This window comes from Nonomuraea sp. NPDC052265 (assembly GCF_044547985.1).
Taxonomy (GTDB): domain Bacteria; phylum Actinomycetota; class Actinomycetes; order Streptosporangiales; family Streptosporangiaceae; genus Nonomuraea.
Genome location: NZ_JBIUBJ010000023.1, coordinates 53,884 through 111,554 on the forward strand (window position 1 = coordinate 53,884; position 57,671 = coordinate 111,554).

Below are 57,671 nucleotides of genomic sequence, written 5' to 3' on the forward strand. Positions count from 1 at the left end.
CCGCAAGACCAAGGGCGAACTGGAGGCGGCCCGCCGCCGCGGCCGGGTCGGTCCCCGCCGACCCGTGGTCGACGACGACGAACGCGCCGCCATCCTCGACCACCGCCGGCGCGGGGAATCCATCCGCACCAGCGCCGCCGGCGTGAAGGTCTCGATCGGCGTCGTCCACAAGACCCTCGCAGACACCAAGGAGGGCATAGGCGCCGCCCCGCAGCGCTGACCGTACGCGTCCAGTCGCCCAAGGGGCCTCCTGGGGTTCGGCAACAACGGGGTGCTCGCCGACAACGACCCCATCGAGCAGAAGAAGCTCAACACCCTGCTCGCCGACCTCGTCGTCTCCACAACGCCCTGGACATCGCCGACGTCGTGCGCGGCCTGGTCGCCGAAGGGTGGACCATCACCGCCGCCGAACTCGCCGCGCTCTCTCCCCCTACCCGCGCGCCCACATCGCGCGCTTCGAGGCCCATGCCACCGATGAGCTCGGGCTGGAGCCCGAGGCGTTCAACCCCGCGCTGGCCGAGGTCGGCCTCGACGTCGACCTCGCCGCCTGACGAGAGGAGACCCGCCCCATAGCCGAGCGCACCGCCTGCGCCGACTACGACCGGTATCTCGCCGACCCCCCGCACCTCAGTATCAACAGCATCAACAGCAGGGGCAGCGCCAGGATGAGCATGAGACATCCCCCCGCCGGCGGGGTTCTGCGGACCTGTTCATTCAGCTTCGCCATCATGCGCTGCTGTGCCGGGCAGCCCGGGGTCACGACGTCCTCATAGCTGAAGACGCGACAGGGCAGCCCTGTCATGAACTCGGGGTCGTACGGCCGTTGGCACATGGAGCAGATGGGGTCGCTCATCGTCCCTCCGGATGTCGCGATGGCCGGCCTGCGCAGTGCGCCAACGCTACGGCGAGCCCGCCACAGCGCTGATCGCTTCCGATTCCCATCCTCGGGATGTTACGTTGCGCAACTCGTCCCGGTATCCCTTTTCCGGAACACCTGTTGTGGAGGTACAGCCCTGGTAGAGACCGGTGATTGAACGGTCCGTATTCTCTGGCGGTTGTTACTTTCTGTGGGTGGTTGCCGGGTGCAGGAGCATTTGCGTGCAGTTCATCGTTCACGACAATCCGGCAGAAGGCACTGGCGAGCCACTACGCCCTGATGATCGCCGATGAGCTCGGGCTGCGCCTCAAGGCGTCCGACGGGGCGCCTCCACCGGCCAGGGCGGCGCAGCCGTGCGACCCCGACCACAGTGACCGTCACGACCTGCCTGCCAAGGCCACCCAGAGCCCGGATCCGCACCTGCTGAAGACCCACCCTCGCCCTGACCGAGGGCACCACCCTGTTGCGTGACTCCCAGACGATCGCCGCGAACCACCCGGCCGACGCCGCCGCGGTGGCGTCGCTGACCATCACCGGCATGCGCGCCGGCGAACTGGAGAGCCCGACGGCCGGGCGGGTCGAACGCTCGGCGGGCCACTGGGTGATCCACTTCCGGCTCAAGGGCGGCACCGTCATCGTGGTGCCGCTGCCCGAGGAGGGGGCAGCGGGCTTCCCCATGGCAGCGACCTCGTCGTGCCTGGTTGCTCGGGACCTGCCGCCGGGGAGGCGTAGCGGCCGCCGTCCGGGAATCAGTCGCCGACCTGGCCGGTCGGCTCGGGGGCGCCGAACCCGGCGAGGAGTTCGCGCAGGAGGTCGGCGAGCTGCTCGCGGCGCTGGAGCGGCAGGTGGCCGACGAGGCGGTCGTTCGGGGCCGCCGGTATGTTGGGCGGATGCTGATCAGGGAAGCCACCGTGGACGACTGGTCGGCCATCTGGCCGTTCTTCCGCGAGATCGTCGCCGCCGGTGAGACCTTCACCTATCCGCTCGATCTCGGTCAGGAAGAGGGGCGCGGCTGGTGGTTCCTGCCCGCCCCGAATCGTACGGTCGTCGCGGTCGACAACGATGGCGTGATCCTCGGCACCGCGAAGATGAACACCAACCAGATGGGCAACGGCTCGCACGTTGCGAGCGCCAGCTATATGGTCGATCCAGCGCATTCCGGACGCGGTGTGGGCCGCGCGCTGTGCGAGTACACGATCGAGTGGGCCCGCGCGATGGGTTACCGCTCGATGCAGTTCAACGCGGTCGTGGAGACCAACGAGACGGCGGTGCGGTTGTACCGGAGACTCGGATTCGAGGTGCTCGGCACCGTGCCGGAGGGCTTCTGGAGCCCGGTGAAGGGCTACGTCGGACTGCACATCATGTACCGCGCTCTTTGACGGGTTCCCGGAACGCGCCGGACGCACTGCGGGCACCGCGCACCGACACCGGCGCCGGCACCATCTCCGAGCGGCCCAGGCCCGCCGCATCGTGGACGCGCTCGCCGAACACTTCCCCGACCTGAGCGATGCCCTCCGCGCCGAGATGGCGGACCACAGGATCGCCGCCCATCTGGCCGCCCCCGCCGCCGGCGAGATCCTCATTCTCGACAGCCCGTACGTGGCCAACCGGCGGCTCAAGGCCAATGGCCATGGCCGCCTGCGTGTGGCCTGTACCCGCATGCCGTCGGCCAGCCCCCACCCGGTCCAGGAGCAGCACGACCTGCAGCGCGAAGGCGACCTGCGCCCGCATGAATTGCCCGACAACGCGGATGGCCGATGTTCGACAGGTGGGTTGTCGAGGTGCCGTGGTCGATCGGCAAGCCGGGCCGTTGGTGATCAGATGGGTCGGAAATGGTCGGTGGTAGCGGCGATGTGGGTCCCGCCGAGCAGGCGGGCCAGGCCGTGTCCCTGCTCGTCGGCGCGATCGTTGAGGACGGCTTCGCGCCGCTGGCGCTGAGCACGATCTTGAGTGCAGAGAGCCGAGGCGGAAAGGTCATGAGCATTCCACGAGGAGGTAGTTCACGAGCGCGTTCTGGGCCGTGACCGTCGTCCCCGACCCGTTGTAGTCATTGTCCTGGAGTCCCTGCTCGGAGACGGCGGTCACCTCCCCGACGTCCGGCTCGTTGAGCGTCACCGACGTCGGGGAGACTCCGAAGCAGATCTGCGAGATGTCCGGCGTGGGATCGAGCGTGGGGTCGAACTGGGGCCAGAACGACTGCAGGAGGAAGGCCGCCGAGGCCACGCTCGCGCCACCGAGGGCGGGCAGCGGCCCGACGGTCTGGGTCACGGGGGCGACGTTGGGCAGGTAGGCGAGGCCGAGGCCGAGGCCGGTTCCTTTGGGGGTCATCGCGATGACGGCGGCGTCGACCGTGCCCGAGAAGGCCGAGTCGCCGGTCCAGATGCCGGTGGCGACCGCCGACACCGCGGGCGTGCGCGACGTGAGCGGGCACGTGACGCCCACGCCGACACCGAGGCTGAGGAAGTCGGAGTCGTCGCTGGCGAAGGTGTAGGAGAAACCGGAGATGGCCGCGACCGCGTACACCGGCGGATACGACGTCGGCAACGGCTTCTGCGCCGCCTGCGACGACATCTTGTCGACCGGGATCCCATGCTGGTTCTGCATGATGAGCCCGGGCGGATCGTCCGAGCCGATCCAGGCGACGACCGTGACATAGGTGTAGGACGAGGAGGAGTCGACATCGTCCATGAGCAGGGTCTGGTCGATGGTGACGGTCGTCGGATCCGCTTCGGCGTCGCTGCCCACCTGCAGGGACACGCCGATGTTCTGGATCTGCGCGTTGGACGGCTGCGTCTGCCAGTTCAGGTAATTCAGCGCGTAGACGAAGGGGCCCACCGTGTCGGTGAAGGTGAAGGTCCCCGAGTTGCTGCCGGTGATTTTCTGCGTCTGGATGGCGATCGGCATGGTAGCCCTCCTGTCAGGCGAACTGGGCGATGACAGCCAGCGTCGCGGTGCTGTCTGAGGTGATGTAGGTTCTGGCGCCCCAGTCCGGGTTGTAGATGTTGAGGATGAAACTTCCCGAGACTTGGGCGCCGGAAATGGTCAGGTCGGACGACTGCATCGCCCCGATGAGCTCCAGAGTGGTGGTGTCCCCGTAGACGATCGTGACGTCCTGGAGCAGGATGGCCGCGTTCACGATCTGCGAGTAGCCGTCGGGGATGGTGAACGTCGCCTGGAACGTTCCCGTCATGCCGTTCTCCTTGTCGGGAGCGGACCAGTTCACGTCCACCGTCCGCGCCACGTCGAACCCCGTCAGATCGGGGAGGTAGGACAGCAGGCCGATGTCGACGGTCCCGTCGGACTGGAAGTCCGTCAGGGCGGTGGTGCCGTTGACCTGCACCTGGTCGTTCAGCGGAGAGGAGACGCCCGAGCTCAGCGTGAGGCCGCCGATGTAGCCTCTTCCGCCGGTGGCGCTGGCGACGGAGAACCCGGAGAGGAACGCCAGGTTCTGGGCGCCGTCGGGGACGTCGATCGGCGGCGAGTCCGCGCCGGACTGCAGGCCGAAGGTCGTCCCGCAGACCGCGGTCGTGACGGAGGTGCCGATCACAGCCAGCGCGGTCGCCTGCACGACGCTGGCGGGGTCCGACTCCCCGTCCCAGAAGCAGCGCGCGGTGTCGCCTTGGTAGTCGGTGAGCATGACGTTGCCGCCCAGGACGACGGTGTCGCCGAACAGGTTGGGCGTCAGGGACGCGCCGACGGCTCCCACCGATTCTGCCCAGAACGACGAGTTGGTCTCGTAATTGACCAGGAAGCCGCTCAGCGCGACGGCGAAGGCGAGGATCTGCTCGCCCTGGCCGATGTCGCCGCTGAAGTCGAACACGACCGGCGACGCGAAGGCGTTGCCCGAGGGCATCTTCTGAGTACGGACACTGAGATGAGCCATTACTACTCCTAGGAGCCGAACCGTAGATTCGTGTAGCACAGGTATCCGCCGCCGAGGAGCACCAGCGGCAGGGCGGAGATCGCGACGGTCGCCCACGGGTCGTTGGTCCAGGCCGTCTTGAGGCTGCCGACGTTGATGTCCCCCCACTCGGCGCCGCCTTGGGCCACCATGCCCAGCAGCGACGTCCCCATGCCGAAGCCCAGGTAGACCAGGCTCTCCATGCCGACGCCCTGGCGCAGCGGCCGGTCCTCGGCCACGTTGCACATCACCTGTTTCACCGCGCCCTGCACTGCGCCGCCGGGCCCGCCGGACGTCACCGCGATCAGGCCGCGGACCAGCCCCGGCTTCGCGTACTGCAGGGCGCGGGTGGCGGCGGAGGCGGGCCGGGCGGGCGCCGGCGCCCGCTCCTGCGCCGCGCCGGCCTGTGGTTGCTCCCCGGGCGGCTCGGCCTCGGCGGGCGGCGCGACCTCGGCGATGGCGCCGCCGCCTTCCTGCGTCACCTGCGCCAGCGGCGGCCCCGCGGCCTCGGCGACTCCGGCCTCGGCGGACTCGGCACCCGGCGCCGCGGCCGCGCCGGCGGCCGCCGCCGGCTCCAGCACGGACGACAGCCCCCCGCTGATGCCGCCGGTCACCAGCCCTCCGGCGGCGCCGGCGGCCAGACCGATGCCGAAGTCCAGGCCGAACGCCTTACCGCTCCAGTTGCCCGGCGGAGTGGTCACGGCGTATTCGAGCCCGCTGCCGGCCGCGCCCATGATGCCTCCGCCGGCGGCGCCGATGCCGGCTCCCGTCGCCGCCGCGCCGGCCAGGCCGCCGCAGATGCCCTCGGCCGCGAACGCCGCCGGCACCAGTGCGGCGGTCGCCCCGGCGGTGGCGATCGCGCTGGCCAGGATGAGCAGGGTGAGGGCGGCCTCGATGCCGGCCTCGCCCATCGCGGTCATCGCGCCGGTCGGGTCCGTCAGCAGCGCCGGCTGGTTGCCCGCGTAGACGTACGGGCTGGCGTACTGGCCGGCCGGGTCGGGGTTGAGGAACCGGGCGATCGACGGGTCGTACAGGCGGGCCGGGAACGCGTACAGGCCGGTCTCGGCGTCGAGTTCCTGCCCGGTGAACAACAGCGGCACGAAGCCCGGCGACGGCTCGTGGGCCAGCACCTGACGGCCGAACACGTCGAAGGAGTAGGTCGCGACGTGCGTGCCGTCATCGTCGAGGACCAGCCGGGGTGAACGCAGGTGGTCGGTCACGATCGTGTGGCGCAGGCCGCCGCGCATCATCGCGACCAGTCCGGTGGGACCGTACACCCAGGCGGTCGGGGCGCCGGACGCGTCGACGGTGAGCAGCGGGCCCGGTGTCCCGGCGTGCACGTAGAGCGCCGGCGCGTCGTCGCCGGCGGACTGTTTGACCCGGCGGTAGCCGTTGACGTCGTAGGCGAAGGTCAGCGTCGTGCCGCCCGTGCCGGTGATCGAGGCGGGCAGGGCGGTGGCGTCGAGGTAGGTCAGCGTGAGGTCGTCGCCGCGCTGGGTGAGCAGGCCGTTGGCCTGGTAGGTGTAGGTCGCCGGGGTTCCCCCCGCGGGGGTCACCGAGGTGAGCCGGTTGGTGCCCGCCGCGTAGCCGAAGCGGGCCGGGTCGCCGCCGCCGCGCGCGAGCGTCTGGATGTTGCCGTTCTGGTCGGTCAGGCCCGCGGTGGTGGTGTAGCCGACGCCGACCGTACGGGTCCCGTCGGCGTCGTCGGCGCCCAGCAGCCGTTGCAGCGGGTCGTGGCTGTAGCGCACGGCCGCGGTGTCCTTGACGCCGTCGCCGCTGATCGACTCGACGAGCGTCTGCGGGTTTCCGGCGGCGTCGTAGGTGAGTTCGAGCGCGAACGCCGTGTCTCCGGACGCGACCACGAGCGAGCCCAGCCGGCCGAGCGGGTCGAAGGCGGCCGATCCGGCGCAGCCGCCGGGGTAGGCGTGCTTGACGGGCCGCCCCCGGGGGTCGTAGGCGTAGGACGCCAGCGGGGTGCCGTCGTCGTCGGCGACGCCCACGACGTTGTCCCGGCCGTCGTAGGTGTAGCGCACGGCCGTGAGCCCGGTGGCGGCCGCGCACGGGTAGCCGACGCGAGTGGCTCGGCCCTGGTTGTCGAACTCGTAGGTGGTGGTGAACGTGCCCAGGGTGCTCCCGCCCTGGCTCATCCGCACCGTCCGGCTCGCGAGGGTGCCGTCCGGCGCCCAGCCGAAACTCTCGGCGACCTCGTACGACGACGCGCCCGAGCCGGTGACCGCCACCGTGCCGACGACGTGGTCCAGCGCCGCGAGATCGCCGCCGTCGCCGTCGTACGTCCAGCGCCGCGTCACGTGGTACGGCGTCTCCGTCTGGTCCTCCGGCCACGACGGCTCGTCGGCGTACCGCTGGAGCGAGCCGCAGTCCCAGCCGAGGGTCACGGTGCCCGACGACAGGCGCCGGCCGAGGACGTCCCAGGTGTGGTAGGCGAACAGACCGGCGGCCGCCGCCGCCGCGTCCTGGACGAAGCGCACCCGCCCGCCGCTGTCGAACAGGTAGCGGGTGGTCCCGGTGTCCGGTGAGAGGTCCTCGACCACCTGCCCGACGGCGTTCTCCCGGTGGGTGAGCGACTGCGCCGGCTCGCTGTAGGTGAAGGAGTCGGGCAGCGCCGTGACGGTGTCGGCCGTCCCGTTCGCGTACTGCGGCGTGACCGTGTCGAGTGCCGCGTCCGCGCCGGCGGGACTGTAGCGTGCGGCGGGCCGGCCGCTCGCGTCGCGCAGCGTGGTCATCGCGGTCTTCGTCTGGCTTGTCCGGGTGGTGAGCTGGAACGTCGCGTCCGGTGGGTTCAGCCCGTGCGGCAGCGCCTCCTCGTTCGCGTCGTACCCGTACTGGACGGTCGCCCGGCCGGCCGGCGTGGTCGATCCGCGGTCGATGACGGCGTGGTCGCTGCCGGGGAAGCCGAGTTCGATCGGGCGGGCGTGCCGCGCCGGTTCGAGGACGGTGCGCGTGTACGGGTAACCGCCGTCGTCGGTGTCGTTGGTCCCGTCGTACCAGTCGGCGACGTCCCCGGTCATCGTCGCGTCGCCGTCCAGCCCGGCGAGGAAGGCCGGTACGTCGACCAGCCCGGGACGGTAGGCCAGGACCGGCAGGGACGCGCCGCCGCCGAACAGTCCCGGCGCCGGTTCGGTGCGCGCGATCTGGCGGGCGCGCCCGTCGCGGATGGTCTGCGACACCAGGTAGTCCTCGTCCGTCAGGACGTGATCCTGGCGGGCCGCTCCCGTCGCGTCGCTGTGCTTGAGCCGCAACGCCGGGCCGTCCAGGAGCACGAGGTTGGCGATGGCGAGACCGTTGCGGCCGACGACGACGGCCGGCGCGCCGCCCGCCCGCGTCTGCTCGGAGAACAGCATCCGGCCGTCGGCGTAGAAGATCAGCCGGCCGCCGATCAGGACGAGCAGGCACCACGTGGGCGGGCCCGACACGGAGACCGGTGAGCCGGTGGACGTGAGCCGCCACTGCGCGGCGGTGGGATCGAAGGTGACGGCGCTGTCGCCGACCGTGATCGCGAAGTCGTCGGTGAGCTGGAGCGGGCCGTCGCCGAGCGGGGCGAGTTCGACGTAGAGCGCGTACGTCGGCCCGGGCGACGCCGCGTAGCCGAGCGAGTCGCTCTGCTCGGACGGCTGATGGGCGAGCACGCCGCCGGCGGCGGTGAACGCCGTGGCAGCCGACGGCGTCCAGTCGGCCTGCCATCCGGTCCCGTTCCGGAACGTCTGGTGGCTGCCGCCGGAGAAGCACTTCACCGCCAGCGACCCGTTGGGGTCGGCGCAGTCGAAACCGTCCGGATTGCCCTGCCGGGACAGGTATTTGAGCTGCAGGGACGACGGCGCCCCTGCCGAGGTGGTGCCGCCGATCACGCGCAGGAAGGTGTCGCGGATCACGTGCCAGGTGTGCCCGGCGCGGTCGATGCGGGCCAGCGGCAGCCGGCTCGCGGCGTCGTAGGACCGGGCGGTGAACTGCGCGGTCAGCGGCACCACGGTGACGTCGTCGGCGTGCACCGCCGCCGTGGTGGTGTTCGCGGCCGCGATGGTGAGCGTGATGTCGCCGCCCGCCGGCACGGCGATCGCCGCCGACTGGGGCGACCAGGCGCCACCGGTGTCGGGGAACGGCAGGAACTGGGAGGTGGGCGTGCCGTCCGCGGTGACGGTGAACGTCCAGCCCGAGGTGCCCGGGGTGAAGCCCGCGCCGGTCTTGCACCAGCCGGTGAAGACGTAGGTCTGGCCGGTCTTCGGCGACAGGGCCGCGCGGGTGGCCGTCGCGCCCGCGCCCGGCAGCGCCAGGCTGCTCGAACCGGTGTGCGCGTCGGTGTCGTCCCATTTCGCCCCGCCGGTGAGCGTCCACCCCGTCAGGTCCTCGTAGGTCTCGAACCCGGTGTAGGCCGCCTGACCGGCGGTGAAGCTCGCGTTGGCGACATGCGCGATGTCGAGCAGCCCGTCGGCGGAGGCCAGCGTCGCGTGGACCGTCCCGGCCGGGTCGGCGGACTCGGAGACCGCGCCCCGTGCGCTCACGGCCGTCGCGGTGCTGGTGGTCACCCAGTACGCCGGGTCCGGAGCGCCGTCGAACGGGAAGCTCCCGTCGTCGCCGCCCGAGGGGTCGCCGGTCCACGCCCACTGCCGGGCGGCGGCCATGACGCTCACCTGCTTGCCCGGCTGCGACCAGGACGACCAGGTCGTCGCCGTGGAGCCGACGGTGACCGCCGCGGCGCCGTCGACGCTCACGGTGTGCAGCGAGGCGACCACCGGCTTCAGCAGGTTCGCCGCGAGCAGCCCGGGATACTGCTCGTACCCGTACGTGAGCCGCTCGGCGTGCGCCTCGACGCTCCCGGTGACCGTGGCGAGCTGCCAGCCACGACCCACGACGCCGCCGGAGAACGGAGCCGGGACGGGGAACGGGCGCATCGGGTCGATCGGGGCGTAGTCGAGCGTCGTCGTCATCGGCACGCCGTCCCGGCGCTCGACGACCTCGGTCGGGCGCACGTAGGTGCCGTAGATCGGCTGCGGGACGGGGTCCTGCGGCGACCGGCCGCGCTGATCGAACAGCGTCCACGTGGTCGTGCGGCTGTGCACCGGCGTCCCCGTGAACACGCGCACCCCGTCGGGCGCGCCCGGGTCGCCGGTGTAGTCGATGTTGTGGACCAGGCCCGACGCCGGGTCGGCCACCGCCCAATAGCAGTACGCGCCGTCGATCTGCAGGTACTGCACCGTGGCGCCGCTGCCCAGGGTGCTGCCCGCGGCGGCGAAGGCCCGCGCGAGGCCGTCGGGGACGGGCTGCGGCGAGCCGGGCGCGGCGTCCGGGTCGAGCCCGAGCGCGCTCGACATGGCTGTCGCGAACGTGAACGCGCCCGCGAACGCGGCCGTCTGCCGCAGCAGCCCGTCGAGACACAGATCGCTCGCCCCGGGCAGGGTGCCGTTGAGGTAGGAGTAGACCGTGCGCCCGAAGACCGAGGTACCGGCGTCGGCGGCGCCGTCGTACACCGCCGCCCGGTAGTACTTGACGACCTGCCCCGTCGGATCGCACGCCGCCGTCGCCGCGTCGAACTCGTACCCGGTCGTGTACGTGCCGCCGAAGCCGTCGCCGATGACCAGCGTGCTGACCGGGTAGCCGGTTACCGGGCCGCTCATCGCCTGACCGGCGTACCGGTACACCCGGTAGGACGGCGCCTGGCTGAACCCGCCCTCCGTGGCGGCGTAGACGACCAGCGAGAACGGCCCCGCGGGCCACTGGCCGTCCGCGGCGCCCGGCGACACGCCCGGGACGTAGTACGCCGAGCTCCCCAGCGGGTCCGGCAGCGGCTGGAGCACGCCCCCGTTGCGCAGCACGAGCAGCTGGACCGCGTCGTCCGCAGCCACCGCCGCGTCGCTGACGAGGTAGGCGAGGAAGGCCGGCGCCTGGTTGACGATGCTGCGCGAGTCGACGTCGGTGGCCAGCTCCGAGGTCGACGTCAGCGCGAACACCGGCTGCCGCACCGGCTCCGCCCAGGTCGTCGACGTGCCCCGGTAGAAGACGGAGTTGCGGGCGACGATGAAGTCCCCGCCCGACGCGGACGGCCGGCCCTGGGTCTCGATGCTGCCCCCTTGCGGCAGCGCGGTCGTGATCGGCGTCGGCTGGGCGGCGAACCCGTCGCCGTCCGGGTCGTAGGCCATCAGCTCGGTGGCCGCGTCGGTGTAGTCGTTGACGACCTGGACCGCGACGTCGTCGCCGTAGGCGAACGCGAGCCAGCCGGCCCCCTGGCCGGAGGTGGCGAAACTCGTGCTGTGCCAGGTTCCCGCGTCGAAGCGGAACAGGTTCTGGCGGACGGCGACGAACGCGCCGTCCACCACCTCCGGCTGGGGCGGCCACGTCACCGGCTGGTCGGCGTCGATCGGCTCCGACTGCAGCCCTCCGACGTAGGCGGTGTCGGTGAAGTGGTAGTCCAGGTCCCAGCGCAGCAGCTGCACCCCGTACGTCATGCCGGGCTGGCCCTCCGCGAACGACAGCGCGGCCACCGACGGGCCGGCGTCCCAGAGCACCTGATGGTCGTCGTTGTCGCCGACGGTGTGTCCCTGCAACGCGATCGTGTCGCCGTCGTGCCAGGTCGCGAACCCGTCCAGCCAGGCCAGCGACACGTCGGTGCCGTCGAGGGAGGTCTCGGCCACCAGCAGGCACTCCGCGGCACCGAGCGCGAACAGCGGCGAAGATCCGCTCTGCACCGGTTCGTCCGTCCCGGACCATCCGCCGCGCCAGTCCCACGCCCACCGGTAGAGGTCGTAGGACGAGCCGTCGGCCAGCACGGCGGCGACGAAGGCGCTGCCGGCGGTGAGGGTCGCCACGCCGGTCAGCGCCGGCACGCCGGTCGCCGTCCACTGGTCCGGCCGCGTCGGGGTGCGGCTGTAGAGCGTGACCTGGCTCCGGCTGTCGTCCTCGGCGACCAGTGCCAGCGCGAACGTGTCGTCGGCCGTGACGACCTGGGCGTCGCCGGCGTCGAGCGGGTTGTCCTGGTCGTCGTAGACGGTGCCGCCGGACCAGTGCGACCAACGGCCCAGCCACGTGTACACGTCCAGCGTCGCCATCGTCCGCTCGGCGTTGAGCCAGACCGACACGACGTAGTCCGTGCCGCTCCAGACCAGCGGGGTCGCGCCCGCGCCGAGCGCGGGCGCCGGCGCGATGTCCGGCGTCACGCGATCACAGACGTCCAGGCCGGACTCGGCGTAGGACCAGGTGGCGACGGCACCCTGCGGGTAGGTGACCGATCGCAGCGCGCCGACGTTCGGGCCGTCAGCGGCGTCGATGTAGTAGTCGAAGGCGTAGCCGGGCAGCGCCGCCCCGGCGGCGTTGCGCTCGCTGACCCCGGCGAGATATCGCTTGACGGCCGTCGCCGACAGCTCCGCCGGCGTCGTCGACACCACCCGCGGCGCGGTGTAGTCCAGGTCGACCGCGAACAGCAGCGCACCGGTCGAGGCGCTCACGTCGAGACCGCTCAGGTAGAGGGTCTCGTAGCGGTCCTGATAGGCGTTCGCCGCGCAGAGGTTCGCCGGCGGCGTCTCCGGCGCCTCGGCCGGTTGCAGCTCCTTGTGCGGGTCGAGGTACTCCTGCGCGTCGGCGGTGAACGTCTTGTCGCCGTAGCGGAACGTCACGACCTGGCCTGCGACGCTGGTGACGCTCGTCGGACAGATCGCCTTGGTGTACGGCAGGCCGGTGCCGACCAGCTGCTCGGCGTTGTTCCCGAGCAGGCCGTCCGCGCCCCTGGGGAACTCGTTGTAGGCGTACGACACCGACGATCCCCAGCGGTCACGGCGCGTGCTCAGGTTCCAGGCCCTCGCATACTGCTGCTGATCCGTGCCCACGGTCGACGGCCCGGTCCACGTGCCCGACGGCCCGCCCCATTTGACCGCCCACTCGACGCTGTTGCCCGCGCTGGTCGCATACTGCTTCGCGGTCTTGCCGAGCCCACCGCCGAATGTCCGCACTTCGCCGGAATCGGTCGTGATCTCCCATTTCTCGTAGTCCGCGTAGTAGGAGATCTGCCAGAACTCGTAGTCCTGCAACTGGAAGCGCGATCCCCCGTCGCACACCTCGGCGCCGGTGCCGGTCGCCGCCACCGAGAACACGCGCTGCCAGGTGTCGTCGCTGATCGTCCAGTCCGCGCCGCCGCCGGCGACCGTCGCCCCCGCGTCGAGGGGCACGCCTTGCGCGACGAAGGCGGCCACGACGTCCGCCGACACCGTGCCGCCGGCGAGCGTGGCTGCAGCGGCCGCGTCCAGGCTCACCCGCGGCCATGGCGTCGAGTCCGCGACCAGCGCGTTGGAGACACCGGCCGACCAGTAGACGTACCGGGTGGCGGCGCTCACGGACCCGGCGCCGACGGCCTCGATCCTGTCCCAGGCGAGGTACCAGCCCAGACCGGCGATCCCGGTGGGAGCGTCCAGGTTCCATTGGGTGACCTGGTCGCTGACGTTGCTCCGGTAGTGCAGCGCGACGCCGACCGCGAGCGTGTCGTCACCCGGCACGCCGGGCAACTGCACGAGCTTCTGCGGATAGTTGACGTCACCGCGGAACAGGTTCACGTCCCGTGAGAGCCTGCCGATGTCGCCGGTCTCGAACTGCCCTGGTCCGATCGCCGGAGTCGCGTTGCTCATCAGATCCCATCCACACGTACACGCAGCGGCAGCCCGCGGTCCAGGCAGCCGCACGCGTTATGCCCCGCGCGATCTTCCTGGACGCTGCCGGCGGGTAACGTTCGCGGACCGACACGCCAGGACAGCGCAAACCGGATCCGGATGCGCGTGGAGACGGGCAGCGGGATGTTCTCCACGTCCTCACGATGGCGCGTGACCTCGCTCTTCGGGGCGCGGAGGAACCCGATCTGGCAGCCTCCCGGGCCTTCCGCTTGAGCACCTTCGCTTGGAGGCCCACCAGGTCCGGCGGCGAGCAGCGGTGCGCCGCCGCAGTCGACAGCGGGAGTTGCCAGATCGGGATGTCCTGGATCACGGAGTGGAGCCGGTCACCCGTGCACTGCCCGAAGGACGTGTGCGCGTAGTACCGGGAGCCCTCGTCCCTGGCCAGCGGCGACCTGGCCCAGTTGCAGAGCTGGGAGCGAGCGCGGTCAGCGTGGCCGCGGCCCATGACGTCCATGATCGTCGGGACGCGAGGAAAGACCGGAGGACCGGCCGGACGCGAGGGGTGGGTCAGGTGGTGGTGATGAGGAAGCGGTGGAGGCCGCGGCCTACCCAGCGGTCGCGGTGGTCCGGGGGTTCGGCGGCGGACAGGGCCGGGAAACGGCGCAGGAGCAGCGGCAGCGCGATGCGGGCCTCCATGCGCGACAGCGGCGCCCCCAGGCAGAAGTGCGGCCCGGCGCCGAAGCTGAGCGGCTGGACGTCCGGCCGGTCCGGGTCGAAGCGGGCCGGGTCGGGGAAGCGGCGCGGGTCCCGGTTGCCGGCGGCGAGCATGAGGACGACCTTCGTCCCGCCGGGCACAGGGATGCCCGAGATGTCGGTAGCGGTCTCGGCCCACCGGCTGGTCGCCTGGACGGGCGCCTCGAACCGCAGGACCTCCTCCACATACGCGGTGGCGAAGCCCGGCTCCTCGCGCAGCCGCGCGGCCGCGTCCGGATGCTCGAACGCCAGCCGCAGCCCGTGCCCGAGCAGGAAGCTCGTCGTCTCGAACCCGGCGGTCAGCAGCAGCATCAGGTTGCCGACCAGCTCGTCGTGGCTGAGCCGGGTGCCGTCGTCGTGGGCCCGTACGAGCGCGGTGAGCATGTCGTCGGCCGGGTGGCGGCGGCGGTCGTCGATGAGTTCGCCGAAGTAGCCGGCCAGTTCGTCCATGGCCTTGTCGGCGATGGACAGCCTGGAGACGTTGGTGATGCCCTCCAGGGCGATCGTCAGGTCCGAGGCGACCTGACGGAACCATTTCTGGTCGTCCTCGGCCACGCCGATGAGCGCGCTGATGACGGCGATCGGCAGCCGGGAGGCGAACTCGGCGATGTAGTCGACGGGCGTGCCGCCGGCGCCGAGGTCGGCCAGCCGGTCCAGCAGCCGGTGGACCATCCGCTCGACCGACTCCTGCATCCCGGCCACGCGGGCGGGGGTGAAGCCGCTGCTGACCAGGCGCCGCGTCTGGGTGTGGCCGGGCGGGTTGCGGTACAGCATGGAGTCGGTGTAACCGCGCAGCGAGGAGTGCGAGCGCCAGGCGGGATAGATGTGGTCGTACCCGGCGGCGTCCTGGACGCGGAGCCGGTTGTCGCGCAGCGCGCGGTTGATCTCGGCGTAGCCGACGGCGACGGTGAGACCGGGGCGTACCGGGACGACCGGGCCGTGGGCGCGCAGCAGCTCGTACAGGGGGTAGGGGTCGCGGCGGCCCTCGGGGGCGACCAGGGCGGCGACGATCTCGGCGGGGGTCACGGGCGTACCGCCAGCCGGACGATCCGCAGCGCGCCCGCCGGGTGCACCGAGGCGACCTCCAGTCCGCAGCGCCCGGCCAGGGCCCGCAGGTCGGCGACGGCGCGCTCGCGCCCGCCGTAGTAGACGAGCATGCGCAGGTCCATCCCGGTACGCGGCGACTCGCCGTCGGGGCCGAAGTCCTCCACCACGAAGACCGAGCCGCCCGGCCCGGCCGCGGCGGCGCAGCGGCCCAGGATGACGGCGGCGTCGTCGTCGCTCCAGTCGTGCAGGATCCACGACAGCAGGTAGCCGTCGGCGCCCGGGGGCAGCGGGTCGAAGAAGCTGCCCGCGACGGCGTCGCCGCGGCCGGACAGCCCGGCGGCCTCCAGTGCCGCGGCGGCGGCCCGCGCGGTGGCGGGCTGGTCGACGACCGTGCCGCGCAGCCCGGGGTAGGCGGTGAGCAGCGCGATGAGCAGGGATCCGTCGCCGCCGCCGACGTCGACGACGTGGCCGAGGCTCCCCCAGTCGTACCCGGCCACGATGGCGGGGGCCCGCCCGGGGACCTCGGCGGCCATGCGCGCGTCGAACGCGGCGGCGCGGGCGGGGTCGGCGGCCAGGTCCTCCCAGAAGGATCGGCCGAACTGCCGGGGGAAGGCCGCCTCGCCGGTGCGCACGCTGTGCAGGAGGTGGGCGAAGGCCAGCTCGGCCCGCCCTTCCCAGCTCTCGATGTCCAGCATGGCGCGCATCCCGGCCGGATGGTCGTCGCGCAGCTCCTCGCCGAGCGCGGTCAGGGTGTACCTGCCGTCGTCGTCGCGGCCGAGCACTCCCCTGGCGGCCAGGTAGCGCATGAGGCGTTCCAGCGTGCCGGGGTCGGCGCCCACGGCGGGGGCGAGCTCGGCGCCGGTGGCCGGCGCCTTGGCGAGCCGGTCGGCGATCCTCAGCGTCGCGGCCACCCGGATCGCCATCGGGGTTCCCAGGTGGGCCAGCGCCCACAGGCGATGCTCCGTCACGCCGTCATCGTCACATCGGGGCACGCGTACGGGCACCTTCCAGAATGCCGCCCGCCGCCGCGCCCGCGAAACAGCGCACATCGCGAGATGGCCGCCGCCGGCCCGGGTGCCACGCTGAGGGTGCACCGTGCTGCCTGCCCAGGGAGATGTCCGATGCCCGATGCCGCGCCGAAGACCCGCCCGCTCACGGGCAGCGAGTACGTCGAGAGCCTGCGTGACGATCGTGAGATCTACCTCTACGGTGAACGCGTCAAGGACGTCACCGAGCATCCGGCGTTCCACAACCCGGTGCGGATGACCGCCAGGCTCTACGACGCCCTCCACGCCGACGGCACCCGTGAGCTGCTGACCTGCCCCACCGACAGCGGCGGCGAGGGCTACACGCACCGCTTCTTCACCACCCCGCGCACGGTCGAGGACCTGGTCGCCGACCAGCGGGCCATCGCGACGTGGGCCAGGATGAGCTACGGCTGGATGGGCCGCAGCCCCGACTACAAGGCCTCCTTCCTCGGCACGCTGGGCGCCAACGCCGACTTCTACGCCCCCTTCGACGGCAACGCCCGCCGCTGGTACCGCGAGTCGCAGGAGAAGGTGCTGTTCTGGAACCACGCGATCGTGCACCCGCCGGTCGACCGCAACCGGCCGCCGGACGAGGTCAACGACGTCTACGTGCACGTCGAGCGGGAGACCGACGCGGGGCTCGTGGTCAGCGGGGCGAAGGTGGTCGCGACCGGCTCGGCGCTGACGCACTACAACTTCATCGCCCACTACGGCCTGCCGGTCAAGAAGCGCGAGTTCGCGCTGGTGGCCACCGTCCCGATGGACGCGCAGGGCCTGAAGCTGATCTGCCGCCCCTCCTACGGCATGGCGGCCGCGCTGACCGGCGGCCCGTTCGACTACCCGCTCTCCTCCCGGCTGGACGAGAACGACAGCATCCTCGTCCTGGACAAGGTGCTCATCCCCTGGGAGAACGTGTTCATCTACGGCGACCTCGGCAAGGCGCAGCTGTTCACCGGCCAGTCGGGCTTCACCGAGCGCTTCACCTTCCACGGCTGCACCCGGCTGGCGGTCAAGCTGGAGTTCATCGCCGGGCTGCTGGTCAGGGCGCTGGAGATCACCGGCACCAAGGACTTCCGCGGCGTGCAGACCAGGATCGGCGAGGTGCTGGCCTGGCGCAACCTGTTCTGGGCACTGTCGGACGCCGCCGCCCGCAACCCGGTGGAGTGGCGCAACGGCGCCCTGCTGCCCAACCCCCAGTACGGCCTGGCCTACCGCTGGTTCATGCAGATCGGCTACCCGCGGATCAAGGAGATCATCCTTCAGGACGTGGCCAGCGGGCTCATCTACGTCAACTCCGGCGCGGCCGACTTCAAGAACCCCGACATCCGCCCGTACCTGGACAAGTACCTGCGCGGCTCGGACGGCACCGACGCCGAGGGCCGCGTCAAGGTGATGAAGCTGCTGTGGGACGCGATCGGCTCGGAGTTCGGCGGCCGCCACGAGCTCTACGAGCGCAACTACGGCGGCAACCACGAGAACACCCGGGTCGAGCTGCTGTTCTCGCAGATGGCCGGCGGCCAGCTCGACGAGTACGCGGCCTTCGTCGACCGGTGTCTCGGCGAGTACGACCTGGACGGCTGGACGGTGCCCGACCTGTCCTCCTTCGAGGAGCTGCGGCGCACCGGCACCGGCTGACCTGCTCGACCCAACCCTGAGGAGAGAAGGGCGGACACTCATGCGTCCATTCCGCATCGACATCCCCGAGGCCGACCTGCGGGACCTGCACCGCAGGCTCGACGCCACCCGCTGGCCGGACGAGCTGCCCGGCACCGGCTGGGAGCGCGGCGTGCCGCTGGGCTATCTCAAGGAGCTGGCCGACCACTGGCGGCACGGCTTCGACTGGCGGGCGGCCGAGGCCGAGCTCAACCGGCACCCGCAGTTCGTGACCGAGATCGACGGCGCCGACGTGCACTTCCTGCATGTGCGCTCGCCGGAGCCGCAGGCCGTGCCGCTGCTGCTGACGCACGGCTGGCCGGGCTCGGTCGCCGAGTTCCTGGACGTGATCGGGCCGCTCACCGACCCGCGCGCGCACGGCGGCGACCCGGCCGACGCCTTCCACCTGGTCATCCCGTCGATCCCGGGGTTCGGGTTCTCGGGGCACACCAGGGAGGCGGGCTGGCATCCGTACCGGGTGGCGCTGGCGTGGGCCGAGCTGATGCGCCGGCTGGGCTACGACCGCTACCTGGCGCAGGGCGGCGACGCGGGCGCGGTGATCTCGCTGGAGCTGGCCAGGCTGGCTCCCGAGCACGTGATCGGCGCGCACGTCAACATGCTGATGGCCTTCCCCTCGGGCGATCCGGCCGAGCTGGCCGGCCTGTCGCCCGCCGAGCAGGGTCGGCTGGCCGGGCTGGCGCGCTTCGACGAGGAGCTGTCGGGCTACATGAAGCTGCAGTCCACCCGCCCGCAGACGCTGGCGTACGCGCTCACCGACTCACCCGTGGGGCAGCTCGCCTGGATCGTGGAGAAGTTCCACGACTGGACGGACTCCGACAAGGCGCCCGAGGACGCCGTCGACCGGGACCGGATGCTGGCCAACGTGTCGATCTACTGGCTGACCGCGACCGCCGGGTCGTCGGCGCGCTTCTACTACGAGGGCGCGGCGGGGCTGAGGATGGCCGCCGAGGGGCACCGGCCGCCGCCCATCACCGTGCCCGTGGGTGTGGCGGTCTTCCCCCGGGACATCTTCGTGCCGGTGCGCAGGCTGGCCGACCGGGACATCCCGACGATCAGCCACTGGACCGAGTTCGAGCGGGGCGGCCATTTCGCCGCCATGGAACAGCCGGAGGCGCTGGTGGGCGACGTCCGGGCGTTCGCCCGCTCGCTGCGGTAGCCGTACGGACGAAAGGGACGCCGGCGGGGATCCGCCGGCGTCCCTTTGTCGTCGGGACGGGGTCAGGACCTGAGCAGCGGGACCTGCGGCTGCTGCCCGGGGGCGGCGGCCGGCGCCGGGCCGCCGCCGCTCTGGCACAGGACCCGCAGCATGAGCGCGGGCCGCATGAGCGTCTGCGGCGGGTCCACGAGCCCGGCCACCCGCATGAACGCGGCCGTGACCGCGCCGTCGCGGGCCGCCGCGGCGTGCAGGCGCGCCATGTAGGCGTTGCCGATCCGCACCTTGGCGGTACGCCGCCCCTCCACCCCGGGGAAGGCGAGGTCGGCGCCGGCGGAGATGTCCCACGGGACGTCGATGACCCGCGAGATGTCCCTGAAGAAGGCCCGCCAGGGCGGGACCGCGCCCGCCTGGAGGTGCTCGCGCAGGATCATCGCCTCCATGGCGGCGACGGTCATGCCCTGGCCGTAGACGGGGTTGAAGCTGCACACGCCGTCGCCCAGCACCAGCAGGCCGTCGGGGAAGGCGGGCAGGCGCTCGTAGCGGCGCCGCACGCTGGCCGGGAAGGTGAAGGTGACGCCCTCGTCGAGGGGTTCGGCGTCGCGGACCGCCTCGTAGACGTCCGGCACGGGCAGGGATTTGGCGAAGGCCAGGAAGCCGTCGAGGTCGGCCGGCGGGTGGTCGCCCAGGATGCCGGTGAGGGAGAGCATGCTCATGTCGCCGGGCAGCTTGGGGAAGAACGCGCCGCGCGGGTTCGCGGGCGAGGCGACCGGGTTGATGGACAGGTCCTCGCCGTACGGGTCGCGGCGCAGGCGGAAGTGGCGGGTGGTGTAGGCCAGGCCGATCTTGACGCGGTCCTCCTCGGGCCGGGGGAAGCCGAGCTCCTGGAGCCAGGCCGGGGTGCGCGAGCCGCGGCCCGTCGCGTCCACCAGCAGGTCGCAGGCCAGGTGCTCCTCGACGCCGTCCGTCCCGCGTACGCGGACGCCGGTGACCCGGTCGCGGGCCGGCGTCGTGGTCGGGCCGAGGATGTCGGTGCGCTCCAGGAAGCGCACGTTGGGCAGGGCCGCGACGCGGTTCCTGACCTGCTCCTCCAGGACGGGCCTGGTGGCCGAGACGCTGATCAGGCCGGTGGGGGCCGGGCGCAGCCGGCGGCCGTTGAAGTACCAGCGCAGGCTGGTGGCGAGGTCTCCGGCGGGCACCCCGTCGTCGATCATCTGCTGGGTGAGGCCGGGGAACAGCTCGTCCAGGATCTGCTGGCCGCGGGCGAGCAGGGCGTGGGCGTGGCAGCCGTGCGGCACGCCCCGGCGCGGGCCCTCCGCGCCGGTCAGCGTGTCCCGGTCCACCAGCAGGACCTCGGCGCAGTGCTCGGCGAGCACGCGGGCGGCCAGCAGCCCCGCCATGCCTCCGCCGAGCACCACCGCGCGCTGTGCGACGTGAGCGGCCATCTCAGTCACGCGGGCTGTTCTGGTAGGCGGCCAGCTTCCACTGCCCGTCGCGCCGGACGGCCAGCCAGGAGGCGCGGACCGCGCGCTCGGGGGCGACCTCGCTCTCGCCGGCCGCCAGCACGCCGCCCTCGGTGGTCAGCAGGCAGACGTCCTCGCCGAGGAAGCGCAGGTCGATGGGCTGCCCGGTGACCTGGGTGCCCTGGTACGGCCCGGCGAAGGCGTGTCCCATGAAGGCGCGGATCTCGGCCTGGCCCTTGCGGTACACGCCGGGCAGGATCATGGAGCCGTCCTCGGTGAAGACGGCGGCGAACGCCTCGGCGTCGTGCGCGGCCCAGGCGGCGATGATCTGCTGCGGCAGGGCGGCGACGGCGAGGGTCTGGTCAGGGGCCGACACGGTGGTCATGGCGATCTCCTTCAGATGTAGAGGGTGTCGGGTTCGAGGCCGCACAGAATCCGCCCGTACAGCTCGGCGTTGGTGTTGGGGTGCATGAGGGCGTGCTGGTTGACCGCGTGCACGTCGCGGGCGATGCGCTGGATGGGCACGTCGCTGTAGATGGAGGAGCCGCCGCTGGCGGTGGCCAGGATGTCGACGGCCTCCTTGCCCAGGCGGCAGACGGCGCCCATGTCGGCGCGGGCGCGTACGCGCTCCTCGATCGTCCACTCGGCGGACTCGGCGTCCTTGGTGTCCACGGTCGAGGCCAGGCGGTGGGCGTGGAACTCGGCCTGGTCGAGCTTGAAGGTGGCCTCGGCGACCTGGAGGTGGGTCAGCGGGGCGGCGCTCTGGCTGGCGTACCCGGTGTAGGTGATCTTGCGGTCGGGCAGCCGTTCGAAGAAGACGTCGCGGGCGGCCTTGGCCAGGCCGAGCACGGTCCCGACCGATGAGGCGGCGGCCACGGGCAGCAGCGGCGAGCGGTAGATCGGGGAGCCGGCGTTGACGCCGTCGGCGTGCCGGCCCTGGAGGATCGTGCCCAGTGGCATGACCCGCTCGGCGGGGACGAACAGGTCCTGGGCCACGGTGCTGACGCTGCCGGTGCCGCGCAGGCCGGAGGTGTGCCAGTCGTCGATGACGGCCAGGTCGCTCATGGGGACCAGCGCCATGACGGGCTCGGGCTCGCTGTCCGGACCCACGACGACGGCCACGATCTCCTGCCAGTGGCTGTGGTGGGCGCCGCTGACGAAGCCCCACTTGCCGTTGACCACGATGCCGCCCTCGGCGCGCACGGCCATCGCGGTGGGGCTCAGCGTGCCGCAGATCCGCACGTCGGGGGTGGCGAACACCTCGTCCTGGACGGCCTCGGGGAAGTGGCAGGCCATCCAGGTCGGGATCCAGTAGACCGAGGCCGTCCACGCCGCGGCGCCGTCGGCGCGGCCCAGCTCGGCGGCGACCTCGACCAGGGTGCGCGTGTCCGCCTCGGCGCCGCCGTAGCGGCGCGGGGTCCGCAGCCTGAAGACGCCGGCCTCGGCCAGCGCCTCGACGGTCTCCTCGTGCAGCCTGCGGTTCTCCTCCGCCCAGGCCGCGTTCCTGCGCAGGACAGGGCCTGCCTCCGTCGCGCGGCGGACGAGGTCTTCCCGCGCCGGAGCACCTGTCATCAACACCATGTCCTCCCGGGACGTCAGTCGGGACACTGCTCCCTGAACGTCCCATTCGCCGGTCGGCGGGCGCATCTTCCGGCGTGCGGGATTGCCGGGCACGCACGGAGATGCGGAGGTCGCCGGGGCCGGGCGAGTCTTGGGGGAAAACCCGAGACGAAGGGTTCGCGCAGCATGACAGCCGTCACCCACGCCCCCGTGGCTCCGCCCGAGCCCGGGCTCACCCCCGACGAGATCGTCGCCAGGGCCGAGGCCATGGTGCCCGCCCTGGTCGAGCGCCAGGCCGAGACGGAACGGCGCACCTACTACGCACCCGACACCCATGAGGCGTTCGCCAGGGCGGGCTTCTACCGCATCCTGGTCCCCCGCCGCTTCGGCGGCTACGAGTTCGGCGTGGAGACCTTCATGCGGGTGTCGATGACGCTCGCGCGGGGGTGCCCGTCCACCGGCTGGATGTTCTCCTTCGGCTCGGCGCACACGCTGGCGGTGGCCACGCTGTTCGGCGAGCGGGCCCAGAACGAGCTGTTCGCCTGCGGGGACTTCATCTGCCCGGCCACGGTCGCGCCCGGCGGCTCCGCCCGTCCCGACGGCGAGGGCGGGTGGCTCCTCGACGGCACCTGGAGCTACTGCTCGGGCGCCCCGTACGCCACCCACTTCATGGGCCACGTCGTCGTGGACGGGCAGCCCATGCTGTTCGTCGCGCCGCGTGACCAGTGGCGCCGGCTGGACGACTGGGGCGGCCAGCTCGGCCTGAAGGGCAGCGGCTCGCACAGCATCGCCATGGACGGGGGCCGCGTCCCCGGCCACCTCACGCTGCCGCTCCACCTCAGCCAGGCCGTCGTCACCGGCGGCACCCCGGGCCGGGAACTGCACGGCAACCCCGAGTACGGCGGCGGCCCGCTCAGCGTCATGCTGCTGGGCAGCGCGGCCGTCGTCCTGGGCATGGCCCAGGGCGCCCTGGACGCCTACGAGGAGCTGATGCGGACCAGGACGACCATCTTCCCGCCGTTCACCACCCGCGCCGAGGACCCCGACTACCAGTCCTGGTACGGCGAGGCCGCCGGCATGCTCGCCGCCGCCGAGGCGGCCATGACGAACGCCGTCCAGCAGTGGAGCCGGACCTGCGCGGCGGGCCCGGAGGCGTTCACCAGGGAGCGGGACGTGCGCCTGGCCACCATCGGCCGCGAGGTCGCCCGCCTGGCCTGGCGGGCCGTGGAGGGCTGCCTGTTCCCGACGGCCGGTTCGAGCGCGGTCCGGGACGGGCAGCGCATCGAGCGGATCTGGCGGGACATGTCCACCACGCACAGCCACGCCGGGTTCGCGATCTACCTGGCGGCCCTGGCCAACCGGGAGCTGTCCCGCGCCCGGTTCGGCCTGGACTGACCTCTCGGCAGACCAAGGCGGGCCCGGTCACCCGGGCCCGCCTTCTCGTGCGCTCAGTCCACCAGGACGGGCTCCTGGTCCGGCTGGTGGTGGCCGTCGTGGACCCCGGCGAAGGGGGCCACGCCGCGCAGCCGGACCAGCGCGAGCACGGCCAGCACGGCGCACAGGGCGGCGCTGGCCCACGCGACCGCGTGCAGCCCGGCGGTGAACGCCTCGCGGGCCGCGCCGAGCAGCGCCGCGCCCTGGTCGGCGGGCAGGTCACGGGCCACGGCGACCGCGCCGGTGATGCCGTCCTGGGCGAGCGCCGGGGTGCCGGTGGGCGGGGTGAACGCGCCCCGGTAGACCACGGTGCCGAGGCTGCCCAGGGTCGCGACGCCGAGCGCGACGCCGAACTCGCCGCCGGTGGCCACCAGCGAGGCGGCCGAGCCGGCCTTCTCCGGCGGGCTGGTGCTCATCGCCACCTGGTTGATCATGCCGCCGACCGGGCCGACGCCGAAGTAGCACACGCCCAGGAAGACGATCAGCGCCGTCACCGCGCCCACCACGACCTGGGTGAGCAGGAGCTGCCCGACGACCGCGATCACCATGCCGCCGCCCAGCAGGTACGCCGGCCGGACCCGGCTCGCCAGCCGCGGGGTGAGGTTGATCGAGACGATCAGCGCGACGGCCGGGCCCAGCAGCCACAGCCCCGCCTCCAGCGGCGACATGCCCTCGACCGTCTGCAGGAACAGCGCGACCTCCATCCCGGTCCCGGTCTGCAGCGCCCCGCACAGCAGCCCGATCAGCACCGCGGCGGTGAACGCGCGGTGGCGGAACAGCCGCACGTCCAGCAGCGGGTGGGTCAGCGCGCGCTGCCGGTGCACGAACACCGCGGCCACGAGCAGCCCGGCGGTGACCGCGACGGCGGGACCGGCGCCCCAGCCGTCGCGGGCGACCGCCTTGAGCCCGTAGATCAGCGGCAGGATGGCCGCCAGCGACAACACGACGCTGACCAGGTCGATGCGGCCACCGGCGGGGTCGCGGAACTCCGGCAGCAGCGGGGCCGCCGCGAGCAGCAGCAGCATGACCGGCACGCCCATCAGGAAGACCGACCCCCACCAGAAGCGCTCCAGCAGCGCGCCGCCGACCACCGGGCCGAGCGCGATGCCGAGCATGAAGGCCGTGCCCCAGGCGGCCATGGCCAGGCCGAACTGCCGGGGGTCGCGGAACATGACGCCGATCAGGGACAGCGTCGAGGGCAGCAGCGTGGCCCCGGCGACGCCGAGCAGGGCGCGGGCCAGGATCAGCATCTCGGGGCTGGTGGAGAAGGCGGCCAGCAGCGACAGCAGGCCGAAGGCCGCGCCGCCGGCCAGCAGCAGCCGGCGGCGGCCGATCCGGTCGCCGAGCGAGCCCATGGTGACCAGGAACCCGGCGGTCATGAAGCCGTAGATGTCGGTGATCCACAGTTGCTGGGTGGCGTCCGCGCCCAGGTCGGCGCTGAGGTGCGGCAACGCGAGGAACAGCACGCTGATGTCCAGGGCCACGAGCATCGTGGGCAGGAACAGCGCCACCAGCCCGAGCCACTCTTTCCGCCCCGCCCGCGGGGCGCCGTCGTCGGTCACGTCCTCACTCCTTGTTCCCTGGGTTCATGTGGTCAGCTCGATCCGCGTGTGGTCGCCGACCACGAGACGGTGGTCGCTGCGGCCGGGAGCGACGGTGGTGTAGCGCCCGATGAGCGAGCCGCGCAGGCCGCTGGCGGCCACGATGGAGGCGCCGTCGAGCACGATGGAGTCGGACAGGCGGGTGGAGCGCACCACGCAGTCGCGTCCGATGGAGGTGCCGGGCCCTATGTGGCTGTCCACGATCAGGGTGTCCGGGCCGATGATCGCCGGTCCCTCGACGACGGAGGCGACCACCCGCGCGCCGGGGCCGAGCACGACGTCGCCGCGTACCAGGCTGGCCGCGTCCACGTGGCCGGCGATGTCGCGGGAGAGCCGGGCCAGCAGCCGCCGGTTGCACTCCAGGACGTCCTCGACGCGGCCGGCGTCGCTCCAGTAGCCGCGGTAGAGGCTGGCCCTGACCTCCTGGCCGGAGGTCAGCAACCACTGGACGGCGTCGGTGATCTCCAGCTCGCCCCGGCGTCCGGGGACGATGCGGTCCACCGCCTCGTGGACGGCGGGGGTGAAGAAGTAGACGCCGGTCATGACCAGGTCGCTGCGCGGCCGTTCCGGCTTCTCCACCACCCGCAGCACCGCGCCGGTCTCGTCGGTCTCGACGACGCCGAACGGCCGGGGGTCGGCCACCCGGTGCACCACGATCTGGGCGGCCGGGCGCAACGCGTGGAACTCCTCGGCGATCGGGCCGATCCCGTCGGCCAGGACGCAGTCGCCCAGGTACATGACGAAGTCGTCGCCGCCGAGGAAGGGCCGCGCCAGCCTGACGCAGTGGGCCAGCCCCAGCGGGCGGAGCTGGCGGATGTAGGTGACGCGCGTCCCGAACCGCGTGCCGTCGCCGACGACCTCGGCGATCTGCGCCTCCCTGTCGCCGACCACGAGGCCGATCTCGGTCACGCCGAGCGCGCGCAGGCTCTCCAGCACGTGCTCCAGGACCGGTTTGTTGGCGATCGGGATGAGCTGCTTCGGCATGGAGTGGCTCAAGGGACGCATGCGGGTGCCCGACCCGCCGGACAACACCAGAGCCTTCATGCTCGCCAGGATCCCAACGGCGGGCCCCCGCGGGCATCTCTGACAGTGCGGGATGCCGCCGCAGGGATGCGGGCTACCCGATGCCCTCCACGAGCCCGGCGGCCGAGGACAGGTTGTCGCGCAGCCGCTGACCGGCCCGTTCGTCGACCGCGTCGGCCAGTTCGTGCACCCGTGACAGCGCCCGTTCCGCCGCGCTGGCGTCGCCGAGGGCGACCAGCACCTCGCTCAGCATCGTGAGCGTCTGCGCCTCGAACAGCGGCGCGCGCATCTGGCGGAACAGCGTGACCGCCTTGCGCAGGCGGCCGATCGCGTCGCCGGGCTCGTTCGCGGTGACGGCCAGCTCGCCCAGCCCGGCCAGGGCGTGCGCCTCGGCCAGGCGGTGGCGGGCGGTCTCGGCCACGACCAGCGCCCGGCGCAGCAGGTCGCCGGCCTCGCGCAGCCGTCCTCTGCGCAGGTGGGCGATGCCGAGGCCGTGCAGGGCGAAGGACTCGCCGACGGTGTCGCCGATCTCCTCCACCAGCGTGAGCGCCTCCTCGAACGCGCCCGCCGCCAGGGCGAACTCCTCGGCCTGCAGATGCACCCGGCCCATCCGGTGCAGGATCTGGGAGATGACGCGCCGGCTGCCGCCGCTCTTGCCGCGGACCAGCGCCTCGGCCAGCATGATCTTGGCGTCGTCGATGTCGCCGCACTCCGAGCGGATGGCGGCCAGGTTGTCCAGCGTGTGCGCGGCCGAGATCTGGTCGCCGATGTCGGTGAAGATGACCAGCGCCTGTTCCAGGTGCGTCGCGGCGGCTTCCAACTGGCCGTTCATGCGCTCCAGGAACGCCAGGTTCCGCCGGGACCGGGCGACCTGCACGACGTTGCCGGTCGTCTCGAACAACGTCAGGGCGGCCTCGAAGTCGCGCCGGGCCTCGCCGAAGCGCTGCTCGGTCTGCGCCAGCGTGCCGCGCACGCACAACATCTCGGCCTGGCCGCGCTCGTCGCCCGCCCGGCGGGCGGCCTCCAGGGCGATCTCCTGGATCTCGCGCCAGTCGTCGAGGTAGACGTGCAGCTCGAAGAACGGCTCGGCGTTCATGGCGGTGCGCCAGCACAGCTCCACGAACCCGGCCTGGGCCGCCTGGCGGATGCCGGCGAGCAGCACGTGGCGCTCGCGCTCGAACCAGCCGATCGGGTCGGCGACCAGCCGCTCGACCAGCTCGGCCGGGAGCGGCGAGTCCGGGGCGGGGCTCAGGTGGGGGCCGGCGGGCGGGCCGTACTCGCGGGTCCTGGCGGTCTCGGTGAGCCGGTGCAGGGCGTCCAGCACGCGGGCCAGCGCCGCGCTGCGCTCGGCGGGCGGCTCCTCGGCGGCCAGGCGTTCGTGGGCGTAGACGCGGATGAGGTCGTGGAAGCGGTACTGGACGTTGACGTTCCTGCCGACCCCGGCGACCTCGATGAGCTGGGCGTCGACCAGGTCGTCGAAGAGGTCCTGGGCGTCGGCCAGCGGCCGGTCGAGCAGGGCGGCGCCGGTCCAGGCGGAGAAGATGTGCGAGTGCAGGATGGCCAGGCGGCGGAACAGGCAGCGGGCCTGCTCGGTGAGCGCGTCGTAGGTGAGGGACAGGCTGGCCCTGATGCCCATGTCGCCGTGCTTGAGCTCGTCGAGCCGGCGGGCCTCGTCGCCGAGCCGGTCCACGAGCTGCTCCACGGCCCAGTGGGGGCGCGAGGCCAGGCGGGCGCCGGCGATGCGCAGCGCGAGGGGCAGGAAGCAGCACAACTCGGCCAGGGCGGCGGCCGACTCCGGCTCGGCCCGTACACGTTCGGCCCCGGCGATGCGGGACAGCAGCTCGACGGACTGGGCGGCGTCGAAGAGGTCGACGTCCACGTGGGTGGCGCCGGCCAGCCCGCCGAGCCGGGTCCGGCTGGTGGTGATGACGGCCGAGGTCGGGCTGCCGGGTAACAGCGGCAGCACCTGGCTCTCGGCGGCGGCGTCGTCGAGCACGATGAGCATCCTGCGGTCGGCCAGCAGCATGCGGTACAGCTCGGCCCGCTCGCCGAGGGTGTCGGGCAGCGCCGTCCCCTGCACGCCGCAGGCCCGCAGGAACCGGTCGAGCACCTGCATGGGGTGCACCGGGCGGGAGACGCCGCCGTGCAGGTCGGCGAAGAGCTGGCCGTCGGGGAAGTGCGAGGCGATGCTGTGCGCGGCGTGCACGGCGATCGTGGTCTTGCCGATCCCGGCCCGTCCGGCGACGGCGATGATGGGCACGGCGAAGCGGCCGTCCCCGGCCAGGGGGACGGTCACCCGCTGCCTGATGACGTCGAGCTGCGCCTGCCGCCCGATGAAGTCGGCGATGTCGGAGGGGAGCATGCCCGGCACCGCGGGCGGCCGGGCGGGCGGCTCGGGCGGGGCCGCCGCGGGGAGCGGTTGCGCCTCCAGGCTCTCGTCGGAGGTGAGGATGGCCGATTCGAGCTGCTGCAGCCGTTCGTTGGGCTCGATGCCCAGCTCCTCGACGATCACCCGGCGGGCGTCGCGGTAGACCTGGAGCGCCTCGGCCTGCCGTCCGGAGCGGTAGAGGGCGACCATCAGCTGGGCGGCCAGCCCCTCCCTGAGCGGGTGTTCCTGCACGAGCGAGGCCAGCTCGCCGACCAGTTCGTGGTGGCGGCCGAGGTCCAGTTCGAGCTGGACGCAGTCCTCGTTGGCGGTGACGCGCTGTTCGGCGATCCCGCTGGCCAGCGCCTGCACGGCCCTGCTCTCGATGCCGTCGAAAGCCGGGCCGCGCCACAATGCCAGCGCCTCGCGGTAGTGCTGGATGGCCTCGGGGAAGGAACGGCCGTCGCGAGCCTTGCGGGCCCGGCTCACAAGGCTCTCGAAACGGCGTGCGTCGATCGCGTCGGCGGGGGCGCGCAACATGTAGCCCTGCCGGGTGGTGACGATCATCTCGGGATGGCCGTGGGCGCTGAACAGGCGCCTGAGCGCGGAGATGCAGATCTGCACCTGTGCGCGCGACGTGGCCGGCGGGTCCTCGTCGTAGATCGCCTCGACGAGGCGGTCCAGAGTGACCGAGTGATTGGCGTTCAGGATCAGGACGGCGAGGACGATCTGCTGCCGCGCCCCGCCCAGATCGAGCTGTCTCTCGCTCGCGGTGACCTCGAGCGCACCCAACACGCGAAACTCCACCCGCATCTCCTCAAACAAATCATCGCCCTCGGTCATTGATCTTTCCCGACTTGACCGGAATCCGGGCGTGATTGCCATGATGAGCGGCGTAATTGGTGCTTACCCCTCAAACGTTTCTGCCATGGTTGGGTGGATGGTACAACGCCCTAGGGTATGTGGCCAGTTTTGGATCGTTTCAGGGCGATCCGTGTTGCCTGTCGCCGTCAGTCCTGAAGGACACCCTCGATCAGGCCCCACGGCCAGTCCATGGTGCCGTTGACGGTGTCGTGCTGGACGGCGGACGGGACGGCGTGCGCGGGGGCGGGTGCGGCGGCGATGGCGGCGAAGCCGGCGAGCGCGGCGAGCACGAGGGCGAGGGCCAGGCGGACGCGGGCGGTGATGGCGGTGGTCGCGGTCATTTCGATCTACCTCCGTGTGATTACCGCGGTCTTGTTCGCGGCTTCGGAATGCACGCTCACACGGTGCGCAATTCCCGCTTTATCCATCTTCTTTTCACCCGCCATCAGCGCACGTTGGACGCTGTGCGCGCCGATCTCCGCACCCGCCGGCGATAGCCGGGATAGAGGGAAATAAGGCGGGCGCCTCTTTTCGCGATGGGCGGCGATCGCACGGCGATAGCGCGGCGATAGCGCGGCGATAGCGGCCGGAGGTCCGCCGAATAGCAGGCGGCGCGAGCCTGGGGCGCGAGCCCGGGCGGCGCGAGCTGTCGCCGTCCGGGTGGCCACATGCGCGGACGGCCCGCGCGGACCACTCGGAGAGGTTCGATGGGAATAGCGGTACAAGCCCAGGACGCGGTCTACGGCCGGGGGGCGGCTGATCTGCACGTACGCCTCGACCATGACGCCGACGGGCAGTGGGTCCTCGAAGCCGAGGCCCGTACGGACCAGGACGGATCGGTCAGTGAGTGGGCCGACCGCCTGCTCGGCCGCGGCCTGTACCGCATCGTGTTCGCCACCGACCCGTACTTCGTCGGGCTCGGGCTGCGGCCGGCCTATCCGGAGATCGTCGTCACCTTCCGCATGGTGGACGAGACGGCCGTGAACAACATCGTGGTCCTGATCTCGCCGTATTTCTCGACCGTCTATTTCGGATCGCTCAGCTGAGGGACAGTGAGGCCGGACATGAAGATCAGCCGCTATCGACCCTTCCCCCGGATGCCGCTCGGCGAGCGCGCGTGGCCGGACGCCGAGCTCACCGCGCCGCCGCGCTGGTTGTCCACCGACCTGCGGGACGGGAACCAGGCGCTGCCCAGGCCCATGGACCCCGGACGCAAGCTGGTGCTGTTCGACCTGCTGGTGGGCATGGGCTACAAGGAGATCGAGGTCGGCTTCCCGGCGGCGAGCCAGGACGACTACGACTTCGTCCGGCTCCTGGTCGAGCGTGACCGCATCCCGGACGACGTGTGCGTGACCGTGCTGACCCAGGCGCGCGACGAGCTGATCGAGCGCACGGTGGAGAGCGTGAGCGGGGCGCCCGGGGCGACGATCCACCTCTACAACGCGACCTCGCCGCTGGCGCGGCGGCTGGTGTTCGGGATGAACCGCGCCGAGTGCAAGGATCTGGCGGTCCTGGGAACCCGACTGGTCATGAAATATGCCGATAAATTGCTTGAAGAGAGTGATGTTCGGTTTCAGTACTCGCCTGAGCACTTCCACGACACCGAGCCGGACTTCGCGCTGGAGGTCTGCGCGGCCGTCATGGACGTCTGGCAGCCGGGCCCCGACCGGCCGATCATCCTGAACTTCCCCACCACGGTCGAGCGCTCGACCCCGAACGTGTTCGCCGACCAGATCGAGTGGCTGCACCGCAACCTGCCGCACCGCGAGCACGTCTGCCTGTCGGTGCACACGCACAACGACCGCGGCACCGGGGTGGCGGCGGCCGAGCTGGCGATGATGGCCGGCGCCGAGCGCGTCGAGGGCTGCCTGTTCGGCAACGGCGAGCGGGCGGGCAACGTCTGCCTGGTCACGCTGGGCCTGAACCTGGCCACCCAGGGCGTCGACCCCGGCATCGACTTCTCCGACCTCGACCGCGTGCGGCGCGTCGTCGAGGAGTGCACCGGGCTCGCGGTGCCGCCGCGGCACCCGTACGGGGGCGACCTGGTGTTCACCGCCTTCTCCGGCGGGCACCAGGACGCCATCAAGAAGGCGTTCGACGCGATGGACCGGGAGGCGGCCCGTACCGGGAGGGATCCGGCGGAGCTGCCGTGGGAGGTGCCGTACCTGCCGGTGGACCCGCGGGACCTGGGGCGCACGTACGAGGCGGTGGTCCGGGTGACCAGCCAGTCGGGCAAGGCGGGCCCGGCGTACCTGCTGAACGCCCGGTACGGGATCACGCTGCCGCGCGGGTTGCAGATCGAGCTGGCCGGGGCCGTCCAGGCGATGGCGGAGGCCGGGCAGGGCGAGGTCGAGCCGGAGCGGATCAGGCGGCTGTTCGAGGAGCGGTACACGGCGGCCGTCCCCGGTGACCCGGCCGGGGCGGTGGCCACGCTGCACGTGGACGACGGCACGTACGGGCAGGACCGCTCGGCCACGGTGGCGGCGCTGCGCGCGACGCTGGAGGGCGCGGGCGTCCGGGTCCGCGCCGTGCACCACCTCGACGGCGCGGCCGGCGCCTCCGGCGGCGAGGTGGCCGTCTACGCCCAGTGCGGGCTGGACGGCGGCACGGCGTGGGGCGCCGGCGCCGGGCCCGACGTCGTCGCCGCGGCCCTGGCCGCCGTGGGCGCGGCCGTGTCCCGCGCCCGTCGCGAGGGCGCGCCGCCCGCCGCCCCCGCCTCCGGCCTGCCCCTTCCCGAGGCGGGACGCCGGCGCCCGGCCAGGAACCGGCGCCTGATGGCGGGACGATAGAGAGCGAATACCGCCCCGGCCTAGCGTGAGCGCAACACGACATGTGGGGAGACGGCCATGACTCTCATCGAACGGCAGGAGGAGATCTCCTGCCTGGAGTCGCTCGTCGCCAACGCCATCCTCGGCCGTGGACGGGTCGCGCTGGTCAGCGGGCCCGCCGGGACGGGCAAGAGCGCGCTGCTGCGCGCGCTGTCCGAACAGGCCATAGAGCTGGGCGCGCTCGCGGTGACGGCGACAGGATCGCGCATGGAGCAGGACCTGCAGCTCGGCCTGCTCCGCCAGCTCATCCAGGACGCGCCCCTGGTCGAGGAGGAGCGCGAGCGCTCGGAGAAGCTGCTGGAGGAGGGCGTGCGGACCGCGACCGCGGCGCACGCCGACGCCGAACGGCTGCTCGACCCGCAGGTCGTGCACGCGCTGGTCACGGTGCTGCTCGACCTGTCCGAACGCTGCCCGCTGGTGGTCGTCGTGGACGACGTGCACCACGCCGACCGCACCTCGCTGCTCTGCCTGGCCTACCTGGCGCGGCGGGTGCGCAACGCGCGGATCGTGGCGGTGTTCGCGCTCAACGACCGGCAGGGCACGGACGGGCCGCTGGAGACCGACCTGCTGCGGCTGCCGCACTGCCTGCGGCTGCAACTCGCGCCGCTGTCGCGCAGGGGCGTGGCCGCGCTGGTGGCGGGCCAGGTGGGGCTGAGCGCCACCGAGCGGTTCGCCGACGAGTGGCACACGATCAGCGGCGGCAACCCGCTGCTGGCCGGTGAGCTGGCCGCCGACTACCGCCAGCACCTGCGGGCCGTGGAGGAGCCGCCGCGCGAGCTGGTCGTGGGCGACCGGTTCGTCCGGGCGGTCGAGACGTGCCTGCGGCGCAGCCATCCGCGTACGGTCCGGGTGGCGCAGGGCCTGGCCATCCTCGGCGAGGCCGACGGGCTGGCCGAGATGCTCGAACTGCCCGCCGTGGACGTCAGCAGGGAGCTGCTCACCATCGGCGCGACCGGCCTGCTGCGCGGCGGCGGCTACCGCCACGAGGCGGTGCGCTCGGCGGTGCTGGCCGGCATGGACCTGTCGGAGCGCAAGGAGCTGTACCGCCGCGCCGCCGAGCTGGCCTACACGCGGGGCGTGCGGCCCGGCGTCGTCGCCGACCGCCTGCTCCAGGCCGCCAGGGTCGAGGCCCCGTGGGTGGTGCCCACGCTGGAGGAGGCCGCGCTGGCCGCGCTGCGCAAGGGCGAGGTGGAGTCGGCGGTGGCCTACCTGAAGCTGGCCTGGCGCGAGTGCACCGACGAGCTCCAGCGCTCCAAGCTGATGACCATGCTCGTACGCGCGGAGTGGCGGATCAACCCGGCCACCCCCGCCGGGCACCTGGACCAGCTCACCGAGGCCCTGCAGAAGGGCAGCCTGCACGGCAGCGACGCCGTCGTGCTGGCCCGCGCGCTGCTGTGGCACGGCCGCTTCGAGGACGCCCGCGACGTGCTGGAGCAGCTCAACCAGGAGGCCTCGGCCTCCGACCACGCCACGCTGGCCGAGCTGGTCGTGGCGCAGCTCTGGCTGCGGGTCACCTGCCCGCCGCTGGCCGCCTACGTGGCCAACCCGCCCCGTGAGCACATCCTGGCCGGCATGGTGTCGGTCGCCGTCAACCGGCGGCTGGAGTCCACGCTCGCCCTGGCCGAGGTGCTGACCCACGGCCCGCGCGAGCACAACCTGGACACCGTCGAGCGCATCCTGGAGGGCGAGCGGCTGGACGAGATGTCCCTGGACGTCGTGGAGAACTCCCTGCTCGCCCTCACCTACGCCGGGCGCTGCGAGCGCGCCGCGCCGCTGTGCGACCTGTTCGGCGACGAGGCGGCGGCCCGGCAGGCGCCCAGCCGCCGGGCCCGGCTGGCGGCCATCCGGGCCGAGATCGCGATCCGCCAGGGCGACATGCCGGCCGCCGAGCGGCACGCCCGCATCGCGCTGGACACGATCCCCATGAGCAGCTGGGGCGTGGCCATCGGCGGTCCGCTGGCCAGCCTGGTCATCGCGCTGACCGCGATGGGCCGGCACGAGGCCGTGCGCGACCCGCTGGACCGGCCGGTCGCCGAGGCCATGTTCCAGACTCGTTACGGCCTGCACTACCTGTACGCCCGCGGCCGCTACAACCTGGCCGGCGAGTCCTTCGTCCCGGCTCTGCACGACTTCCTGCGCTGCGGCGAGCTGGTGACGGCCTGGGGGCTGAACAACCCGGCGCTGATCCCCTGGCAGGCCGACGCGGCCGAGGCGTGCCTGCGGATGGGCCAGATCGAGGAGGCCAGGGAGCTGATCAAGGCCCACCTGGACGGCTGCGGCCCCGGCGCGTACCGGGGGCGCGGCATCGGGATGCGGCTCAAGGCGGCCGTCTCCGAGCCGGCCCGCCGTCCGGCGCTGCTGCGCCAGGCGGTGGAGTACCTGCAACTCGCCGGCGACCGGTACGAGCTGGCCAGGGCGCTGTTCGACCTGGTGGAGGCGTACGAGGCGCTGGGCGAGTTCCGGCGGGCCCGCACGGTGGCCGGACGGGCGCAGGCGGCGGCCCTGGAGTGCGGGGCCGAGCCGATGATGAGCGCGCTCAGCCGGGCCGCGGACGCGGACGGCGCGCCCACTCCCCTGCCGGGCGACCTGATCGGCGTGCTGAGCGTCGGCGAGCGCCGGGTCGCGGCGCTGGCGGCGGCCGGTTACAGCAACCGCGAGATCGCGGCCAAGCTCTACATCACGATCAGCACCGTCGAGCAGCACCTGACCCGCACCTACCGCAAGCTGAACATCCGCCGCCGGGCCGACCTCCCGCTCGTGGTGGAGTTCGACGACCAGGCCCAACCCTGACCACCCAGCCCTGACCGCCCGCCCCTGACCCTGGGCGCGGGGCCCGGGGTCTGGGGTCTGGGGTCTGGGGTCTGGGGTCTGGGGTCTGGGCACGGCGCCTGGGGCACGGGGCGCGAGCCCGGTCCGGTGATCCTTCCGCCGCCGGACCGGGCTCGGCCGTGCGCACCGGGCATGCAGGAAGTTGCGGCCGCGCCGGCCCGCGGGCGAGCGTCGAAGGCATGGAACTCACCGTGGTGCGGGGGCAGGCGACCCCCGAAGAACTCGAAGCGGTCGTCGCGGCGGTCTTCCGCCGCCTGGCCGAGGCGGCCGAGCGCGAGGCGTCGGCCTGGTCGGACCCGTCCGTGCTGGTGCGCAGGCCGCTGCCCGGCGGTGGCGGCGACTGGCGGCTGGCGGCCTGGGCGAGCTGACGCCGCCCGCCGATCGCGCACTTTGCGACATGCCCGTGGCGCCGGTCCGGCCGCATCCTGAAGCGGACCCGTCGTCCGACAGGCGGGACGTGCCCCGCCCCCGCCGGGACGGCCGTCCCCGGGCCGTTCGCGGGCCGTTCATGGGCGGGGTCTTCACGTTCCTGGAGGAGGAGCACATCATGTCGTCTCTGCTCGGTTCGCTGCGCCGGCTCGTACTGGCGCCATCCCTGGCCGACGTGACCTTCGGCGCGCGCGGCTTCCCGGTCGTCCCCTCCGCGCTCACCGGCCGCCTGGAGGCCATCCCGCAGGCCGTCGTGTGCGGCTTCGAGTGGGGCATCGACGTCCGCGACCAGTGGGAGATCGAGCGCCGGCTGTCCCTGGTGGACGTCGAGCAGCGCGGCTTCGCCTACGAGGGCGCGACGATGGCCTTCACCGTGCTCGACGCCATGGGCGGCGGGCGCGGGCGGCGTACCCGGGACCTGCTCATGGGCCCGGGGCAGCCGCACATCTTCCTGGCCTACATCGGCATCGGCTTCGCCATGGCCCGGCTGCCGCGGGTGTTGTGGAAGAAGGTGCTGCCGGACCTGGACGGCACCCCGTACCACCCGACGATGAGCTGGCTGGCCGTGGACGGGTACGGCTTCGACCTGGCCTACTTCCACACCCGCCGCCACGTGGACGGGCAGCAGGTGCCCGACCCCTACCCCTGGCAGGGGAACGCGGCCTACTTCCCGCGCGCCGTGGACCAGGGCGTCGGCCGGGCGTTGTGGTTCATCCACGGCGGCAGGCCGGGCGAGGTGGCCGCGGCGGTGCGCGCGTTCGCCCCGGGCCGGCAGGCGGACCTGTGGAGCGGGGTCGGGCTGGCGGCCACGTTCGCCGGGTGCGAGGCGGGCGCGGCGGCGGTGCTGCGCGAGGAGGCCGGGGAGCACCGGGGCGAGCTGGCCCAGGGCTCGGTGTTCGCGACCAAGGCCCGGCACTACTCGGGGTTCGTCCCGGAGCATTCGGCGGCCACGGGCGCGGTGCTGACCGGGCTCGACGTGGCCGGCGCGGTCGCGCTCGCCGACGACGGCGAAGTCGCCGCGGGCACGTCGGAACGCGTCCCGGATTACGAGCTGTGGCGCAGTAGAGTGCGCGCGCATTTCGCGGCGGGGGCCGAGGTTCCGTCCCGCTGACCGCACTCCCCGAATAAGCACGTCATTCGCTTTCGCACGCCCAAAAATGAGCCTCCGAGCTGAGCAAACCCGAAGTTGTCCGGCCACCGGGCGGCATGTGTCAATGAAATTGAATTGTTCGGGCTATAAGCGGCGGAGGCTCAATTGGCAAGCGCATTGCGGTCGCTCAGACGCAGAATTCTGGTGCCGGACGTCGGCGAGACGAAAGTCGAAACGCGCGGCTTCTGGGTGAAGAACGCGGCGTCCACCGAATTACTGGAGACGGTCGGCGAATACTTTCTCGCCGGTTACGCCCACGCCGTGGAGTCGCGCACCGTCGCCGAGGCCGAGGACCGGCTCGAAGAGGTGCCCGCCCGCTTCCGCGGCTTCGCTTACGAGGGCGCGGGCATGGGCTTCGCCATCCTGGACTGCATGACCTTCGGCGACCTGCGCCGGGTCAACGCCTTCCTCCAGGGACGCGGCCACCACCACAACTACATGGTCTACGTGGGGATCGGCTGGGCCATGGCCCGGCTCCCCCGCTTCCTGTGGCCCAAGCCCCGGCTGCTGGACCCGCTGCTGCTGTGGCTGGTCCACGACGGGTACGGCTTCCACCAGGCCTACTTCCACACCGACCGGTACGTGCACCAGCAGGTGCGCGAAGCCCGCTTCTCGTGGCCGGCAGGCCAGGAGGAGTACGCGGCCCACGCCCTCGACCAGGGCATCGGCCGCGCCCTGTGGTTCGTCGCCGGCACCAGCGCCGAGCGGGCGGTCACCCTGGTCGAGCGGTTCCCCGAGTCCCGCCACGCCGACCTCTACAGCGGCATCGGCCTGGCCGCCACCTACGCGGGCGGCGCCGACGACGCCGAGCTGCGGTGGTTGCGCGAGCGCGCCGGACCGCACCAGGGGCCGCTGGCCCAGGGCAGCGTGTTCGCCGCCGAGGCCAGGATCCGGGCCGGGCTGCTCTTCCCGCACACCGAGGCGGCCGTGGGCGTTCTCTGCGGCACCACGGCGGAGCAGGCGGCCGAGGTGAGCCGCACGACCCGTCCCACCGCGACATTGCATGACAAGCCGCCCGCCTATGAGGGGTGGCGCCGGCGCATCGCCGAGACGTTCGTCTTCCATGGAGGTGTTCCCTCGTGACCTCGGTAGCCGCGTGGTTGCGCAAGCAGGCGGCGGGAGTCGCCGCACTCGCGCTGATGATCGCCGTCTTCGCGATCGGCCACCCGACCTTCGCCTCGGACGCGACCAAGGCCGAGATGGCCGGCGCGTACGGCTTCAAGTCCCTGGCGATCGCGATGCCGGGCGGCGGCCCGGCCAAGACCGTCCGCAAGGTGAACCAGGCCTACAAGCACATCGACGCCTGGATCTCCTCCGTGGGGGCCGCGATCGCGCTGAACGACCTGGACGGCAACGGCAGGGACGACGACCTGGTGGTCGTGGACCCGCGTACCGACCAGGTGGTCGTCACCCCGGCGCCGGTCGAGGGCGGCGGCGAGCGGTACCGGCCGTTCGCGCTGTCGTTCGGCTCGCTGCCGGTCACCGACGCGATGGCGCCCATGGGCGCGGTCCCCGCCGACTACAACGACGACGGCCGGACCGACCTGCTGGTCTACTGGTGGGGCCGTACGCCCACGCTGCACCTGCAGCGGCCCTCGGCGTCCCGGTTCGAGGCCGCCGCCTTCGACGCGGCCGAGCTGGTGCCCAACTCCGGCGGCGCGAAGTACACCGGCGAGCTGTGGAACAGCAACGTCGCGACCGTCGCCGACTTCGACGGTGACGGCAAGCAGGACATCTTCGTCGGCAACTACTTCCCCGACGGCAGCCCGATCCTCGACAGCCGCGTCGACGGCGGCGTGCAGATGAACCACTCGCTGTCCAAGGCGGTCAACGGCGGCCGGGACTACTTCTTCCGCGGCACCGGCAACGGCGGCTTCACCCGCCTGGACGGAGTGCTGCCGCCCGACGTCTCCACCGGCTGGGAGCTGGGCGCCACCAGCGCCGACCTCGACGGCGACGGCCTGCCCGAGCTGCTGCTGAACAACGACTTCGGGCCCGACCACCTGCTCTACAACACCTCCTCCCCCGGCACGATCAAGTTCTCCCCCACCATCGGGACGCACGAGATCGGCGTGCCCAAGTCGAAGGTGCTCGGCGAGGACTCCTTCAAGGGCATGGGCTCGGACGCCGGCGACCTCAACCACGACGGCGTGCTCGACTTCTTCGTCAGCAACATCACCACCCCGTACGGCATCCAGGAGAGCAACTTCACGTTCCTGTCCACCGTCAAGACCCAGGCCGAGCTGCGCGAGAAGCTGCGGCAGGGCGAGGCGCCGTGGAAGGACCTCAGCGCCGAGCTGCGCACCGCCTGGTCCGGCTGGGGCTGGGACCCCAAGATCGAGGACTTCGACAACGACGGCGAGAACGAGATCGTCCAGGCGACCGGGTTCATCAAGGGCGACGTCAACCGCTGGCCGCCGCTGCAGGAGCTGGCCGCCGCCAACGACGGCGTGACCAGCAACCCCAAGTCGTGGCCGAACGTCACCGAGGGCGCCGACATCGCCGGCGCGCAGACGCTGGCCTTCTTCGCCAAGGGCCCCGACGGCCGCTACGCCAACCTGTCGGAGCAGCTCGGCCTGGCCGTGCCCGTGCCGACGCGCGGCATCGCGACCGGGGACGTCAACGGGGACGGCCTGATCGACTTCGCGGTGGCCCGCCAGTGGGAGGCCCCCGCCTTCTACCTGAACACCAGCCGCTCGGCGAACGCGTTCCTCGGGCTGCGCCTGCAGTACGACAGCCCCTCCGCGGCCGGCCCGCTGCCCGCCGCCGGATCGCCGGTGATCGGCGCGACGGTGACCGCGACCACGCCCGACGGCCGCTCCTTCGTCGGCCGCGTGGACGGCGGCAGCGGCCACTCCGGCAAGCGCGCGCACGCGGTGCACATCGGCCTCGGCGCGAACGTCACCGGCCCCGTGCGGGTCAAGCTGAGCTGGCGCGACCGCGCCGGGCAGCGGCACCAGCAGGAGCTCACGCTCACCCCCGGCTGGCACACCCTCCAGCTCGGCTCGCAAGCGAAGGAGAAGTGACGGCATGGCCGACAAGACGATCACCCCGCCACGTCACGACCCCAAAGTGATCACGGCGCTGCGCCGGTTCGCGATCTCGATCACGATCTTCAACATCCTCGGCTACACCGTTCTGGGGTTCGAGCAGCCGTGGTCGTGGCCGTTCGTGGCGCTGGCCACCGGCTACACCGTGGAGATCATCCTTGAGGTGATCGGCGCCCGCCAGGAGGGCCGCGCGCCGCGCTTCCTCGGCAACGGGCCGCGCGGGCTGATGGAGTTCCTGTATCCCGCGCACATCACCTCCATCGCGCTCAACATGCTGATCTACGTCAACGACCAGGTGCTGGTGATGATGTTCGGCGTCACCGTCGCGGTGGGCGCCAAGTGGGTGCTCAAGGCGCCGGTGCGCGGGCGGATGCGGCACTTCATGAACCCGTCCAACTTCGGCATCGCGATCATCCTGCTGCTGCTGCCGTGGGCCAGCATCGCGCCGCCGTACCACTTCACCGAGAAGGTCGACAACCCGATCGACTGGATCATCCCGGGGATCATCATCATCGGCGGCACGATGATCAACGGCAAGCTGACCGGCCGCATGTGGCTGATCGGCGGCTGGGTGGGCGTCTTCGCCCTCCAGGCCGTGGTGCGCGGGCTGATCATCGACGACATCTCCATCCTCGGCGGGCTGTCGATGATGACCGGGGTGGCGTTCATCCTGTTCACCAACTACATGATCACCGACCCGGGCACGAGCCCGTCCAGGCCGCTGTCCCAGGTCGCCTTCGGCGGCGGCGTGGCCGTGGTGTACGGCCTGCTGATGGGGATGAACATCCCGTACGGGATCTTCTTCGCCACGGCGGCGGTCTGCCTGATCCGCGGCGGCTTCCTGTGGGCGCTGCACATCGTGAACAAGGCGCGCGAGCTCGACGCCGCCAGGGTCAGCGCAGCCGCCGCCCAGGCGCTGCAGCACGCGCGGGAAGAGGTCGCGAAGGCATGACGAGGATCGCGATCGTCGGCATGGCCTGCCGGTACCCGGACGCCGCCTCGCCCAGGGAGCTGTGGGAGAACGCGGTGGCCGGCCGCCGCGCCTTCCGCCGGCTCCCGGACGAGCGCATGCGGCTGGAGGACTACTGGGACCCCGATCCCGCAGCGCCGGACCGCTTCTACGCCAAGACCGCCGCGGTCATCGAGGGCTACGCCTTCGACCGGGTGGCACACAAGATCGCCGGTAGCACGTACCGGTCGACCGACCTGGCCCACTGGCTGGCCCTCGACATGGCCGGCCGGGCCCTGGCCGACGCCGGGTTCGCGGGCGGCGAGGGGCTGCCGCGCGAGCGCACCGGGGTCGTCGTGGGCAACACGCTCACCGGCGAGTTCACCCGGGCCAACGTGCTGCGGCTGCGCTGGCCGTACGTGCGGCGCACCCTCGCCGCGGCCCTGAAGGAGCAGGGCTGGGACGACGAGCGCCTGGCCGCGTTCCTGGCCGACTACGAGACCGCCTACAAGAGCCCCTTCCCGCCGGTGGACGAGGACACCCTGGCCGGCGGGCTGTCCAACACGATCGCCGGACGCATCTGCAACCACTTCGACCTCAACGGCGGCGGCTACACCGTGGACGGCGCCTGCTCCTCGTCCCTGCTGTCGGTGGTGACGGCCGGCAAGGCGCTGGCCGACCATGACGTGGACGTGGCCGTCGCGGGCGGCGTGGACCTGTCCATCGACCCGTTCGAGGTGATCGGGTTCGCCAAGACCGGCGCGCTGGCCAAGAACGACTTCCGCCTGTACGACCGGCACTCCAACGGGTTCTGGCCCGGCGAGGGCTGCGGCATCGTCGTGCTGATGCGCGAGGAGGACGCGCTGGCCGCCGGGCGGCGGATCTACGCCACGATCGCCGGCTGGGGCGTCTCCTCCGACGGCAAGGGCGGGATCACCCGTCCGGAGGTGAACGGCTACCTGCTGGCGATGCGCCGGGCGTACGACAAGGCCGGGTTCGGGCCCGAGAGCGTCGAGCTGTTCGAGGGCCACGGGACGGGCACGTCGCTCGGCGACGCGACCGAGCTCACGGCCCTGTCGCGGGCCAGGGCCACGGCCGCGCGGCCGGCCGCGGTCGGCTCGATCAAGGGCATGATCGGCCACACCAAGGCGGCCGCGGGCGTGGCGGGCCTGATCAAGGCGGCCATGGCCGTCCACGAGCAGGTGCTGCCGCCGACCATCGGCTGCGTCGACCCGCACCAGGTGCTCACCGACGAAGGCGCCACGCTGCGGGTGCTGCGCACGGCCGAGCCGTGGCCGCAGGGCGCGCCGCTGCGCGCCGCGGTGACCGCCATGGGCTTCGGCGGCATCAACACGCACGTGGTGCTGGAGAACACCGGCCCGCGGCGGCGCGTGTCCAGCCGCGTCAAGGCGCTGGCCGCCGCCGCGCAGGACGCCGAGCTGTTCCTGCTGGACGGCGGCTCCTGGGACGAGCTGCGCGGCCTGGTGTCGGAGCTGCTCGCCTTCGTGCCCAAGGTGTCCTACGGCGAGCTCGCCGACCTGGCCGCCACGCTGCGCGGGCGGCTGCGCGGCCTGCCGTGCCGGGCGGCCGTCGTGGTCTCCTCGCCCGACGACGCCGTACGGCAGCTCACCCGCGTGCTGACGGCGCTGGAGTCCGGCGAGAACACCCTGTCCACCCCCGACGGCAAGGCGTTCGCGGGCCGCGCCTCGGCCCGGCCGAGGATCGGGTTCCTCTTCCCCGGGCAGGGCTCGGGGCGCGGCACCGACGGCGGCGCGCTGGCCAGGCGCTTCGCCGACGTCGCCGAGGTGTACACCACCGCCGCCCTGCCCGCCGACGGCGACATGGCGGCCACCGAGATCGCCCAGCCGCGCATCGTCACCGGCTCGATGGCGGGCCTGCGGGCGCTGTCGCTGCTCGGCATCGAGGCGGACGCGGCCGTCGGGCACAGCCTGGGCGAGCTGTCGGCCCTGCACTGGGCGGGCGCGATGGACGAGGACGCGCTGCTGCGCGTGGCGACCAAGCGCGGCCGGGCGATGCGGGAGCGCGGCGAGCCGGGCACGATGGCCGGCGTGCGGGCCGCGCCGGAGACCGTGCTGGAGCTGGCCGGCGACCTGCCGGTGGTGATCGCCGGGTACAACGGGCCGCTCCAGACCGTCGTCGCCGGGCCGGTGGCGGCGGTGGCGGAGGCCGGCCGCCGGGCCGAGCGCGCCGGGCTCACCTGGACCAGGCTGAACGTCTCGCACGCCTTCCACTCGCCCCTGGTCGCACCGGCGGCCGAGGCGCTGGCCGGCTACCTGGAGGAGGAGCGGTTCGGGCCGGTCGCCCGCCGCGTCGTCTCCACCGTCACCGGGGACGACCTGGCCGCCGGGACCGACATCCCGGCGCTGCTGCACCGGCAGATCACCGCCCCCGTGCGGTTCGCCCAGGCGCTGGGCTCGCTGGCCGCGGACGTGGACCTGCTGGTCGAGGTGGGCCCCGGCCGGGTGCTCAGCAGGCTGGCGGCCGAGCTGACCGACGTGCCGGCCGTCGCGCTGGACACCGACGGCGAGTCGCTGGCCGGGCTGCTCGGCGTGGCCGGCGCCGCGCACGTGGCGGGCGTGCCCGTCGCCTGCGAGGAGCTGTTCCACGGGCGGCTGGTCAAGCCGCTGGAGATCGGCGCGGCGTTCTCGTTCTTCACCAGCCCGGCCGAGCAGGCGCCGCAGGTGCGCGTCAAGGCCGCCGCCCCGCAGCCGGCGGAGCGGGCCGCCGAGCCGGACGGCGGGGCGGCGGTACGGCCGGGCGAGTCCCCGGCCGAGTCCACGGTCGAGCTGCTGCGGCGGCTGGCCGCCGAACGCGCCGAGCTGCCGCTGGAGATGGTGACCGAGGACAGCAAGCCGCTGGACGAGCTGCACCTCAGCTCGGTCACCGTCATGCACATCATCGACCAGGCCACCCAGCATCTGGGCGTGCCCGCGGGCATGGCGCCGGCCAACGTCGCCACCGCGACGCTCCAGGAGCTGGGCGAGGCCCTGGACCGGCTGGCCGCGCAGCCGCGCGCGCAGTCGGCGCGGGGCGTGACGGGCGCGGCGCCGTGGGTGCGCCCGTTCGCCGTGGACCTGGACGAGCAGCCGCGGCCGCGGCGGGCGGCCGAGGAGCGCGAAGGGTCGTGGCAGGTGTTCGCGCCCGCCGGTTCGCCCCTGGCGGGGCCGCTGCGCGAGGCACTCGAAGGGGAGAAGATCGGATCCGGTGTCCTGGTGTGCCTACCCGCGCGGTGCGCGGCCGACGACCTGGAGCAGGCACTGCTCGGCGCCAAGGCGGCCCTGGCCGGCGGGCCGGGCGCCCGGTTCGTCCTGGTCCAGCACGGCCGGGGCGCGGCGGGGCTGGCCAAGACGTTCCACCTGGAGAGCGGCGTGCCCACCACGGTCGTGCACCTGCCGCAGGACGCGCCGCAGGCCGCCGCCTGGGTAGCCGCGGAGGCGGCGGCCACGACGGCGTTCTGCGAGGTGCACTACGACGCCGGCGGCGTGCGGCGGGTGCCGACGCTGCGGGCGCTGCCGTACCGGCAGGAGCGGGCGGAGGAGCCGCTGACCGGCTCCGACGTGCTGCTGGTGACCGGCGGTGGCAAGGGCATCACGGCCGAGTGCGCCATGGCCATGGCGAGTGGGGCGGCCGGTGGGGCGAAGGTGGCCGTGCTCGGCCGCTCCGACCCCGCCCAGGACGAGGAGCTGGCCGCGAACCTGCGCCGCATGGCCGCGACCGGGCTCACCGTCCACTACGCCAGGGCCGACGTCACCGACGCCGCCCAGGTGCGGCGGGCCGTGGCCGCGGCCGAGCAGGCGCTCGGGCCGGTCACCGCCGTGCTGCACGGCGCCGGGCGCAACGAGCCCGAGGGCGTCGCCGGGCTGGACATGGACGCCTTCCGCCGCACGTTCGCCCCCAAGGTGGACGGTCTGCGCAACGTGCTGGAGGCGGTCGAGCCGGGACGGCTGCGGCTGCTGGTGACGTTCGGCAGCATCATCGGCCGGGCGGGCCTGCACGGCGAGGGCCACTACGCGACCGCCAACGAGTGGCTGGCCGACCTGACCCGCGAGGCGGGCGAGCGGCACCCGGGCTGCCGGGCGATCTGCATGGAGTGGTCGGTCTGGTCCGAGGTCGGCATGGGCGAGCGGCTGTCGGTCGTGGACCGGCTGGTCGAGCAGGGCATCACGCCGATCCCGGTGGACCGGGGCGTGGAGATCATGCGCCGCCTGGTGAGCGATCCCGACGCGCCCGGCGTGGTGGTGATCAGCGGACGGACCGAGGGCATCCACACCGTGCGCCGCGAGGAGCCGGAGCTGCCGCTGCTGCGCTTCGTCGGCACGCCGCTGGTCCGCTACCACGGCGTGGAGCTGGTCAGCGAGGTCGAGGTGAACGCCGGGACCGACCTGTACCTGGCCGATCACCTGCTGGACGGCAACCTGCTGTTCCCCGCGGTGTTCGGCCTGGAGGCCATGGCGCAGGTGGCGTACGCGGCCACCGGCCGTCCCGGGGCGCCCGTCGTGGAGCAGGCCGAGTTCGTCCGGCCGATCATCGTGCCGCCCGACGGGAGCACCACGCTCCGGGTGGCGGCGGCGGTCACCGGGCACGACACGGTCGCCGTGGCCATCCGCAGCCAGGAGACCGGCTTCGACGTCGACCACTTCACGGCCGTGCTGCGCCTGGACGCCGGGGCCGCGCCCGCGGGCCCGCCCGAGCAGGCCGGCGACGAGCTGCCGCCGGTCGCGCTGGACCCCGACACCCAGCTCTACGGCGAGGTGCTCTTCCAGGGCAGGCGCTTCCAGCGGTTGCGCCGCTACCACCGGGCCGCGGCCCGCGAGGTGGACGCCGACCTCCAAGTGGCGCAGGAGTGCGACTGGTTCGCCGGGTTCCTCCCGCCGGACCTGCTCCTGGGCGACCCCGGCATGCGGGACGCGCTGATGCACGGCAACCAGGTGTGCGTGCCCGACGCCACCCTGCTGCCGACCGGCATCGAACGTGTCCACCCGGCCGGGGCCGCGCTGTCCGGCGCGGACGAGGTGCGCTACTGCGCCTCCGAGCGGTCCAGGGACGGCGACGCCTACGTCTACGACGTCGCGGTCCGGACGAAGGACGGCGAGGTCGTCGAGCGCTGGGAGGGGCTGCGGTTGCAGGCCGTGCGGAAGAAGGGCGGGGCCGGCCCGTGGGCGGCGCCGCTGCTCGGCCCGTACCTGGAGCGCACGCTGGAGGACCTGACGGGCGCGCGGGTCGCGGTCGTCGTGGAGCCGGGCGAGGACACCGGCGACCTGGCCGCGGCCCGGCTGGCCGCCCCCGGCGCGGCGGGTGGCACGGCCGCACCCGGCGCGGCGGCGGGCGTGCGGACGGTGTCGGCCCACGTGCCGGGCCTGACGGTGTGCGTGGCGGCCCCCGGGCCGGTGGCCTGCGCCGTCGAGACCGTCACCCCCGCCGACGCGGGCGACGGCCCGGACGAGATCGCCGGCGAGATCGCCACGGCTGCCGGGATCGCCGCGGCCTCCGGGGAGGACGCGGACACCGCCCGCGCCCGCACCCGCGCCGCGCTCGCCTGCCTGCGAACCGCCGCGACCACGGCCGGAACAGCAACCGGAACAGCGGCGGGAACGGAAGACGGGACGGACGTGCCGTTCGCGGTGGACAGGGCCGGATCCGACGGATGGGTGGTCCTGAGCGGCGGCGGCGCGACGGTGGCCACGCTCGCCACCCGGGTGAACGGCCTGCCCGCCCCCGTCGTCGTCGCGATCCTCACCGAAGGGCGGTCCTAGCCCATGGGCACCTACTACGAGTACCTGCACACGGTCGGCTTCGAGGAGACCAACCTCGTCGGCAACGTCTACTACGTCAACTACCTGCGCTGGCAGGGACGTTGCCGGGAGATGTTCCTCATGGAACGGGCCCGCGACGTGCTCGCCGACCTGCAGGACGACCTCAAGCTGTTCACGCTCAAGGTCGACTGCGAGTTCTTCGCGGAGATCACGGCCTTCGACCAGCTGTCCATCAGGATGCGCCTGATCGAACTGGCGCAGACGCAGATCGAGTTCGGCTTCGACTACGTCCGGGTCACCCCGGGCGCGCCCGAGGTCCTCGTCGCCCGCGGCAGGCAGCGCGTGGCCTGCATGCGGGGGCCGAACACCAAGACCGCGCCGGCGAGGGTCCCCGAGCCCCTGGTCAGGGCGCTCGAACCGTACCTGGCCTAGAACCCGGACCCAGGAGGTCACCGTGCAACTCCACTCATCGGCCCCTGCGCCGCAGGTCGCGGACGCCAAGGCGCTGCGCGACGCGTTCGGGGCGTTCGCCACCGGCGTCACCGTGATCACCACGGGCGGCGACGTCCCCCACGCCATGACCGCCAACTCCTTCACCTCGGTCTCGCTCGACCCGCCGCTGTTGCTGGTGTGCGTCGGCAAGGGTGCCGTGATGCACCAGTGCATCACCGCGGCGACGTCGTTCGGGGTGTCGGTGCTGGCCGGGCACCAGGAGGCGGAGGCGCGGCACTTCGCCGACCGCTACCGGCCGCTGGGCCTGGCCCAGTTCGCCGACGTCGAGGTGACGCCGGGCGAGGTCACCGGGGTGCCGCTCATCGCGGGCGCGGCGGCCCGCTTCGAGTGCCGGGTCTGGCGCGCGTACGACGGCGGCGATCACACGATCTTCGTCGGCGAGGTGCTGTCCCTGAGCCGGCGGGACGACTGCGACGGCCTGCTGGTCTACCGGGGCCGCTTCGGGGAGACCTCCCCGGCCCTGCAGGGGGTGTCGGCGTGACCGCGCTGGGCACCCGCCCGGTGGCGCCGGGCGGCGTGCCGCCCGGCCCGCCGCCCTGGGCGGCGCCCGTCCTGTACCGGCGGCTGGTCACCGACCGTCTCGCGCTGCTGTCCAAGGCGACCGCCCGGTACGGCGACGCGGTGCGCATGACGATCGGCCCGAAGACCATCTACCTGTTCAACCACCCCGACCACGCCAAGCACGTCCTGGCCGACAACAGCGGCAACTACCGCAAGGGCATCGGCCTGAACGAGGCCCGGCGGGTGATCGGCGACGGCCTGCTGACCAGCGACGGCGAGCGGTGGCGGCAGCAGCGCAGGACCATCCAGCCGCTGTTCCAGAACAAGCGGCTGGCCCAGCAGGACACCGTGCTGGCCGAGGAGGCCGGCCGCCTGGTCGAGCGGCTGCGGGCCCGGGTGGGCGGCGGGCCCGTGGACGTGGCCGGCGAGATGACCGGCCTGGCGCTCGGCGTGCTCGGCCGCACCCTGCTGGAGGCCGACCTCGGCGCGCACGACTCCATCGGGCACGCCTTCGAGGGCGTCCAGGACCAGGCCATGTTCGAGATGGTCACGCTGGCCATGGTGCCGTTGTGGCTGCCGCTGCCGCTGCACCTGCGCTTCCGGCGGTCCCGGCGGGAGCTGTACCGGATCGTGGACCTGCTGGTGGCCGAGCGGCTGGAGAACCCGACCGGCGGCGGCGACCTGCTGTCCCTGCTGATCGGGTCCACCCGGCTGCGGGAGGACCCGCGGGCCGCCCGGCAGCGCCTGCGGCAGGAACTGGTCACGGTGCTGCTGGCCGGGCACGAGACCACCGCCAGCACGTTGTCGTGGGCCTTCCACCTGCTGGACCGGCATCCGGAGGTGCGCGAACGGGTACGGGCGGAGGCCGTCTCGGTGCTGGGCGACCGGCCGCCGGCGTACGAGGACCTGCGCAGGCTCACGTACACGGCGGCGGTGCTGGAGGAGGTCATGCGGCTGTACCCGCCGGTGTGGGCGCTGACGCGGGTGGCGCGGGAGGCCGACGAGGTGGGCGGCTACCGGGTCCCGGCCGGGGCGGACGTGCTCATCAGCCCGTACACGCTGCACCGGCATCCGGCGTACTGGCGGGATCCGGACGCCTTCCGTCCCGAGCGGTTCGAGCCCGGCGCGCCGGCCGACCGGCCGCGGTACGCCTACATCCCCTTCGGCGCGGGCCCGCGCTTCTGCGTGGGCAACCACCTGGGGATGATGGAGGCCACATTCGTGCTGGCCATGGTCACCCGCGAGCTGCGGCTGACCGGGCTGCCCGGCCGGCGGGCGGTCCCGGAGGCCATGTTGTCGCTGCGGGTGCGCGGCGGGCTGCCGATGACGGTGAGCCCCGCCTAGGAAATCGAGCTGGAGAACACGGAAGGGCCCGCGGACCAGCCGTCCGCGGGCTCTTCCGTGTGCGCCGCCCCTTTCCGTCAGGTGTGGGTGTCGGTCCAGGCCAGCAGGTCGCGCAGGGCGAGCAGGACGGGCGGGTCGAGCGCGCTCATGGGCCGCAGCCGCAGGTCCGCGCGTTCGGCGCCGCCGCCCACCTCGATCGGCCCGATGCGCGCGATGCACGTCGCGGCGTCACCCTGGGGCGGGTGGTGCACGGCGTCCTCGCGGGACTCGGCCACGGACTGGGCGATCACGTACCAGCTCCCCTTGGGCACGTTCTCCAGCACGTACGGGCCGGGCCGGCCGATCAGGGTGAAGCTCGCCGGCCTGCCCTCCATGATCTGACCGGGGAACACGCCGGCGAACACCGGCCGGTCGGCCAGGGGCGAGGTCACGACGCCGTGCAGGGTCGCCGCGGGGCCGCCGAACGCGCGGTCGCCGCCGGCCAGGTCCTCCGCCGTGACGCTCATGAACTGCCGGTACCTGCTCGGCGACAGGCCCACGCTGTGGGTGAAGCGCGAGCTGAAGGTGCCCACGCTGGAGTAGCCGACCTGGTGGCTGATGTGCGTGATGCTGAGCGAGGTGGACACGAGCAGGCGCTTGGCCTCGCGCAACCGCACCGCGGACAGGAACCGCCCAGGGGACAGCCCGGTCACGCGCTGGAAGACGCGCGAGAAGTGGAACTTGCTGAACATCGCGGTGCGCGCCATGTCGTCAATGGTGAGCTGCTCGCCGTGGTTCTCCTGCATGCTCTCGATGACCCGCAGGACCGCTCGTTCGATGACGTCGTCCATATGGTCTCCCGGAACCCGGAAGCCCTCGGGCGCGCGTCCCCTGTCGATTCTCCGGCCGGAGAATTCCCGGGGGTCGCGACGATTCCTCGGCGCTCCGGATGCATTGCCTTTCGGTTGCCACCTGGTACACGCTCTCGGGCGGGCAGTACGCTGCATCACAAATCGCCCTTTTTTGGGAAATCTTCGGAAATCTCGGCAATTTATCTGAGAATGCGGTTTATCAGGCCCATTCGCGGCGGGGCGCCGGCAGCAGTTGCCTGAGCAGCCGTCCGTCGCGATGATGGGGGCGCCGCTCGTGCGGGTAGCCGAGCGAGACCTCCTCGAAGCGCACCCCGTCGTGCCAGCTCGTGCCCGGGATGTGCAGGTGGCCGTAGACGACCGCGGCGGCGCGGAAGCGCAGGTGCCAGTCGGCCGTCTGCTCGGTGCCGCACCACTGCGCCAGCGCCTGGTGCCGCAGGACGCGGGTGGGGGCGCGCAGCAGCGGGAAGTGGTTGACCAGGACCGTGGGCAGGCCGGGGTCGAGCGACTCCAGCCGCAGCTCGCTCTCGCGCACCCGGGCCCGGCACCACGCCTGCCTGCTGGGGTAGGGCTCGGGATGCAGCAGGAACTCGTCCCTGCACATCACCCCCTGTTCGCGGGCCAGGCCGAGCGCCTGCTCCCGGGTGGTGCCGGGCGGCCGGAAGCTGTAGTCGTACAGCAGGAACAGCGGGACGACGGCCACCGGGCCGCCCTCCCCCGTCCAGACCGCGTACGGGTCCTCGGGCGTGAGCACGCCGAGGCTCCGGCAGACCTGCACCAGGCGCCGGTAGCGCTCCTCGCCGCGCGGGCCGGGGTCGCCGGCCGCGGTCCACAGCTCGTGGTTGCCCGGCGCCCACACCACCCTGGCGAAGCGCTCGCCGAGCAGGCCGAGCGTCTCCTCGAACGCGTCCAGCCGCTCGGCGACGTCCCCCGCCACCAGCAGCCAGTCGTCCGCGGTGCGCGGGCGCAGCTCTTCGACGACCGCCCTGTTCTCGGGGAACCCGACATGGAGGTCGCTGATCGCCAGCAATGCCGCACCGGAGGCGCTCACGCCGCGAGCGTATGCGCGCGTGAACGGCCGGGCAGCGCAGGAAGAAGGAAACAGGGGTCGCCGGCGGCCGAATAGGGGGTGGCCGCGGCGCCTTTGTGGATAAGGGCGCGAGGACGTCCGTTAGGGGTTGTTGCGGCGGACCGCGCATTCAATTCTGAGCATGCCGAAGAAAGCGGGAATTGCACGGCCGTGTTCCGGGGGTGAGGGTGATGGCCGATGTACGGGGGCAGGAATTCGCCAATTTCGCGCGGGAGGCCAGGCCCATGCTGCGCCGGGTCGCCTTCCGGCTCTCCGACGACTGGCACGAGGCCGACGACCTCGTCCAGCGCACTCTGCTGGCCCTGCACCGGCACTGGGACGACCTCGACCGGCGCGACCGCGCCGAGGCGTACGCGCGACAGATCATGCGGCGGCTGCTCATCAGCGACCGCAGGTCGCTGCGCTGGTCGCGGGAGGTGCTCAGCGGGGCGCCGCCCGACGCCGCCTCGGCCCTGGACCCCTACGACCTGGTGGGCGAGCGCATCGTGCTGATGGACGCGCTGGCCCGGCTGGGGCCCCGGCAGCGGGCGACGATCTTCTTCCGGTTCTGGGAGGGCCGCAGCGCCGAGGACACGGCCCAGGTCATGGGCAACGAGTCCTCCACGGTCCGCAGCCAGACCGTCAGGGCGCTGAGCACCCTGCGGGCCGCGCTGGCGCGCACCGACACCACCGACCGTACCGACCGAAAGCCGACCTGAACGAGGGAGTACCCATGGATCCACTGCTCTACGAGACGAGGGTGGAGACGCTGGAGGCGCTCGCGGACACCATCGTGCCCGGGGCCAAGCGCGATCCGGACGACCGGGCGGTGGCCGGCATGAGCCCGACGGGCGGCGCGGTCGCGGCCGGCGCCGTCGAGCTGCTGGAATGGGACGCCACCGGCGTCTCCGGCAGCCTGGACGACTACGCCCGCTCGCTGAACGAGCACGCCCGCGCCCACGCCGACCAGCACGGCATCGTGCTGGAGGAGGGCGTTCCCGCGTTCGTGGCCCTGCCGTTCGAGGAGCGCGGCGCGCTGGTGCGCACGCTGACCGCGCCCGGCCACCCGGAGAAGGCGTTGTGGGTGCTGCTGGTGCTGTTCTGCTACATGGCCTACGACTCGGCCGCCCACCTGCACACCGCCGACGCCATCAGGGCCGGGCATCCCGGCCTGACCGCCATGGGCATCGCCCCGCCGGACGCCGACGGGCTGTGGCGTTTCCCCGCCTACTCCTACGGCCGTCCCCTCGCCGACCTCCACCCGGACACGACAGCTTCAGGGAGCCCCGCATGAACGGCGTCGAACGCACCGACGTGCTGGTGATCGGCAGCGGCTTCGGCGGCGCGATCCCCGCCTACCACCTGGCCGCCGGCGGCGCCGACGTGGTCATGCTGGAGCGCGGCCCGTGGCTGGAGTCCGCCGAGTACGAGCACGACTTCAAGCTGGGCTCGTCCTACACCCGCATCTTCGACTTCACCGTCGGCGACGGCATGAGCGTGCTGGGCGGCAACTGCGTGGGCGGCGGCAGCGTGGTCTACTTCGCGGCCATGCCGCGCGCGCCGCGCTTCGTCTTCGAGCGCCGCGGCAGCATCAACCGCCGCATGTGGCCGGCCGCGATCAGCCGCGACACCCTCGACCCCTGGTACGACCGGGTCGCCGAGTCCATCTCCATCACCCAGCAGGGCTGGGAGGACGTGTCGTACTCGGGCGGCCTGTGGGCGGCCGCCTGCCGGCACGCCGGCCGCACCGCCAACCCGGTGCCCGCGGCCGTGGACACCGCGGCCTGCGTCAACTGCAACTGGATGATGGCCGGCTGCCGGTTCGACGCCAAGCAGTCGCTGCTGGCCAACTACCTGCCGGCGGCGCTCGCCCACGGCGCCCGGATCAGGCCGCTGCACGAGGTGCAGAGCATCGACAGGACGTCCGACGGCTCCTACCGGGTGCATTACAAGATCGTCCATGGCGAGGACTACCGCCTGACCGAGGGCGAGGGCACGATCGAGGCCAAGGTGGTGGTCCTGGCCGCCGGGGCCGCGGCCACGCCGGTCATCCTGCAGCGCAGCGAGGCCGCGCTCGGCGCGATGCCGCACGCCGTGGGCCGCTACTTCTCCGGCAACGGCGAGCGGCTCAACACCGCCGTGCTGAACGAGGAGCGCGTGCGCGAGGTGCTGGGGCTGGAGCGCGGCGACGGCCTGGCGTACGAGGCCAACCAGATCGGCAAGGGCCCGACGGTGGCCAACTGGGACCGGCTGGACGGGTCGCTGCCCGAGTACACCCGCTACTCGCTGGAGCAGCTCTACTTCCCGCCCGGCCTGGGGACCATCCTCGCGCTGGCCGGCGGGCCGGACCCGGCGTGGTTCGGGCTGCGCAAGAAGGAGATGCTGGAGCGATGGCGGTCCTGGCTGATCATCTTCCAGATGATCGAGGACGACAACGAGGGCGTCTTCGGGCCGCCGCCCGCGCGCGGCAACGCCGACCGGGTCTCCCAGCAGATGCTGGGCGTCGGGCGGCTGTCGTACAAGCCGACCGCGAACACCTCGGCCGCCTGGGCGATGGCCGACGCCGAGTGCAAGGAGATCCTGGAGCGCGACGGGCTGGCCACGGTGACGCCGTGGACGAACGACCTCGTCGGCGCGTACACGGTGCATCCGCTGGCCTCGTGCCGGATCGGCGACGACCCGTACACCTCGGCGCTGGACGACGGGCACGAGCTGCGCGGGCATCCGGGGATCTTCGTCACGGACGGCTCGGCCGTGCCGGGCGCGCTGACCGTCAACCCGGCGATGACCATCTCGGCGCTGGCCGAGCGGGCGGTGCCGGGGATCGTCAGGGCCGCGCGGGAGCGGGGCGTGGAGGTCTCCTACGGCGCGCCCGCGCCGGACGGCTCGACCGCCGGCCGCCGCGCCACGGCGTCCCTGGCCGCCGCCGCGCTGCGCGGGTAGGGCGCCGGCGATGGGCCGGCTGCTCAGCCGGATGACGGCGCCCGGCGCGCTCGCCCAGGTGCGGCACGTCCGCCCGGTGCGCCCCGGAGCCGCCCGCGGCCTGGTGGCCCGGGTGTACGAGCAGGTCGAGCGGGACTTCGGCATGCTCGCGCCGCCCGTGGCCCTGCACTCCCCCGCGCCGCGCGCCCTGGCGGCGTGCTGGATGGTCCTGCGCGAGTCGCTGCTCGCCGCCGGCGCGGCCGGCCGGGTGGCCGGGGAGCTGGTGGCGAGGGAGGTCTCGGCGGGCAACGCGTGCCCGTACTGCGTGGACGTGCACGGCGCAACCCTGCGCGCGCTGGCCCCCGCCGATCCCCGGCTGCGGCCCCTGGCCGCCTGGGCCAGGGCGAGCGCGACCCCCGGGGCCGGCGGCCCGCCGGTCACCGGGGAGGCGGCCGTGGAGCTCGTGGCGGTCGCGGTCACCTTCCAGTACCTCAACCGCGTGGTCAACGTGTTCCTCGGCGACTCGCCGCTGCCGCCGGAGCTGCCGTCCGGGGCGCGCGGGCCCGCGCTGCGCGTGTTCGGCGCGCTCATGCGCCCGGCCGCGCGGCGGGCCGCGGCGCCCGGCGGCTCGCTCGGCCTGCTGCCCGGCGCGCCGCTGCCGGACGACCTGGCCTGGGCGGGCGGCGTGCCGCGGCTCGGCGAGGCGTTCGCCAGGGCCGCGGCGGCGATCGAGGACGGCGGCGCGCGGCGGCTGCCCGTCCCGGTCCGCGAGCTGGTCGCCGAGCGGGTGTCCGGCTGGGACGGCGTCCCGCCCGGCCCCGGCGGCGGGTGGGCCGCGCGGGCCGCCGCCGCGCTGCCGCCCGCGCAGCGCCCGGCCGCCCGGCTCGCGCTGCTGACCGCGCTGGCCTCCCACCAGGTGGACCGGCGGGTGGTGGGCGAGTTCCAGGCCGCGACGCCGGGCGAGGCGGCGCCCGCCGGGACCGCGCTCGTCGAGGCCGTCTCCTGGGCGGCCATGACCGCCGCCCGCCGGGCCGGGGCCTGGTGCGCCCCGCCCACCGCCCCGCTCACCGCCCCGCCCGCCGCCCCCGATTCCGACCGCATCGACAGCCGACTGAAAGGAACGAGGACGTGACCGAGCTAGAGGTAGTGCTCGACGACCTGGCGGCCGACGGCGACCAGCTCGACGCGCTGGTGTCGGGCCTGGACGCCCAGCAGTGGAAGCTGCCCACCCCCGCGCCGGGCTGGACGATCTCCGACCAGATCGCCCACCTGGCCTTCATCTTCCGGCTGGCCACCGCCGCCGCCACCGACGCGGAGGCGTTCAAGGCCATGACGGCCGGCGCCGAGAAGAACTTCGACGGCGCGGTGAACGCCGCGCTCAAGGCGTTCGAGAACGACTCTCCGGACACGCTGCTGGCCAAGTGGCGGGCCGGACGGTCCGAGGTGCACGCGGGCCTGGCCGCCGTGCCCGCGGGCCAGGTCGTGCCGTGGCTGGTCAACCCGCTGCCGCCGATCGTGCTGGCGTGCGCGGGCATCATGGAGACCTTCGCGCACGGGCAGGACGTCGCCGACGCGCTCGGCGTACGGCTGGAGCGGACCGACCGGCTCCGGCACCTGGTCGTCTTCGCCGTGCTCACCCGGGACTTCGGCTACCTGTCGCGCGGGCTGACCCCGCCGGCCGAGGAGTTCCGCTTCGAGATCACCGGCCCCTCCGGCGAGGTGTGGGCCTACGGCCCCGAGGACGCCGCCCAGCGGGTCAGCGGCCCGGCCGAGGACTTCTGCCTGCTGGTGACCAGGCGGCGGCACCGCGCCGACCTGGCGGTCACGGCGACCGGCGCCGAGGCGGAGCGCTGGCTGGACATCGCGCAGGCCTACCGCGGGCCCGCGGGCGCCGGCCGGCGTCCCGGCCAGTTCGCCCGCGCCGGCGTCTGAGAAGCCTTCCCGAACCGCGGGCGCGCCCGTCCGGAACTCCCCCAGTCCCGGGCGCGCCCGCTTCTCACGCCCCGACCTCCAGCGCGCGGCGGTCCACCTTGCCCGAGGCCGTCTGCGGCAGGCGCTCCACGAACGTGATCTTCCGGGGGAACTTCTGGGCCGCCAGCCGGGCCCGTACGAACGCCTTCAGCTCGGCCGCCTCGACCGCCGCCGACGCCACCACGTACGCGTGCGGCCGGGTCAGCCCGCGCAGCCGGTACCCGACGACCGCGCACTCGGCCACGGCCGGGTGCTCGCGCAGGCAGTTCTCGATCTCGGCGGGCGCCACCCAGGACCCGCCGACCTTCAGCAGGTCGTCGGCGCGTCCCCGGTAGCGGAAGTAGCCATCGGCGTCCCTGGTCACCAGGTCGCCCGAGCGCACGGTCCGCTCGCCCACGAACGTGCGGGCGGTCCGCTCGGGGTCCTGCCAGTACTCCAGCGCGACGGCGTCGCCGCTGACCTCCAGGCGCCCGGTCCCGCCGTCGGGGACCTCCCTCCCGTCGGGGTCCACGACGCGGGCGCGGTAGCCGGGGACGACCTGGCCGAGCGTGCCGGGCCGCACCCGTCCCGGGCGGTTGGACAGGAAGATGTGGTATGCCTCGGAGGAGCCGAGCCCGTCCACGACCTCCACGCCGAAGGTGTCGCTCCAGCGGCGGTGCAGCTCCGGCGGCAGCGCCTCGCCCGCCGACGTGCACAGCCGCAGGCAGCTCAGGTCCTGCCGGTCGGCCTCGGGGTGGGCCAGCATGGCGCTCATCATCGTGGGCACGTTCACCAGGACCGTGGGCCGGTGCTCGGCGATCAGCTCGAAGATCGTCTCGACCCGGCTGCGCTCGGGGAAGATCACGCCGGCCGCGCCGACGCCGAAGGGGAACAGGGCGGTCAGGTCGCGGGCGTAGCCGAAGAACAGCTTGGGCACGGGCAGGACCACGTCGTCCGGGCGCAGGTCCAGCACGCCGCGGGCGTAGGAGTCGAAGCTGACGTGCGGGCTCCTGGCGGGCAGCACGCAGGCGCGCGGCGCGCCGGTGCTGCCGGTGGTGAACTTCCACAGCGCCACGTCCCCGGCCGCGACCGGCGCCGCGTCCAGCCGGGCCTCCTGCGCGGCGACCAGGGTGTCGAAGTGGTGCTCGCCGGGGCGCAGCAGGTGGCGCGGCACGCCGGTGACGAGCAGGCCGGTCAGCCCCGCCGCGCGCAGGCTCTCCAGCGCGGACGGCCCCGCCACCACCAGGCGGGGACGGGCGTAGCCGGCGAAGTAGCGGTAGTCCTTGGGCCGCAGGAACGTGTAGACCTCGGCGGTGACCGCGCCGATCTTCTGGGCGCCGTACCAGGTGGCGACCGACTCCACGCTGTCGTCGGCGGCGATGAGCACCCGGTCGCCGCGGCGTACGCCGAGCTCGCGCAGCGCGTTGCCGGCGCGGTCGGCCAGGGCTCGCAGCGTCGCGTAGTCCACGCGGCCCCGGCGGGTGACGAGCGCGGTCCTGGCGCCGTCGGCGCGGTCGAGGAATCGTGCGGCGATGTTGAAAGAGTCCATGACATGCCTTCTCGCTGCTCTGCTCGCGGGCTGGTTCCGCCTTCCACGGTGCCGGGCGCGGGCCGTCCGCAGGGGGTCCGGCGGCGTCAGCAAGCTGGCAGGCGTGGCAGCTTGCTGACGGTTTCTCCCTGATTGCGGGATGGCTGCCGGAGCGTTGACGGGCTCGTCGGGCCGCGCGTGTACTGGGGATGCGGCGGCCGCGACGGCCGTCGCGCTGCGGAGGAGAAGCGATGGCATCCACGCCCGCGGGCTCGTGGCCGGTGACGGGGACGACCGGTGAGGCGACCGGTGAGACGGCCGCGCCGATGGCCGACTGCCTCGGCGGCGCCGTCCATCTGGCCTGCGCCGAGTCCCCGCGGGACGAGCTCGCCGTCATCGTCGCCGGCTTCTCCGGCTACGAGGCCCAGAGCAGGGCTCGGGCCCTGGCGCGGCTCGCCGCCCTGCGCCGCCTGCGCCGGCTGCCCGGCGACGGGCGCCAGACCGCGTGGACGGGGACGGAGCTGCGCCTGTCGGACTTCGTCGCCGACCCGCCCGCGAGCCTCAGGCTGCACGTGCCCGGCACCGGCCTGCTCAGCGGGCGGCGCTACCGGCTGCCCGTCGAGGTCGTGTGGACGGGC

41 protein-coding genes (1 of these 41 running past the window's edge) are annotated in these 57,671 nt (G+C 73.0%); 24 read left to right on the forward strand and 17 right to left on the reverse strand.

All coding sequences use genetic code 11. The features are described from left to right. The first annotated feature begins 64 nt into the window (after positions 1 to 64). The 3 genes from ACIHAD_RS40975 to ACIHAD_RS40985 all read left to right on the forward strand — a co-directional run bounded on the left by ACIHAD_RS40975 (position 65) and on the right by ACIHAD_RS40985 (position 2,256). A complete protein-coding gene (locus ACIHAD_RS40975; protein ID WP_397360191.1) occupies positions 65 to 220 on the forward strand; it encodes a hypothetical protein in 156 nt (51 codons plus the stop codon). 169 nt (positions 221 to 389) lie between these two features. Continuing rightward, a complete protein-coding gene (locus tag ACIHAD_RS40980) occupies positions 390 to 551 on the forward strand; it encodes a hypothetical protein (RefSeq protein WP_397360192.1) in 162 nt (53 codons plus the stop codon). Positions 552 to 1,578: 1,027 nt separating this feature from the next. After that, positions 1,579 to 2,256, forward strand: a complete 678-nt coding sequence (locus tag ACIHAD_RS40985; RefSeq protein ID WP_397360193.1) for a GNAT family N-acetyltransferase — start codon at positions 1,579 to 1,581, stop codon at positions 2,254 to 2,256. Here ACIHAD_RS40985 and ACIHAD_RS40990 read toward each other — a convergent pair. The 7 genes from ACIHAD_RS40990 to ACIHAD_RS41020 form a co-directional block, all read right to left on the reverse strand. Continuing rightward, on the reverse strand, positions 2,237 to 2,608 hold the full coding sequence (locus ACIHAD_RS40990; protein WP_397360194.1) for a hypothetical protein: 372 nt from the start codon (positions 2,606 to 2,608) through the stop codon (positions 2,237 to 2,239). The two genes, ACIHAD_RS40985 and ACIHAD_RS40990, sit on opposite strands and share 20 nt — an antisense overlap. Positions 2,609 to 2,851: 243 nt before the next feature. Further along, on the reverse strand, positions 2,852 to 3,781 hold the full coding sequence (locus tag ACIHAD_RS40995; RefSeq protein ID WP_397360195.1) for a hypothetical protein: 930 nt from the start codon (positions 3,779 to 3,781) through the stop codon (positions 2,852 to 2,854). A 13-nt stretch (positions 3,782 to 3,794) separates the two neighbouring features. Beyond that, a complete protein-coding gene (locus ACIHAD_RS41000) occupies positions 3,795 to 4,760 on the reverse strand; it encodes a hypothetical protein (RefSeq protein ID WP_397360196.1) in 966 nt (321 codons plus the stop codon). Between the two features lie 8 nt (positions 4,761 to 4,768). Beyond that, positions 4,769 to 13,402 carry an RHS repeat-associated core domain-containing protein gene (locus ACIHAD_RS41005; RefSeq protein ID WP_397360197.1) on the reverse strand — a complete coding sequence of 2,878 codons (8,634 nt, stop codon included), beginning with the start codon at positions 13,400 to 13,402 and terminating at the stop codon, positions 4,769 to 4,771. Beyond that, positions 13,402 to 13,578 (reverse strand): hypothetical protein, encoded by a 177-nt coding sequence (locus tag ACIHAD_RS41010; protein ID WP_397360198.1) that lies wholly within the window; start codon positions 13,576 to 13,578, stop codon positions 13,402 to 13,404. The genes ACIHAD_RS41005 and ACIHAD_RS41010 overlap by 1 nt, the downstream gene beginning before the upstream one ends. Before the next feature lie 373 nt (positions 13,579 to 13,951). After that, on the reverse strand, positions 13,952 to 15,163 hold the full coding sequence (locus tag ACIHAD_RS41015; RefSeq protein ID WP_397360199.1) for a cytochrome P450: 1,212 nt from the start codon (positions 15,161 to 15,163) through the stop codon (positions 13,952 to 13,954). After that, positions 15,160 to 16,152 carry a methyltransferase gene (locus ACIHAD_RS41020; protein ID WP_397360200.1) on the reverse strand — a complete coding sequence of 331 codons (993 nt, stop codon included), beginning with the start codon at positions 16,150 to 16,152 and terminating at the stop codon, positions 15,160 to 15,162. The genes ACIHAD_RS41015 and ACIHAD_RS41020 overlap by 4 nt, the downstream gene beginning before the upstream one ends. Positions 16,153 to 16,305: 153 nt before the next feature. Between ACIHAD_RS41020 and ACIHAD_RS41025 the strand changes: the two genes are divergently transcribed. After that, the gene (locus tag ACIHAD_RS41025; protein ID WP_397360201.1) at positions 16,306 to 17,847 is read left to right on the forward strand and encodes a 4-hydroxyphenylacetate 3-hydroxylase family protein; all 1,542 of its coding nucleotides are present in this window, start codon (positions 16,306 to 16,308) and stop codon (positions 17,845 to 17,847) included. A gap of 40 nt (positions 17,848 to 17,887) precedes the next feature. Continuing rightward, complete coding sequence (locus ACIHAD_RS41030) at positions 17,888 to 19,042, forward strand: epoxide hydrolase family protein (RefSeq protein ID WP_397360202.1); 1,155 nt, start codon at positions 17,888 to 17,890, stop codon at positions 19,040 to 19,042. Positions 19,043 to 19,104: 62 nt separating this feature from the next. On the opposite strand, the gene ACIHAD_RS41035 is transcribed toward ACIHAD_RS41030, so the two are convergent. From ACIHAD_RS41035 to ACIHAD_RS41045, 3 genes are read right to left on the reverse strand one after another with little or no spacing between them, the layout of a single operon-like run. After that, entirely contained in the window at positions 19,105 to 20,484 is a 1,380-nt protein-coding gene (locus ACIHAD_RS41035; protein ID WP_397360254.1) for an FAD-dependent oxidoreductase, read from the reverse strand. A gap of 1 nt (position 20,485) precedes the next feature. Then, on the reverse strand, positions 20,486 to 20,887 hold the full coding sequence (locus ACIHAD_RS41040) for an SgcJ/EcaC family oxidoreductase (RefSeq protein ID WP_357696714.1): 402 nt from the start codon (positions 20,885 to 20,887) through the stop codon (positions 20,486 to 20,488). A gap of 11 nt (positions 20,888 to 20,898) precedes the next feature. Beyond that, positions 20,899 to 22,074 (reverse strand): acyl-CoA dehydrogenase family protein, encoded by a 1,176-nt coding sequence (locus ACIHAD_RS41045; protein WP_397360203.1) that lies wholly within the window; start codon positions 22,072 to 22,074, stop codon positions 20,899 to 20,901. 174 nt (positions 22,075 to 22,248) lie between these two features. Between ACIHAD_RS41045 and ACIHAD_RS41050 the strand changes: the two genes are divergently transcribed. Continuing rightward, positions 22,249 to 23,457 carry an acyl-CoA dehydrogenase family protein gene (locus ACIHAD_RS41050; protein WP_397360204.1) on the forward strand — a complete coding sequence of 403 codons (1,209 nt, stop codon included), beginning with the start codon at positions 22,249 to 22,251 and terminating at the stop codon, positions 23,455 to 23,457. 53 nt (positions 23,458 to 23,510) lie between these two features. Here ACIHAD_RS41050 and ACIHAD_RS41055 read toward each other — a convergent pair whose 3' ends face one another. The 4 genes from ACIHAD_RS41055 to ACIHAD_RS41070 form a co-directional block, all read right to left on the reverse strand. After that, positions 23,511 to 24,986 (reverse strand): MFS transporter, encoded by a 1,476-nt coding sequence (locus ACIHAD_RS41055; protein WP_397360255.1) that lies wholly within the window; start codon positions 24,984 to 24,986, stop codon positions 23,511 to 23,513. 96 nt (positions 24,987 to 25,082) lie between these two features. Further along, the gene (locus ACIHAD_RS41060) at positions 25,083 to 26,141 is read right to left on the reverse strand and encodes a glucose-1-phosphate thymidylyltransferase (RefSeq protein ID WP_397360205.1); all 1,059 of its coding nucleotides are present in this window, start codon (positions 26,139 to 26,141) and stop codon (positions 25,083 to 25,085) included. A 73-nt stretch (positions 26,142 to 26,214) separates the two neighbouring features. Continuing rightward, positions 26,215 to 29,280 (reverse strand): BTAD domain-containing putative transcriptional regulator, encoded by a 3,066-nt coding sequence (locus ACIHAD_RS41065; RefSeq protein WP_397360206.1) that lies wholly within the window; start codon positions 29,278 to 29,280, stop codon positions 26,215 to 26,217. Between the two features lie 215 nt (positions 29,281 to 29,495). Next, positions 29,496 to 29,690, reverse strand: coding sequence for a hypothetical protein (locus tag ACIHAD_RS41070; protein ID WP_397360207.1), 195 nt, complete (start codon positions 29,688 to 29,690; stop codon positions 29,496 to 29,498). A 366-nt stretch (positions 29,691 to 30,056) separates the two neighbouring features. On the opposite strand from ACIHAD_RS41070, the gene ACIHAD_RS41075 reads away from it, so the two are divergent. From ACIHAD_RS41075 to ACIHAD_RS41130, 12 genes are all read left to right on the forward strand, one after another. Beyond that, on the forward strand, positions 30,057 to 30,395 hold the full coding sequence (locus tag ACIHAD_RS41075) for a hydroxyisourate hydrolase (protein ID WP_397360208.1): 339 nt from the start codon (positions 30,057 to 30,059) through the stop codon (positions 30,393 to 30,395). 18 nt (positions 30,396 to 30,413) lie between these two features. After that, positions 30,414 to 32,138: a 2-isopropylmalate synthase gene (locus ACIHAD_RS41080; protein WP_397360209.1), complete on the forward strand. Its 1,725-nt coding sequence runs from the start codon at positions 30,414 to 30,416 to the stop codon at positions 32,136 to 32,138. Between the two features lie 57 nt (positions 32,139 to 32,195). After that, positions 32,196 to 34,967 (forward strand): AAA family ATPase, encoded by a 2,772-nt coding sequence (locus ACIHAD_RS41085; protein WP_397360210.1) that lies wholly within the window; start codon positions 32,196 to 32,198, stop codon positions 34,965 to 34,967. Between the two features lie 218 nt (positions 34,968 to 35,185). Further along, positions 35,186 to 35,374: an acyl-CoA carboxylase epsilon subunit gene (locus tag ACIHAD_RS41090; RefSeq protein WP_357696693.1), complete on the forward strand. Its 189-nt coding sequence runs from the start codon at positions 35,186 to 35,188 to the stop codon at positions 35,372 to 35,374. Positions 35,375 to 35,553: 179 nt separating this feature from the next. Continuing rightward, positions 35,554 to 36,546 (forward strand): DUF1702 family protein, encoded by a 993-nt coding sequence (locus ACIHAD_RS41095; protein ID WP_397360211.1) that lies wholly within the window; start codon positions 35,554 to 35,556, stop codon positions 36,544 to 36,546. Positions 36,547 to 36,690: 144 nt separating this feature from the next. After that, entirely contained in the window at positions 36,691 to 37,668 is a 978-nt protein-coding gene (locus ACIHAD_RS41100) for a DUF1702 family protein (protein ID WP_397360212.1), read from the forward strand. Next, positions 37,665 to 39,611 carry a CRTAC1 family protein gene (locus ACIHAD_RS41105; RefSeq protein WP_397360213.1) on the forward strand — a complete coding sequence of 649 codons (1,947 nt, stop codon included), beginning with the start codon at positions 37,665 to 37,667 and terminating at the stop codon, positions 39,609 to 39,611. Before ACIHAD_RS41100 ends, ACIHAD_RS41105 begins: the two co-directional genes overlap by 4 nt. Positions 39,612 to 39,615: 4 nt before the next feature. Next, positions 39,616 to 40,587, forward strand: a complete 972-nt coding sequence (locus ACIHAD_RS41110; RefSeq protein WP_357696685.1) for an enediyne biosynthesis protein — start codon at positions 39,616 to 39,618, stop codon at positions 40,585 to 40,587. Then, positions 40,584 to 46,358, forward strand: coding sequence for a type I polyketide synthase (locus tag ACIHAD_RS41115; RefSeq protein ID WP_397360215.1), 5,775 nt, complete (start codon positions 40,584 to 40,586; stop codon positions 46,356 to 46,358). Before ACIHAD_RS41110 ends, ACIHAD_RS41115 begins: the two co-directional genes overlap by 4 nt. A gap of 3 nt (positions 46,359 to 46,361) precedes the next feature. Continuing rightward, positions 46,362 to 46,790 carry an acyl-CoA thioesterase gene (locus ACIHAD_RS41120; protein ID WP_352329445.1) on the forward strand — a complete coding sequence of 143 codons (429 nt, stop codon included), beginning with the start codon at positions 46,362 to 46,364 and terminating at the stop codon, positions 46,788 to 46,790. Positions 46,791 to 46,812: 22 nt separating this feature from the next. Beyond that, positions 46,813 to 47,352 (forward strand): flavin reductase family protein, encoded by a 540-nt coding sequence (locus ACIHAD_RS41125; protein WP_397360216.1) that lies wholly within the window; start codon positions 46,813 to 46,815, stop codon positions 47,350 to 47,352. Next, complete coding sequence (locus tag ACIHAD_RS41130; protein WP_397360218.1) at positions 47,349 to 48,716, forward strand: cytochrome P450; 1,368 nt, start codon at positions 47,349 to 47,351, stop codon at positions 48,714 to 48,716. The genes ACIHAD_RS41125 and ACIHAD_RS41130 overlap by 4 nt, the downstream gene beginning before the upstream one ends. Before the next feature lie 77 nt (positions 48,717 to 48,793). Here the strand turns inward: ACIHAD_RS41130 and ACIHAD_RS41135 are convergent, their stop codons facing one another. Further along, positions 48,794 to 49,546: a helix-turn-helix domain-containing protein gene (locus tag ACIHAD_RS41135; RefSeq protein WP_397360219.1), complete on the reverse strand. Its 753-nt coding sequence runs from the start codon at positions 49,544 to 49,546 to the stop codon at positions 48,794 to 48,796. 220 nt (positions 49,547 to 49,766) lie between these two features. Next, positions 49,767 to 50,615, reverse strand: coding sequence for a metallophosphoesterase family protein (locus ACIHAD_RS41140; protein ID WP_397360221.1), 849 nt, complete (start codon positions 50,613 to 50,615; stop codon positions 49,767 to 49,769). A 209-nt stretch (positions 50,616 to 50,824) separates the two neighbouring features. On the opposite strand from ACIHAD_RS41140, the gene ACIHAD_RS41145 reads away from it, so the two are divergent. The 5 genes from ACIHAD_RS41145 to ACIHAD_RS41165 are packed head-to-tail and all read left to right on the forward strand — an operon-like array spanning position 50,825 to position 55,487. Next, positions 50,825 to 51,352, forward strand: coding sequence for a sigma-70 family RNA polymerase sigma factor (locus ACIHAD_RS41145; RefSeq protein ID WP_397360222.1), 528 nt, complete (start codon positions 50,825 to 50,827; stop codon positions 51,350 to 51,352). Between the two features lie 14 nt (positions 51,353 to 51,366). Next, on the forward strand, positions 51,367 to 51,927 hold the full coding sequence (locus ACIHAD_RS41150; RefSeq protein ID WP_397360224.1) for a DUF5987 family protein: 561 nt from the start codon (positions 51,367 to 51,369) through the stop codon (positions 51,925 to 51,927). Continuing rightward, positions 51,924 to 53,576, forward strand: a complete 1,653-nt coding sequence (locus ACIHAD_RS41155; protein WP_397360225.1) for an FAD-dependent oxidoreductase — start codon at positions 51,924 to 51,926, stop codon at positions 53,574 to 53,576. The genes ACIHAD_RS41150 and ACIHAD_RS41155 overlap by 4 nt, the downstream gene beginning before the upstream one ends. Positions 53,577 to 53,586: 10 nt before the next feature. Continuing rightward, a complete protein-coding gene (locus ACIHAD_RS41160) occupies positions 53,587 to 54,687 on the forward strand; it encodes a carboxymuconolactone decarboxylase family protein (protein ID WP_397360226.1) in 1,101 nt (366 codons plus the stop codon). Then, positions 54,684 to 55,487: a TIGR03084 family metal-binding protein gene (locus tag ACIHAD_RS41165; protein ID WP_397360227.1), complete on the forward strand. Its 804-nt coding sequence runs from the start codon at positions 54,684 to 54,686 to the stop codon at positions 55,485 to 55,487. Before ACIHAD_RS41160 ends, ACIHAD_RS41165 begins: the two co-directional genes overlap by 4 nt. Positions 55,488 to 55,551: 64 nt before the next feature. On the opposite strand, the gene ACIHAD_RS41170 is transcribed toward ACIHAD_RS41165, so the two are convergent. Further along, positions 55,552 to 57,054 (reverse strand): benzoate-CoA ligase family protein, encoded by a 1,503-nt coding sequence (locus ACIHAD_RS41170; protein WP_397360228.1) that lies wholly within the window; start codon positions 57,052 to 57,054, stop codon positions 55,552 to 55,554. 230 nt (positions 57,055 to 57,284) lie between these two features. On the opposite strand from ACIHAD_RS41170, the gene ACIHAD_RS41175 reads away from it, so the two are divergent. After that, positions 57,285 to 57,671 carry the 5' portion of a hypothetical protein gene (locus ACIHAD_RS41175; protein WP_397360229.1) on the forward strand. It continues 648 nt past the right edge of the window, so the window shows 387 of its 1,035 coding nt (coding positions 1-387); its start codon is at positions 57,285 to 57,287; its stop codon lies beyond the right edge, outside the window.

Excerpts from the sequence above, each read along its gene's own strand:
- ACIHAD_RS40990 (WP_397360194.1), bottom strand. The coding sequence starts at position 2,608 with ATGCGGGCGCAGGTCGCCTTCGCGCTGCAGGTCGTGCTGCTCCTGGAC.
- ACIHAD_RS40995 (WP_397360195.1), bottom strand. The coding sequence starts at position 3,781 with ATGCCGATCGCCATCCAGACGCAGAAAATCACCGGCAGCAACTCGGGG.
- ACIHAD_RS41000 (WP_397360196.1), bottom strand. The coding sequence starts at position 4,760 with ATGGCTCATCTCAGTGTCCGTACTCAGAAGATGCCCTCGGGCAACGCC.
- ACIHAD_RS41005 (WP_397360197.1), bottom strand. The coding sequence starts at position 13,402 with ATGAGCAACGCGACTCCGGCGATCGGACCAGGGCAGTTCGAGACCGGC.
- ACIHAD_RS41025 (WP_397360201.1), top strand. The coding sequence starts at position 16,306 with ATGCCCGATGCCGCGCCGAAGACCCGCCCGCTCACGGGCAGCGAGTAC.
- ACIHAD_RS41030 (WP_397360202.1), top strand. The coding sequence starts at position 17,888 with ATGCGTCCATTCCGCATCGACATCCCCGAGGCCGACCTGCGGGACCTG.
- ACIHAD_RS41035 (WP_397360254.1), bottom strand. The coding sequence starts at position 20,484 with ATGGCCGCTCACGTCGCACAGCGCGCGGTGGTGCTCGGCGGAGGCATG.
- ACIHAD_RS41040 (WP_357696714.1), bottom strand. The coding sequence starts at position 20,887 with ATGACCACCGTGTCGGCCCCTGACCAGACCCTCGCCGTCGCCGCCCTG.
- ACIHAD_RS41045 (WP_397360203.1), bottom strand. The coding sequence starts at position 22,074 with ATGACAGGTGCTCCGGCGCGGGAAGACCTCGTCCGCCGCGCGACGGAG.
- ACIHAD_RS41050 (WP_397360204.1), top strand. The coding sequence starts at position 22,249 with ATGACAGCCGTCACCCACGCCCCCGTGGCTCCGCCCGAGCCCGGGCTC.
- ACIHAD_RS41055 (WP_397360255.1), bottom strand. The coding sequence starts at position 24,986 with ATGCTCGTGGCCCTGGACATCAGCGTGCTGTTCCTCGCGTTGCCGCAC.
- ACIHAD_RS41060 (WP_397360205.1), bottom strand. The coding sequence starts at position 26,141 with ATGAAGGCTCTGGTGTTGTCCGGCGGGTCGGGCACCCGCATGCGTCCC.
- ACIHAD_RS41070 (WP_397360207.1), bottom strand. The coding sequence starts at position 29,690 with ATGACCGCGACCACCGCCATCACCGCCCGCGTCCGCCTGGCCCTCGCC.
- ACIHAD_RS41075 (WP_397360208.1), top strand. The coding sequence starts at position 30,057 with ATGGGAATAGCGGTACAAGCCCAGGACGCGGTCTACGGCCGGGGGGCG.
- ACIHAD_RS41080 (WP_397360209.1), top strand. The coding sequence starts at position 30,414 with ATGAAGATCAGCCGCTATCGACCCTTCCCCCGGATGCCGCTCGGCGAG.
- ACIHAD_RS41085 (WP_397360210.1), top strand. The coding sequence starts at position 32,196 with ATGACTCTCATCGAACGGCAGGAGGAGATCTCCTGCCTGGAGTCGCTC.
- ACIHAD_RS41090 (WP_357696693.1), top strand. The coding sequence starts at position 35,186 with ATGGAACTCACCGTGGTGCGGGGGCAGGCGACCCCCGAAGAACTCGAA.
- ACIHAD_RS41095 (WP_397360211.1), top strand. The coding sequence starts at position 35,554 with ATGTCGTCTCTGCTCGGTTCGCTGCGCCGGCTCGTACTGGCGCCATCC.
- ACIHAD_RS41110 (WP_357696685.1), top strand. The coding sequence starts at position 39,616 with ATGGCCGACAAGACGATCACCCCGCCACGTCACGACCCCAAAGTGATC.
- ACIHAD_RS41115 (WP_397360215.1), top strand. The coding sequence starts at position 40,584 with ATGACGAGGATCGCGATCGTCGGCATGGCCTGCCGGTACCCGGACGCC.
- ACIHAD_RS41120 (WP_352329445.1), top strand. The coding sequence starts at position 46,362 with ATGGGCACCTACTACGAGTACCTGCACACGGTCGGCTTCGAGGAGACC.
- ACIHAD_RS41135 (WP_397360219.1), bottom strand. The coding sequence starts at position 49,546 with ATGGACGACGTCATCGAACGAGCGGTCCTGCGGGTCATCGAGAGCATG.
- ACIHAD_RS41145 (WP_397360222.1), top strand. The coding sequence starts at position 50,825 with ATGGCCGATGTACGGGGGCAGGAATTCGCCAATTTCGCGCGGGAGGCC.
- ACIHAD_RS41150 (WP_397360224.1), top strand. The coding sequence starts at position 51,367 with ATGGATCCACTGCTCTACGAGACGAGGGTGGAGACGCTGGAGGCGCTC.
- ACIHAD_RS41155 (WP_397360225.1), top strand. The coding sequence starts at position 51,924 with ATGAACGGCGTCGAACGCACCGACGTGCTGGTGATCGGCAGCGGCTTC.
- ACIHAD_RS41160 (WP_397360226.1), top strand. The coding sequence starts at position 53,587 with ATGGGCCGGCTGCTCAGCCGGATGACGGCGCCCGGCGCGCTCGCCCAG.
- ACIHAD_RS41170 (WP_397360228.1), bottom strand. The coding sequence starts at position 57,054 with ATGGACTCTTTCAACATCGCCGCACGATTCCTCGACCGCGCCGACGGC.